Origin of the sequence: Pseudomonas sp. GD03903 (genome assembly GCF_029840045.1) — a bacterium.
GTDB lineage: Bacteria > Pseudomonadota > Gammaproteobacteria > Pseudomonadales > Pseudomonadaceae > Pseudomonas > Pseudomonas pseudonitroreducens.
The window spans coordinates 1-56,959 of sequence record NZ_JAOCBT010000008.1 but is presented as its reverse complement, the minus strand read 5'-3'; the positions used below and the strand labels follow the sequence as shown (position 1 = coordinate 56,959).

General features: G+C 66.2%; 49 protein-coding genes (1 of these 49 cut by a window edge). 39 read left to right on the top strand and 10 right to left on the bottom strand.

Going from position 1 to position 56,959, the window contains the following annotated elements; translation table 11 throughout:
• A protein-coding gene (locus N5C91_RS14520; protein WP_225594885.1) for a chaperone modulator CbpM crosses the window boundary here: on the bottom strand, positions 1-180 show its 5' portion. 123 nt of this gene lie to the left of the window's left edge; only the first 180 of its 303 coding nucleotides appear in the window; it begins with the start codon at positions 178-180; its stop codon lies beyond the left edge, outside the window.
• The gene (gene cbpA / locus N5C91_RS14515; RefSeq protein ID WP_279830215.1) at positions 177-1,145 is read right to left on the bottom strand and encodes a curved DNA-binding protein; all 969 of its coding nucleotides are present in this window, start codon (positions 1,143-1,145) and stop codon (positions 177-179) included. Before cbpA ends, N5C91_RS14520 begins: the two co-directional genes overlap by 4 nt.
• 263 nt (positions 1,146-1,408) lie before the next feature.
• Here cbpA and N5C91_RS14510 point away from each other — a divergent pair, with 263 nt between their 5' ends.
• The 4 genes from N5C91_RS14510 (at position 1,409) to N5C91_RS14495 (ending at position 6,062) form a co-directional block, all read left to right on the top strand.
• Positions 1,409-2,839 (top strand): PLP-dependent aminotransferase family protein, encoded by a 1,431-nt coding sequence (locus tag N5C91_RS14510; RefSeq protein ID WP_279830214.1) that lies wholly within the window; start codon positions 1,409-1,411, stop codon positions 2,837-2,839.
• A 321-nt stretch (positions 2,840-3,160) separates the two neighbouring features.
• Positions 3,161-5,179, top strand: a complete 2,019-nt coding sequence (locus N5C91_RS14505) for a ribonucleoside triphosphate reductase (protein WP_279830213.1) — start codon at positions 3,161-3,163, stop codon at positions 5,177-5,179.
• A gap of 38 nt (positions 5,180-5,217) precedes the next feature.
• On the top strand, positions 5,218-5,364 hold the full coding sequence (gene nrdD / locus N5C91_RS14500; protein WP_024766965.1) for an anaerobic ribonucleoside-triphosphate reductase: 147 nt from the start codon (positions 5,218-5,220) through the stop codon (positions 5,362-5,364).
• Positions 5,361-6,062, top strand: a complete 702-nt coding sequence (locus N5C91_RS14495; protein WP_279830212.1) for an anaerobic ribonucleoside-triphosphate reductase activating protein — start codon at positions 5,361-5,363, stop codon at positions 6,060-6,062. Before nrdD ends, N5C91_RS14495 begins: the two co-directional genes overlap by 4 nt.
• A gap of 453 nt (positions 6,063-6,515) precedes the next feature.
• On the opposite strand, the gene speA is transcribed toward N5C91_RS14495, so the two are convergent.
• The 4 genes from speA to N5C91_RS14475 all read right to left on the bottom strand — a co-directional run bounded on the left by speA (position 6,516) and on the right by N5C91_RS14475 (position 11,016).
• Positions 6,516-8,429, bottom strand: a complete 1,914-nt coding sequence (gene speA / locus N5C91_RS14490) for an arginine decarboxylase (protein WP_236198975.1) — start codon at positions 8,427-8,429, stop codon at positions 6,516-6,518.
• 272 nt (positions 8,430-8,701) lie between these two features.
• Positions 8,702-9,073, bottom strand: a complete 372-nt coding sequence (locus tag N5C91_RS14485; RefSeq protein ID WP_015479046.1) for a translation initiation factor Sui1 — start codon at positions 9,071-9,073, stop codon at positions 8,702-8,704.
• Positions 9,074-9,408: 335 nt separating this feature from the next.
• Positions 9,409-9,948, bottom strand: coding sequence for an NUDIX hydrolase (locus N5C91_RS14480; protein WP_236198977.1), 540 nt, complete (start codon positions 9,946-9,948; stop codon positions 9,409-9,411).
• A gap of 3 nt (positions 9,949-9,951) precedes the next feature.
• Positions 9,952-11,016: a DUF2333 family protein gene (locus N5C91_RS14475; RefSeq protein ID WP_236198978.1), complete on the bottom strand. Its 1,065-nt coding sequence runs from the start codon at positions 11,014-11,016 to the stop codon at positions 9,952-9,954.
• A gap of 288 nt (positions 11,017-11,304) precedes the next feature.
• On the opposite strand from N5C91_RS14475, the gene N5C91_RS14470 reads away from it, so the two are divergent.
• Positions 11,305-12,915, top strand: coding sequence for a PleD family two-component system response regulator (locus N5C91_RS14470; protein ID WP_236171369.1), 1,611 nt, complete (start codon positions 11,305-11,307; stop codon positions 12,913-12,915).
• Between the two features lie 132 nt (positions 12,916-13,047).
• Entirely contained in the window at positions 13,048-15,015 is a 1,968-nt protein-coding gene (locus tag N5C91_RS14465) for a methyl-accepting chemotaxis protein (protein WP_279830211.1), read from the top strand.
• 256 nt (positions 15,016-15,271) lie between these two features.
• Here N5C91_RS14465 and speB read toward each other — a convergent pair whose 3' ends face one another.
• Positions 15,272-16,234 (bottom strand): agmatinase, encoded by a 963-nt coding sequence (gene speB, locus N5C91_RS14460; protein WP_279830210.1) that lies wholly within the window; start codon positions 16,232-16,234, stop codon positions 15,272-15,274.
• 154 nt (positions 16,235-16,388) lie between these two features.
• A complete protein-coding gene (locus N5C91_RS14455; RefSeq protein ID WP_279830209.1) occupies positions 16,389-17,480 on the bottom strand; it encodes a polyamine ABC transporter substrate-binding protein in 1,092 nt (363 codons plus the stop codon).
• A gap of 115 nt (positions 17,481-17,595) precedes the next feature.
• On the opposite strand from N5C91_RS14455, the gene N5C91_RS14450 reads away from it, so the two are divergent.
• From N5C91_RS14450 to N5C91_RS14315, 28 genes are all read left to right on the top strand, one after another.
• Positions 17,596-18,504, top strand: coding sequence for a LysR family transcriptional regulator (locus N5C91_RS14450; RefSeq protein ID WP_279830208.1), 909 nt, complete (start codon positions 17,596-17,598; stop codon positions 18,502-18,504).
• Between the two features lie 161 nt (positions 18,505-18,665).
• Positions 18,666-20,513, top strand: coding sequence for a protein-disulfide reductase DsbD (gene dsbD / locus N5C91_RS14445; RefSeq protein WP_279830379.1), 1,848 nt, complete (start codon positions 18,666-18,668; stop codon positions 20,511-20,513).
• A gap of 149 nt (positions 20,514-20,662) precedes the next feature.
• The gene (gene aroQ, locus N5C91_RS14440) at positions 20,663-21,106 is read left to right on the top strand and encodes a type II 3-dehydroquinate dehydratase (protein WP_015479055.1); all 444 of its coding nucleotides are present in this window, start codon (positions 20,663-20,665) and stop codon (positions 21,104-21,106) included.
• Positions 21,107-21,130: 24 nt separating this feature from the next.
• Positions 21,131-21,595 carry an acetyl-CoA carboxylase biotin carboxyl carrier protein gene (gene accB, locus N5C91_RS14435; RefSeq protein ID WP_081515610.1) on the top strand — a complete coding sequence of 155 codons (465 nt, stop codon included), beginning with the start codon at positions 21,131-21,133 and terminating at the stop codon, positions 21,593-21,595.
• A 17-nt stretch (positions 21,596-21,612) separates the two neighbouring features.
• Positions 21,613-22,962, top strand: coding sequence for an acetyl-CoA carboxylase biotin carboxylase subunit (accC, locus tag N5C91_RS14430; RefSeq protein WP_054906434.1), 1,350 nt, complete (start codon positions 21,613-21,615; stop codon positions 22,960-22,962).
• Positions 22,963-23,153: 191 nt separating this feature from the next.
• Positions 23,154-24,032, top strand: coding sequence for a 50S ribosomal protein L11 methyltransferase (prmA, locus tag N5C91_RS14425; RefSeq protein ID WP_279830207.1), 879 nt, complete (start codon positions 23,154-23,156; stop codon positions 24,030-24,032).
• Between the two features lie 60 nt (positions 24,033-24,092).
• Positions 24,093-25,706 (top strand): DUF3426 domain-containing protein, encoded by a 1,614-nt coding sequence (locus N5C91_RS14420; RefSeq protein ID WP_279830206.1) that lies wholly within the window; start codon positions 24,093-24,095, stop codon positions 25,704-25,706.
• Positions 25,707-25,928: 222 nt separating this feature from the next.
• The gene (dusB, locus tag N5C91_RS14415) at positions 25,929-26,936 is read left to right on the top strand and encodes a tRNA dihydrouridine synthase DusB (protein WP_236171439.1); all 1,008 of its coding nucleotides are present in this window, start codon (positions 25,929-25,931) and stop codon (positions 26,934-26,936) included.
• A complete protein-coding gene (gene fis / locus N5C91_RS14410; protein ID WP_024766365.1) occupies positions 26,933-27,253 on the top strand; it encodes a DNA-binding transcriptional regulator Fis in 321 nt (106 codons plus the stop codon). Before dusB ends, fis begins: the two co-directional genes overlap by 4 nt.
• A gap of 90 nt (positions 27,254-27,343) precedes the next feature.
• On the top strand, positions 27,344-28,945 hold the full coding sequence (gene purH / locus N5C91_RS14405) for a bifunctional phosphoribosylaminoimidazolecarboxamide formyltransferase/IMP cyclohydrolase (RefSeq protein ID WP_236171361.1): 1,602 nt from the start codon (positions 27,344-27,346) through the stop codon (positions 28,943-28,945).
• A 236-nt stretch (positions 28,946-29,181) separates the two neighbouring features.
• Complete coding sequence (purD, locus tag N5C91_RS14400; protein ID WP_236198984.1) at positions 29,182-30,471, top strand: phosphoribosylamine--glycine ligase; 1,290 nt, start codon at positions 29,182-29,184, stop codon at positions 30,469-30,471.
• A gap of 125 nt (positions 30,472-30,596) precedes the next feature.
• Positions 30,597-33,395 (top strand): hybrid sensor histidine kinase/response regulator, encoded by a 2,799-nt coding sequence (locus tag N5C91_RS14395; protein ID WP_279830205.1) that lies wholly within the window; start codon positions 30,597-30,599, stop codon positions 33,393-33,395.
• Between the two features lie 345 nt (positions 33,396-33,740).
• The gene (locus N5C91_RS14390) at positions 33,741-34,334 is read left to right on the top strand and encodes a MarC family protein (RefSeq protein WP_236171358.1); all 594 of its coding nucleotides are present in this window, start codon (positions 33,741-33,743) and stop codon (positions 34,332-34,334) included.
• Positions 34,335-34,571: 237 nt separating this feature from the next.
• Entirely contained in the window at positions 34,572-35,840 is a 1,269-nt protein-coding gene (gene urtA / locus N5C91_RS14385; RefSeq protein ID WP_236171357.1) for an urea ABC transporter substrate-binding protein, read from the top strand.
• Positions 35,841-36,004: 164 nt separating this feature from the next.
• Positions 36,005-37,594, top strand: a complete 1,590-nt coding sequence (gene urtB, locus N5C91_RS14380; protein ID WP_279830204.1) for an urea ABC transporter permease subunit UrtB — start codon at positions 36,005-36,007, stop codon at positions 37,592-37,594.
• 148 nt (positions 37,595-37,742) lie between these two features.
• The gene (urtC, locus tag N5C91_RS14375; protein WP_279830203.1) at positions 37,743-38,822 is read left to right on the top strand and encodes an urea ABC transporter permease subunit UrtC; all 1,080 of its coding nucleotides are present in this window, start codon (positions 37,743-37,745) and stop codon (positions 38,820-38,822) included.
• Positions 38,819-39,673 (top strand): urea ABC transporter ATP-binding protein UrtD, encoded by an 855-nt coding sequence (gene urtD / locus N5C91_RS14370; protein ID WP_279830202.1) that lies wholly within the window; start codon positions 38,819-38,821, stop codon positions 39,671-39,673. The genes urtC and urtD overlap by 4 nt, the downstream gene beginning before the upstream one ends.
• Before the next feature lie 151 nt (positions 39,674-39,824).
• Complete coding sequence (gene urtE, locus N5C91_RS14365) at positions 39,825-40,523, top strand: urea ABC transporter ATP-binding subunit UrtE (RefSeq protein ID WP_279830201.1); 699 nt, start codon at positions 39,825-39,827, stop codon at positions 40,521-40,523.
• A gap of 230 nt (positions 40,524-40,753) precedes the next feature.
• Positions 40,754-41,206, top strand: a complete 453-nt coding sequence (locus N5C91_RS14360) for a GNAT family N-acetyltransferase (protein WP_236198991.1) — start codon at positions 40,754-40,756, stop codon at positions 41,204-41,206.
• Between the two features lie 306 nt (positions 41,207-41,512).
• Complete coding sequence (locus tag N5C91_RS14355) at positions 41,513-42,346, top strand: urease accessory protein UreD (RefSeq protein WP_279830200.1); 834 nt, start codon at positions 41,513-41,515, stop codon at positions 42,344-42,346.
• A 1-nt stretch (position 42,347) separates the two neighbouring features.
• Positions 42,348-42,650: an urease subunit gamma gene (gene ureA / locus N5C91_RS14350; protein WP_236171350.1), complete on the top strand. Its 303-nt coding sequence runs from the start codon at positions 42,348-42,350 to the stop codon at positions 42,648-42,650.
• Between the two features lie 73 nt (positions 42,651-42,723).
• Positions 42,724-43,230 (top strand): GNAT family N-acetyltransferase, encoded by a 507-nt coding sequence (locus tag N5C91_RS14345; RefSeq protein WP_236171349.1) that lies wholly within the window; start codon positions 42,724-42,726, stop codon positions 43,228-43,230.
• Complete coding sequence (locus N5C91_RS14340) at positions 43,227-43,532, top strand: urease subunit beta (RefSeq protein WP_279830199.1); 306 nt, start codon at positions 43,227-43,229, stop codon at positions 43,530-43,532. The genes N5C91_RS14345 and N5C91_RS14340 overlap by 4 nt, the downstream gene beginning before the upstream one ends.
• A gap of 127 nt (positions 43,533-43,659) precedes the next feature.
• Positions 43,660-45,360 (top strand): urease subunit alpha, encoded by a 1,701-nt coding sequence (gene ureC, locus N5C91_RS14335; protein ID WP_279830198.1) that lies wholly within the window; start codon positions 43,660-43,662, stop codon positions 45,358-45,360.
• 90 nt (positions 45,361-45,450) lie between these two features.
• Positions 45,451-45,930 (top strand): DUF2846 domain-containing protein, encoded by a 480-nt coding sequence (locus tag N5C91_RS14330; protein WP_279830197.1) that lies wholly within the window; start codon positions 45,451-45,453, stop codon positions 45,928-45,930.
• Positions 45,931-46,331: 401 nt separating this feature from the next.
• Positions 46,332-49,034 carry an autotransporter outer membrane beta-barrel domain-containing protein gene (locus N5C91_RS14325; RefSeq protein ID WP_279830196.1) on the top strand — a complete coding sequence of 901 codons (2,703 nt, stop codon included), beginning with the start codon at positions 46,332-46,334 and terminating at the stop codon, positions 49,032-49,034.
• Between the two features lie 172 nt (positions 49,035-49,206).
• Positions 49,207-49,812, top strand: coding sequence for a biliverdin-producing heme oxygenase (locus tag N5C91_RS14320; protein ID WP_279830377.1), 606 nt, complete (start codon positions 49,207-49,209; stop codon positions 49,810-49,812).
• The gene (locus tag N5C91_RS14315) at positions 49,809-51,974 is read left to right on the top strand and encodes a GAF domain-containing protein (RefSeq protein WP_236171345.1); all 2,166 of its coding nucleotides are present in this window, start codon (positions 49,809-49,811) and stop codon (positions 51,972-51,974) included. Before N5C91_RS14320 ends, N5C91_RS14315 begins: the two co-directional genes overlap by 4 nt.
• Positions 51,975-52,110: 136 nt before the next feature.
• Here the strand turns inward: N5C91_RS14315 and N5C91_RS14310 are convergent, their stop codons facing one another.
• Positions 52,111-52,377: a DksA/TraR family C4-type zinc finger protein gene (locus N5C91_RS14310; protein ID WP_236171344.1), complete on the bottom strand. Its 267-nt coding sequence runs from the start codon at positions 52,375-52,377 to the stop codon at positions 52,111-52,113.
• Positions 52,378-52,557: 180 nt separating this feature from the next.
• Here N5C91_RS14310 and N5C91_RS14305 point away from each other — a divergent pair, with 180 nt between their 5' ends.
• Positions 52,558-53,202, top strand: coding sequence for a hypothetical protein (locus N5C91_RS14305; RefSeq protein ID WP_279830195.1), 645 nt, complete (start codon positions 52,558-52,560; stop codon positions 53,200-53,202).
• Positions 53,203-53,223: 21 nt separating this feature from the next.
• On the opposite strand, the gene N5C91_RS14300 is transcribed toward N5C91_RS14305, so the two are convergent.
• The gene (locus tag N5C91_RS14300) at positions 53,224-54,087 is read right to left on the bottom strand and encodes an oxaloacetate decarboxylase (RefSeq protein WP_017518216.1); all 864 of its coding nucleotides are present in this window, start codon (positions 54,085-54,087) and stop codon (positions 53,224-53,226) included.
• A gap of 209 nt (positions 54,088-54,296) precedes the next feature.
• Here N5C91_RS14300 and N5C91_RS14295 point away from each other — a divergent pair, with 209 nt between their 5' ends.
• The 4 genes from N5C91_RS14295 to N5C91_RS14280 all read left to right on the top strand — a co-directional run bounded on the left by N5C91_RS14295 (position 54,297) and on the right by N5C91_RS14280 (position 56,871).
• Complete coding sequence (locus tag N5C91_RS14295; protein WP_279830194.1) at positions 54,297-55,562, top strand: Hsp70 family protein; 1,266 nt, start codon at positions 54,297-54,299, stop codon at positions 55,560-55,562.
• A gap of 72 nt (positions 55,563-55,634) precedes the next feature.
• Positions 55,635-55,841 carry a hypothetical protein gene (locus N5C91_RS14290; RefSeq protein ID WP_236171341.1) on the top strand — a complete coding sequence of 69 codons (207 nt, stop codon included), beginning with the start codon at positions 55,635-55,637 and terminating at the stop codon, positions 55,839-55,841.
• 87 nt (positions 55,842-55,928) lie between these two features.
• Positions 55,929-56,273: an osmotically-inducible lipoprotein OsmE gene (gene osmE / locus N5C91_RS14285; protein WP_236171340.1), complete on the top strand. Its 345-nt coding sequence runs from the start codon at positions 55,929-55,931 to the stop codon at positions 56,271-56,273.
• A 142-nt stretch (positions 56,274-56,415) separates the two neighbouring features.
• A complete protein-coding gene (locus N5C91_RS14280; RefSeq protein ID WP_279830193.1) occupies positions 56,416-56,871 on the top strand; it encodes a GyrI-like domain-containing protein in 456 nt (151 codons plus the stop codon).
• Positions 56,872-56,959: the final 88 nt, after the last annotated feature.

Sequence of the window (56,959 nt, the reverse complement as noted above, 5' to 3'; positions counted from 1 at the left end):
GCGCAGGCGCACCGCACGGCGCACCACGCTGACCGCCTGGTAATCGAAAACCCAGTGCCCCGCACGCTGCTCGCGAGGCTCCACGATGCCCACCTCGACGATCTCGACGAGTACGTCGCGGGGGAGATTCACCGACTGGCAGAGCTCGTCGAGATCCACCACCATCACTGTCGTCGTCATGCGCGTTTACCCCAATCGGCACGGGGGTCGAAGGCTGCTTTCGCGGCCAGTTCTTCCCAGAGTTTGCGTGTTGCCTCATCCGCGGACTTCGGCATCACCACCTTGAGCACGGCGTAGAGATCGCCGGCGGCGGCATCGCCCTTGTTCGGCAGGCCCTTGCCCTTGATACGCAGGCGCTGGCCAGCCTGGCTGTTGGCCGGAATGCCGAGGTTGATGCGGCCGGTCAGCGTCGGGACCTCCACCTTGGCGCCCAGCGCCGCTTCCCACGGCGCCACCGGTACGGTGACGACCAGATCGCGGCCGTCCACATCGAACACCGGGTGCGGCACCAGGCGGATGGCCAGGTACAGGTCGCCCGCAGGCCCGCCGTTGATACCCGGTGCGCCCTGGCCTTTGAGGCGGATGCGTTCGCCGTCGGCGGTGCCCACGGGAATCTTCACGTTCAGCGTCTTGTTCTGCGGCGGCAGCTTGCGCCCGTACTCGTCGTAGCTGGGCAGGCTGAAGCTGATCGGCCGGCTGTCCCCGGAGAGGGTTTCCTCGAGGAACAGCGGGACTTCCATCTCGATGTCCTGGCCACGGTGCTGACGCGGTTGGCGAGCGCCACCGAAACCGCCTTGGGCGCCGCCTGCGCGGCCGCCGAAGATCTGCTCGAAGAAGTCGCTGAAGTCCTGCTCGTGCCCTGGCGGCGGGCCATCGAAGCCACCGCGCGGCTGCCAGCCGGGCGGCGCCTCGAACTGCGGCCCCTGCGGGCCGTAGCGGCGCAGTTCATCGTACTCGGCGCGCTTCTCCGGGCTTTTCAGCACTTCGTAGGCTTCGGAGACGTCCTTGAACTTCGCCTCGGCGTCCGGCTCCTTGCTGACGTCCGGGTGGTACTTGCGCGCGAGCTTGCGGTAGGCGGTCTTGATCGCCTTCTCGTCGGCATCGGGTTCAACCCCGAGCGCGGCGTAGTAATCCTTGAATTCCATCGGTAGCGGTCACTCCTCACATGCGTTGGACCTGTCGGCGCCTGGGACACGGGGGATTCGCGTGGGCAGCCGAAGCCGCTGCGCGCACTGCGAGGCGAACAGGTGGAAAAACAGGTGTCTGCGACAACAGATGGAGTCGCGGCAGCGGCTTTTCAACACTGCCTGCAAGCCTAGACGCTGATCCTGCATCGGGTCTGCCGGGACGACTTGATAGCGGTCATGGCATAGTCGCTTTCCTACGTTATCGACAGCCTGGATAGGCCATGACCGTGCCCTTCGAATCGCTCCGCCAACCGCTGGACCCGAGCCATGGGCTGCCGATCTACCGCCAGCTCTATGAGCGCATCCGTGACGCCATCACCCGTGGTGCGCTGCGCCCCGGTGAACGCGTGCCGCCGGTACGCGGATTGGCCGGTGAGCTGGGGGTGGCGCGCGGCACGGTCGAGCTGGCCTATCAGTTGCTGACCAGCGAGGGCTATCTGCAAGCGCGCGGGCCGGCCGGGACAGTGGTATCGCCGCAACTGGCGGGGCGCACGGCGAGCGCACCAGCGGTGATGGTCGCGCCGGATACCGTGGAGCGCGCACTGCCCGGACTGATCGCCCATGGCCCGGCCCTGCGGCCGTTCCAGCTCGGCGTGCCAGCGCTGGACGCCTTCCCCCGCGCGCTCTGGTCGCGACTGTGCGCGCGGCGCCTGCGCCAGCAGAGCGCGTCCATGCTGGCCTATCCCGAGCCCTGCGGTTACGGGCCGCTGCGCGAGGCGGTGGCCGGCTACCTGGGCATTTCCCGCGGCATCGCCTGCGACCCGGCGCAGGTGTTCATCTGCGCCGGCTACCAGGGCGCGCTGGACCTGATCAGCCGCACCCTGCTCGAACCCGGCCAGCGCTTCTGGCATGAGGACCCCGGCTACCCGCGCGGTCGCGAACTGCTGCGCCGCGCCGGCGGCGTACCGGTGCCAGTCGCAGTGGATGCCGACGGCCTGCGCGTGGAGGACGGCATCGCCCGCGCAGCGGATGCGCGCTTCGCCCTGGTCACGCCGTCGCAGCAGAGCCCCACCGGAGTCGCCCTCAGCCTGCCGCGGCGCCTGGCCCTGCTGGACTGGGCGACGAGCAGCGGCGCGTGGATCGTCGAAGACGACTACGACAGCGAGTACCGCTACGCCGGCTTCCCGATGCCGGCGCTGAAAAGCCTCGATCGCGCCGGCCGCGTGCTCTACACCGGCACCTTCAGCAAGGTGCTCTACCCGGCGCTGCGCCTGGGCTATCTGGTGGTGCCGGCCGCATTAGTGGAGGACTTCGTGCGTGCCCAGCAGGTCTTCCCCTCGGGCTGCGCCGAACTGCTCCAGGCGACCCTCTGCGACTTCATGCAGGAAGGCCATTTCGCCCGCCATCTCAAGCGCACCCGCACGCTTTACGCCCAGCGCCGCCAGTGGTTGCGCAGCGCGCTGGAAGAGCGCCTCGGCGAGCGCCTGCGCTTCGCCGAAACGCCCGGCGGCCTGCATCTGATCGGCGCGCTGGCCCAGGACGACCTGGCCGTTGCCCGCCGCGCGCACGCCGACGGACTTGGCTTGCAGGCGCTGAACGCCTGGTGCGTGGAGGCCAGGCGCGAGCCGGCACTGCTCATGAGTTTCACCAACGTCGCCGATGAAGTTGTCGCCGCACGTCTGGCAGAAAGACTGGCGCCGCTGTTGGGCTGAAGTCTCCCCGCGCTCGGCGCACATTCCCGTTCGCGAGCAAGCTCGCTCCTACAGCCCGGGCCGACGCGCTCTGCGTAGGAGCGAGCTTGCTCACGAACCGACCGCAGACACCTGGACCCAGCCCTGACACGCGTCACGGAGCAACTGACGCGCTTGCCGGGCGGCGTCGCGTCGAACGCCGGTCAATACCTCCGATGGCAAAAATTGACTGACACCCATCGTTGACCGGGGTCAATTTTCCTTCGGACGATGCCGTTAGATTCCTACCACATCTTGTTGTCCCGAATGATTCGAGACACATCATGTTGTGGAATCCAGCCAATGCCCCTGACCCGAACCGCCGCTCTTCCCGCCAGCCTGCGCAAGCGCAACGGCAGCGCCGCCCCCTTCGACCCGAGCAAGATCGAACGCGCCATCGCTGCCGCCGGCGAGGCCAGCGGCGAGTTCTCCGCCCCCCACGCCGAGGAGCTGACCCGCCGCGTGCTGGCCAACCTGCCGGCACAGAACGACCTGGATGTGGAACAGGTCCAGGATGTAGTCGAGCGTGCCCTCATGGAAGCCGGCCACTATCCCACCGCGCGGGCCTATATCGTCTACCGCGAACGTCATGGCCGCCTGCGCCGCGAGCGCAAGACGCTGGTGGACGTCGCCGCGTCGATGAACGAATACCTGTCGCGGGAGGACTGGCGGGTGCGCGCCAACGCCAACCAGGGCTATTCCCTGGGCGGGCTGATCCTCAACGTATCCGGCAAGGTGACCGCCAACTACTGGCTGGACGAGGTGTACAGCGAGGGTATCGCCGTCGCTCACCGCGAAGCCGACCTGCACATCCACGACCTGGACATGCTCGCCGGTTACTGCGCCGGCTGGTCGCTGCGCACGCTGCTCAGCGAAGGCCTGAACGGCGTGCCCGGGCGGGTCGAGGCCGGGCCGCCGAAGCACCTCTCCAGCGCACTCGGGCAGATGGTCAACTTCCTCGGCACGCTGCAGAACGAATGGGCCGGCGCCCAGGCCTTCAGTTCCTTCGACACTTACCTGGCGCCCTATGTGCGCAACGACGGCCTGAGTTATCAACAGGTGCGCCAGGCACTGCAGGAGTTCATCTACAACCTCAACGTGCCGTCGCGCTGGGGCACCCAGACGCCCTTCACCAACCTGACCTTCGACTGGGTCTGCCCGGACGACCTGCGCGAGCAGATTCCCTACGTCGGCGGCGTGGAGATGCCCTTCGCCTACGGCGAGCTGCAGGCCGAGATGGACCTGATCAACCGCGCCTACATCGAAGTCATGCAGGCCGGCGACGCCCACGGCCGGGTGTTCACCTTCCCGATCCCGACCTACAACATCACCCACGATTTCCCCTGGGACAGCGACAACGCCACGCGCCTCTTCGAGATGACCGCGCGCTACGGCCTGCCGTACTTCCAGAACTTCCTCAATTCGGACATGCAGCCCAACCAGGTGCGATCCATGTGCTGCCGCCTGCAACTGGACGTGCGCGAACTGCTCAAGCGCGGCAACGGGCTGTTCGGCTCGGCAGAGCAGACCGGCTCGCTGGGCGTGGTGACGATCAACTGCGCGCGCCTGGGCTATCGCCATCGCGGCGACGCCGTCGGCCTGTACCGGCAGCTCGACTATCTGCTGGAGCTGGCCTTCGACAGCCTTGAGGTGAAACGCAAGGTCATCCAGCAGCACATGGACGCGGGGCTCTATCCCTATACCAAGCGTTACCTGGGCACCCTGCGCAACCATTTCTCCACCATCGGCTTGAACGGTGTGCACGAGATGCTGCGCAACTTCACCGCGGAGCGCGAGGGCCTGCATACCGAGGCCGGCCGGCAGCTGGCGCTGGAACTGCTGGACCATGTACGCGCACGGCTGGTGCGCTTCCAGGAAGACAGCGGGCACCTCTACAACCTCGAAGCCACGCCCGCCGAAGGCACCACCTATCGCTTCGCCCGCGAGGACCGCAAGCGTCACCCGGACATTCTCCAGGCCGGCACGCCAGAGGCGCCCTACTACACCAACTCCTCCCAGTTGCCGGTAGGCCTCACCGACGATCCGTTCGAGGCGCTGGAACTGCAGGACGCCCTGCAGTGCAAATACACCGGCGGCACCGTGCTGCACCTGTACATGGCCGAGCGCATCTCCAGCGCCGAGGCCTGCAAGACTCTGGTGCGCACCGCCCTCGGACGCTTCCGCCTGCCCTACCTGACGGTGACGCCGACCTTCTCCATCTGTCCCGTCCACGGCTACCTCGCCGGCGAACACGAGTTCTGCCCGAAGTGCGACGAAGCCGCGCTGCAGAAAGCCGCGACCAGAAGCTGCTGCGACAGCTGACTCACCATTCCTTCATCACAGCAAAAGGAGCACCACCGATGACCGCCAACCAACTGCCTGAAAGCCAGCGCCAACGCTGCGAGGTATGGACCCGCGTAATGGGCTATCACCGCCCGGTGTCGGCCTTCAACGCCGGCAAGCAGTCCGAACACCGCGAGCGCCGCCACTTCCGCGAGACGCGATGAGCGCAACCCTCAGGGTCGGGGGCCTGGTGCCCCTGACCACCCTCGACTACCCCGGCCTGCTCGCCTGCGTGCTGTTCTGCCAGGGCTGCGCCTGGCGCTGCCGGTACTGCCACAACCCGGAGCTGATTGCGCCGCGCGGTGAGGAGGAAATCTGCTGGGATGACATCCTCGCCTTCCTCCGTCGCCGCCAGGGGTTGCTGCAAGGCGTGGTCTTCAGCGGCGGCGAGGCAACCCTGCAGAACGCCCTGCCCGCTGCCATGGCCAGCGTTCGCGAGATGGGGTTTCGCGTCGGCCTGCACAGCGCCGGCATCCGCCCGGAGTCCTTTGCCCGTGCACTGCCGCATGCCGATTGGGTCGGGTTCGACGTGAAGGGCTTGGCCGAGGACATGGACGCCATCACCGACGTGAAGCGCAGCGGCCTCGCCAACTGGCGCAGCCTCGAACTGTTGCTGGAGAGCGGCGTGGCACACGAGTGCCGGACGACCGTGCATTGGCAGTTGTTCGACCTGGAACAACTGCGCCGCCTGGCCATGCGCCTGCGGGGACTGGGGGTGGATAATTTCGTGGTGCAACTGGCCCGCAGTGGGCGGCAGCTCGACCCTGATCTGATAGCCACGCCGGTGCCACACGGTGCCGGGGATTTCTGGCGGGAATTGGAAACGCTTTTCCCGCACTTCGAATTGCGCCAGGACAGCTAGGAACCACGGTCATCATCCGAAAGTCCGTGCGAGCACTTCCCCCTCACCCCAGCCCTCTCCCTCAGGGAGAGGGGGCAGTCCGTGCCGGCCGAGACGATGATTTCTCCTGAACTCAACGCTCCCCTCTCCCTCCGGGAGGGAAGCAGCCCGTGTCGGCTGATGCGACGATTTCTCCCTGCCCCGCTGGCCTCCTCTCCCTCTGGGACGGGGGCAGTCCGTGCCGGCCGAGACGAAGATTTTCTCCTGAACCCAACGCTCCCCTCTCTCCCTGGGAGAGGGTGAGGGCAACCTCGAACGCTAATATCCCGCAGCGGCGCAGCGTCTCTTGTAGGAGCGAGCTTGCTCGCGAACCAGGCCCGGCTGTGGAGTCTGTTCGCGAGCAAGCTCGCTCCTACGAAGAGCAAGAAAAAGCCCCGCCGAGGCGGGGCTTTGATCACGCGGACTGCCGATCCATCAGGACGACAGGTAAGCCGAACGGGTCAGCCCCAGGCGCAACGCATCGAGGAACTGCGTGCGCTCGCGCGCAGTAAGCTTGGCCCCGGCGACCTTGTCGCGGTAGTGGGTCATCAGCTCCTCCGGCGACAGGTGCACATAGCGCAGCATGTCCTCGATGGTGTCGTGGGTCTCGATGCCGGCGTGGTAGTAGCTGCCGTCGGCGTTCTGGTAGACGTTCACCGAGTCGGTGTCGCCGAACAGGTTGTGCATGTCGCCGAGGATTTCCTGGTAGGCGCCGACCAGGAAGGTGCCGATCAGGTAGTCCTCGCCTTCCTTCACGTCATGCACCGGCATGCTGGTCTCGATGCTCTGCTCGTCGACGTACTGGGTGATCTTGCCGTCGGAGTCGCAGGTCAGGTCCTGCAGCACCGCGCGGCGGGTCGGTTCCTCGCCCAGGCGGTGGATCGGCAGTATCGGCAGCACCTGGCCGATGGCCCAGGTGTCGGGCAGGCTCTGGAACACCGAGAAGTTGCAGATGTACTTGTCGGCCAGCTTGTCGTTGAGCTCGTCGAGCACCTGGCGGTGCGAACGCTGGTGCGCCTTGAGCTGGTTGTGCAGGCGACGGCAGATGGCGAAGTAGCACTGCTCGGCGAGAGCCTTCTGCGCCAGGCTGATCTTGCCCTCGGCGTATTGCGCGGCGGCGTCGCTCATGTAGTGCGTGGCGCGCCAGTAGGTCTCGGTGACCATCTCGGCGTCGGTCGGGCCGAGCAGGTCGGCCAGCCACTGGACGATCTCCGGCTGTTCGGCGAGGTCAGTGATCTTCGGTACTTCGTCGTTATGGCGCTCGACGTCGGTGACCTGGGTGATCAGCACCGCGTGGTGCGCGGTCAGTGCGCGGCCACTCTCCGAGAAGATGTGCGGATGCGGCAGGCCCTGGGCGTCGCAGAACTCCTTGAGCATGCCGACCACGACACCGGCGTAGTCGTCGATGTCGTAGTTGATCGAGCTGGCGTTGCGCGAGTGGGTGCCATCGTAGTCCACGCCCAGGCCGCCGCCGACATCCACGTGGTCCACCGGCAGGCCGAGGGCGCGCAGTTCGCCGTAGTAGCGGATGGCTTCCTTGAAGCCGTGCTGGTAGTCGGCCAGGTTGGCGATCTGCGAGCCCATGTGGAAGTGCAGCAGGCGCACGCCCTGATCCAGGCCGGCGGCGCGGAAGCGCTCGACCACCGACAGCAGCTGCGCGGCGGACAGGCCGAACTTGGCCTTCTCGCCACCGGTATCGGCCCACTTGGAGGACGCCAGCGAGGACAGGCGCACGCGCAGGCCGACCTGGGGCAGCACACCGATGACGGCCGCCTCCTCGATCACCAGCTGCACCTCGGATTCCTTCTCGATCACGATGAACACGTTGTGGCCGAGCTTCTGTCCCATCAGCGCCAGCTTGATGAACTCACGGTCCTTGTAGCCGTTGCAGACGATGGTGCCGCCCTTCGGAGCGAGCGCCAGCACGGCCATCAGCTCGGGCTTGGAACCGGCTTCCAGGCCGATGGAGACGTTCTGCGTGGCGATGATGCTTTCCACCACCGCTTCCTGCTGGTTCACCTTGATCGGGTACAGCGCGGTGTAGCGGCTGCTGTATTCCAGGCGCGCGATGTTGGCGTCGAAAGCGCCGGTAAGCTTGCGCACGCGGTCCTGGAGGATGTCCGGGAAGCGCACCAGCAGCGGCAGCGACAGGCCCGCCTCGCGCAGCTGCTCGACCAGGACGTGCAGATCGATCGGCTGGGCATCGGCGCCCTGCGGGCGAACTTCCACGTTACCGGCGTCATTGAGGGCGTAATAGCCCGCACCCCAGTGGCGAATTCCGTAGATGCTGCGGCTGTCAGCCACGGTCCAGTTGCTGCCGTCGTCTTTGCGGGTCCGTCTAGCGGCCATGCGGGGTGGTCTCCTCAATTTGCGCGAATGTGTGCAGGCGCCCGCCCGGCGTGCGGGAGAGTCGTCAATGCCTGGTCGGGTAAACCTAGCCGGGCCTTGTGACGTTGCCGTGTTGACCGCCTGCTTTGGCGGTAAGTTTAGGAAAATCCGACGACACGCCCAGGGCGCGCCGAAAAATCTCCCATCTAGGGAAAGGGCTTGCCGGCGCTGCACTCGATGCACACCGCCTGGAACCCCTTCTCTGCAGAGGAGAATCTGTCGGGAGAGACGGCTCAGCCGCCGGATTTCTTCGCCTTGAGGCCGCGCTTGGTCAGCTCTTCGAGCAGCAGGTCGACGTGGTCGCCCTGGATCTCGATGATGCCGTCCTTCAGCGCGCCACCCGTGCCGCAGCGCTTCTTCAGCGCCGTGGCCAGGTCCTTCAGCGCATCGGCCGCCAGCGGCACGCCGGTCACCGTGGTCACGGTCTTGCCACCGCGGCCCTTGGTTTCACGACGCACGCGCGCAATGCCATCGCCGGCCGGAATCTCGGCCTGCTTGCAGATGCACGCGCCAATGGGCTGATTGCAGTCCGGGCAATGCCGGCCGGAATCAGTGGAGTAGACGAGCCCGCCGAGGGCGGACAGGGAGGATGCTTTCTTGACCACCGGGCGTTTCCCCAGGATTGGCCTTTCACGGCCAGGTCAACGAATGGCCGGCGGGTGCCGACCGCGACGCCCCACTCAGGCAGGGGCTGCGCAATTCCCGGTGGAGGACCCTGCCGGAAAGGTCGCGCAATTTAGCAGCATTGAAGGCAAATGCTAAGAGCGAAAATGCGTCATTGATCGGCGGTTTGGCGACATGCCTTCTTTTCAAGGCAACTGGAAGTCGGATCGAGCGATCGCGGACGGAGTCCCCTCCTACGCCAGGGTCAGCATTTGTGTAGGAGCGGACTCCGTCCGCGATAGCTCCCCGGCGGCCTCGACGTCACCGGGAGCACGTATCAGAAACTGACCAGGTACTTGCGCAGCGCCGCCAGCGAATCCGGGCAATACAGCGCGCCCGCCTTGGCCTCGGCCAGCGCCTGGTGCGGGTCGATGAATTTCGCTTCCAGCACCTCTTCCGGCTGCAGCCGCAGCGGCGCATCGGAAACCGCGGAGAACACCGCGCACCACAGGCGGTTGTCCGGCTGGTCGAAGAAGAAGGTGCCGTGCGCGCGCAACTCGACGCCGGCGATGCCCAGTTCTTCTTCCAGCTCGCGGGCGGCGGACTCGGCGTAGCTCTCGTCAGCCTGGACCATGCCGCCGGCGGCCGGGTCCCAGTAGCCGGGGTAGACCGCCTTGCTCAGGGTACGACGGTGCACGCACAGCTCGCCGGCAGAGTTGAACAGCAGGATGAAGGTGCCCCGGCCGATCAGCCCGCGTGCGCGCAGTTCGGCGCGCGGCAGGCTGCCCAGCAACTGGTCGTCGTCGTCGACCCAGGCGATCTTCTCGGCGTCCGAAGCCGCCCGGTGGGCGGCTTCCTTGTCGCTGATGCCTTCCATCGATCAGCCCTGGGCCAGCAGTTGGCGCAGGTCGATGATCGCGGCGTTGGCGCGGGAGATGTAGTTGGCCATCACCAGCGAGTGGTTGGCCAGCACGCCGAAGCCGCTGCCATTGAGGACCATCGGGCTCCACAGCGGCGCCTCGGCGGCCTCCAGCTCGCGGATGATCTGGCGCACGCTGACGGTGGCGTTCTTCTTCGCCAGCACGTCGGCGAAGTCCACCTCGATGGCGCGCAGGATGTGCGACAGCGCCCAGGCCTGGCCACGGGCTTCGTAGAACACGTTGTCGATCTGCATCCAGGGGGTTTCCTGGATCACTTCCTCGACTTCCGGCGCCTGCCCCGGAGTCACCGGCTGCATCGGCGTGATGTTGGTGTTCAGCTTGACCCGCCCGACGCTGGCCGAGAGGCGCTGGGACAGCGAGCCCAGGCGGGTGGAAACGTCACCCAGCCAGTTGTTCAGGCTGTCGGCGCGGGCGTAGAACTGCGCGCCGGCCGGATCGGCGGAGAGGCGAGCGAGGTAGCGGTCCAGGGACTTGATGCCTTCGGCGTACTCGGACTCCGAGGACGGCAGCGCCCAGCTCTTGTTGTCGAAGTTGAAGCGCGGCTCGGCGCGCGCCAGGTCGGCGTCCTCGGTGGACTGCGACTGGGAGCGGGCGAAGTCCTTGCGCAGCGCGCGGGACAGGTCGCGCACCTGGACCAGGGCGCCGTATTCCCAGCTGGGCATGTTGTCCAGCCAGACGCCCGGCGGGAAGATGTCGTTGGACAGATAGCCACCCGGCTTGTTGAGGATGGTAGCGACCACTTCCTTGAGGGTTTCCACCGTGGTGTAGCCCACCACCATCTGCCGGCCGGCGCGCTCGGCGGCGGCCTGGGCGTTCTGCTGCACGGGGAACAGGTCCGGCTCCTGGCTCCAGTACCAGCCGATCACCCCGCAGACCACCAGGTAGGCCCCCAGCAGGCCGCCCAGTACGCGACCCAGCCAGGGGCCGCCGAAGTAGGCGCGTGCATTGTCTACCGTGTCATCCACGCGATCACGCACGGTGCCGCGTTTCTTCCAGTTCCACATGGCAAGTTCCTTGATGTCCCGAATTCGAAGATAGCTTGGACCCGCAACCGGCCCCAGGGTGCCGCGATTTTAGGCCTCGCTGCGCAAGCATGCAGCAGCCAGGCAGACCAGCGCAGCCTACCCTGCGCATGGTGCTAGGTAATGCTGCGAATTACAAAGCTTCGGATGTTTGACCGAAGGCACTGTTATTGCCATCAAGGATTGGTAGCATAGGGCCATCAGTGTGTATCACGGCGGAAACATATTCGCCCCGCAGGCCGCCGGTACGGCCCTATAAAGAAGCGCGCGATGACCGAGCTCGACGATCCATCCCTCGACCGCCTCAAGCATCACTTCGCCCAGCGGGTGATCCACCAGGCCCGCCACCTGCTGGAGGTCTGGCAGCGCCTGTCGCGTTCGGAGTGGAACAGCGCCGGAATGGCCGAGCTGGCCGAGGCCTGCCTGCGCCTGCAGCGCTACGCCGAACGCTTCGAGCAGGCCGAACATGCGGACCTGGCCAAGGCCATCGACCAGTGTCTGCGTGCCGTGCAGGACAACCGCGGGCGCCTTTCCAGCGAGCTGATCACCGAGCTCAACCGCCTGATGCAGCGCCTGTCGCGCACCGGCCTGCGCCATGGCGACCAGTTCGAGCACACCCACCTGCCGCCGCTGCGCAAGCCGGTCTACCTGGCCCTGCAGGACCTCGAGCGCGCCGAGCGCCTGGCCCAGCAGCTGGAATTCTTCGGCATGGCCGCGCAGCCCTGCGAGCACGCCACCGCCTTCCGCGCCGCCATGGCCGACCGCCACCCGGCGGCCATCATCATGGAAATCGACTTCGCCAACGGCCAGGGCCTGGCGCTCGCCGACGAAGCCCAGGCCGGGCTGAAACAGAAGCTGCCGGTGCTGTTCTTCAGCCATGAAGAAACCGACACTCCGACGCGACTGGCCGCAGCCCGCGCCGGCGGCCAGGACTTCTTCAGCGGTGCCCTGGACGCCTCCGGCCTGCTGGAGAAGATCGAGACGCTCACCCGCGTTGCTCATTACGAGCCGTTCCGCGTGCTGATCGTCGACGACTCCCGCGCCCAGGCCGCGCACACCGAGATGGTCCTCAACAGCGCCGGCATCGTCACCCGCGCGCTCACCGCGCCGCTGTCGGTGATGGCCGAGCTGGCGGAGTTCCAGCCGGACCTGATCATCCTCGACATGTACATGCCCGAGTGCCTGGGCACCGAGCTGGCCAAGGTGATCCGCCAGCACGAGCGGCATGTCAGCGTGCCGATCATCTACCTGTCCGCCGAGGACGACCTGGACAAGCAGCTCGACGCCATGAGCGAGGGCGGCGACGACTTCCTCACCAAGCCGATCAAGCCACGCCACCTGATCGCCACCGTGCGCAACCGCGCCGCCCGCGCGCGCAGCCTGAAGGCGCGGATGGTGCGCGACAGCCTCACCGGCCTGTACAACCACACCCATACCCTGCAACTGCTCGACGACGCGCGTTTCCGTGCGCGCCGCGACGAGCGCCCGCTGACCTTCGCGATGCTCGACATCGACCACTTCAAGCGGGTCAACGACACCTATGGCCACCCCATGGGCGACCGGGTGATCAAGAGCCTCGCGCTGTTCCTCAAGCAGCGCCTGCGCAAGACCGACCACATCGGCCGCTACGGCGGCGAGGAATTCGCCGTGGTGCTGCCGGACACCGACGCCGAGTCGGCGCGCAAGGTGCTGGAGGAAATCCGTCAGCGCTTCGCCGAGATCCACTACCCGGCGCAGCCCCACGACCTCTCCTGCACCTTCAGCTGCGGCATCGCCGAGCTGGGTGAGGAGATGGACATCAAGACCCTCGCCAAGCAGGCCGACGAGGCGCTGTACACCGCCAAGCACGGCGGTCGAAACCGCGTCGAGGTCTACAGGTAACCACCGAGATTCCCCCGCGCGGCGCTCTGCCGCGCCATTTCCGACCGAATACTGGCACCGTGTCATCAGCCAGTAACCAAACTGCAATAGGTTCAGGGCTCGCCGTTTTTCCGCTGTCGGTCGAGACCTGCCATGCGCCTCAAGCTGCTCACCAACCTCAACACCTTCCTGCTCCTGCTCGTGTGCCTCGCCCTGGGCGCCACCCTGTGGTGGTCGCAACGCGCCCTGGAACGCCCCTTCACATTGATGGACCGCTACCTGGAACTCTCCCAGGGCTTCGAGCGCAGGGTCGCGCAGAACATCCAGGCGTACCTCGCCAGCGGCGACGCACTCAAGCAGAAAGCCGCCCAGCAGGGGCTGGACGAACTCGCCCAGGAGCTGCCACAACTGCCCGACAGCCTCAGCCAGTTGCTCGGCCAGAGCCTCGACGAACTGCACCAGTTCAGCGGCAGCCAACTGCTCGCCGCCGGCAAGCTGGCCGGTGACCCGCAGGGCCTGCTGCTGCAAGCCGAGCGCGACCTGCTGGCGGCGTTGGACCAACTCGGCGCCTATGCCGACGCCAGCCAGAACCCCGCCGCCGCCGGGTACCGCACCCCGCTGCTGCAGGCCGGCCTGCACCTGACGCGCCTGGCCCATGCCCGCGCCAAGCTGGTGGATAGCGGCAATCCAGCGCTGGCCGAGGACATCCAGCGCGAGCTGGAAACCCTGCGCCAGCTAGCCGAGCGTATCGACGCCCTGCCGCTACTGGGCGTACTGGAACAACAGGCCTCCGCCGCCGACGACTTCGCCTCGATGATGGGCCTGGAATCCCAGCCGGCCGCCGAGGCGCAGAGCGAGGACCGTGGCGTCACCCTCAAGCGCGACCTGGCCAGCGTGCTGCGCCGCTACCCGGATGAACTGGACCGCACCCGCCAGTTGATCGCCCAGCGCCAGCAGTTGGCCAACGCCACCGCCCAGCGCGTGGGCGCGGTACAGCAGGCCCTGGCGACCCTGGAGCCGCAGGTGCGCGAAGAGCGCTCGAAGATTCAGGCGCAGGTGCGTGTCATCCAGGGCGCGCTGATCGCCCTGATCCTCGCCACCGCGCTACTCATCGACACCCTGCAACGCCGCCTGGCGCGAGTGCTCGGCCAACTGGTCCCGGCGCTCTCGACCTGGGCCCGCGGTGACTTCGCCAAACCCATCACCCTGGCCACCCGCACCCGCGACCTGGTGGAATTGCAGGAGTCGCTGAATCGCCTGCGCGACTTCCTCGGCACCCTGGTCGGCACCATCCATCAGCGCGCCGAGGAAGTCGCCGGCAGCAGTCGCGCCCTGGCCGAACTCAGCGGTGGCCTGCACGCCGGTGCCGAGCGCCAGGCCAGCGACACCGGGGAAATCCGTGACGCGCTGGGCGATATGGAAGCAGCGATCCAGCAGGTGGCCGGTGACGCCAGCCAGGCGGCCTCGGCCAGCCACGCCGCCGGCATGGCCGTCGAGCAGGGCCAACAGGTGATCGGCAACAGCCTGAACGGCATGCGCGCACTGGTGGACGAGGTGCAGAACAACGCCCAGGCGATCGAGAACCTGGCCGAAGAATCGGCGACCATCGGCAGCGTGCTCGGGGTGATCCGCTCCATTGCCGAGCAGACCAACCTCCTCGCGCTCAACGCCGCCATCGAAGCCGCTCGCGCTGGCGAGCAGGGCCGTGGCTTTGCCGTGGTGGCCGAGGAAGTGCGTTCGCTGGCCCTGCGCACCGCCGGCGCCACCGAGGAAATCCAGCAGCTCACCGCGCGCCTGCAGCAGGCCGCCCGGCAATCGGTGGAGGCGATGCGCAGCCAGGTCGAGCATGCGCAAGTTACCGCCAACCAGGCCGGCGCCGCCGAGGGCGCACTGGACGAGGTGGTCGGCGCCATCCGCACCATTGCCAGCATGGCCGAGCGCATCGCCGAAAGCTCCGCGCAGCAGAGCGGCGCGGTCAGCGAGATCCGCTCGCACAGCGAACGCATCCACGAGCTGGGCAGCCAGAACCTGCGCCTGATCGGCCAGGGCCGCAGCCAGGGCGAGCAGCTGCAGGAACTGGGCGGCGCATTGCATACCGCCGTGCGGACGTTTCGGGTCTGAGACCGAGCCTGGCGTGTAAAACGTTCGACGTTACAGGCAGGGGGCCGGCTTTTGTAGGATGGGTGGAGCGCAGCGATACCCATGCTGCAGGGCGGGATCGATGGGTATCGCTGCGCTCCACCCATCCTACGTCCAGTTTTTCCCGGGAACGCAGGCGCTGCGGCGGTTCGCGAGCAAGCTCGCTCCTACAGGGGCGCTCTTCGTAGGAGCGAGGGAGACGCCCAGTTCTTGCTCGCGAACGCTCTTCAGGCCGAACTCAACGCTCGCCCAGCTTGTGCCGCGCCGCATACAGGCAAACCATCTCCATTGCCAGGGTGGCGCCGGCCAGCGCGGTGATCTCGGCGCTGTCGTAGGGCGGCGCCACTTCCACCACGTCCATCCCCACCAGATTGATCCCACGCAATGCGCGGAGGATTTCCAGCGCCTGGTGCGAACTCAGCCCGCCACAGACCGGCGTGCCGGTGCCCGGGGCGAAGGCCGGGTCGAGGCAGTCGATATCGAAGGTCAGGTACACCGGGTTGTCGCCCACCCGCGCGCGGATCCGTTCGGCGATGGCCTGAGGTGTGTTGCGGTGCACCTCGCGGGCATCCAGCACCTGGAAGCCCATCACGTCGTCGTTGGTGGTGCGCAGGCCGACCTGCACCGAGCGCGACGGGTCGACCAGTCCCTCGCGGGCCGCGTGGTAGAACATGGTGCCGTGGTCGATGCGCTGACAGTCCTCGTCCGGCCAGGTGTCGCTGTGCGCGTCGAAGTGGATCAGCGACAGCGGCCCGTGCTTCTTCGCGTGGGCCTTCAGCAGCGGGTAGCTGATGAAGTGATCGCCGCCCAGGGTCAGTAGCGCGCAGCCGGCGTCGAGGATTCGCGCGGCGTGGGCTTCGATGACCTCCGGGGTTTCCTGCGGTACGCCGTGGTCGAACGAACAGTCGCCATAGTCGATCACCGCGAGGTGGTCGAAGGGGTCGAACTCCCAGGGGAAGTGCCGGGCCCAGGCCATCTGTACCGAAGCCGCACGAATCGCCCGCGGTCCGAAGCGGCTGCCGGGGCGGTTGGTGGTGGCGGTGTCGAAGGGCACGCCGCTGACCACCAGGTCGACGCCGCGCAGATCGCGGCTGTAGCGGCGGCGCATGAAGCTGGTGATGCCGGCATAGGTGGATTCGGCTGCGGTGCCGTAAAGGCTGTCGCGGGTGATGGCCTGGTCGTTGTCGTTAGCGAGATCCATGGCTTCCTCATCTTGGTTATCGGTGGGTCACGGTGATTCGGGTGAACGTCCGCTGCGTAGGGCGCATAACCTGGAACAGGTTATCCGCCGGCCTTGGTTCAGCTCGGCGGATAACGCTGGCGCGTTTTCCGCCCGACGAAAGCCGGCCTGCCCGTCAGCTACGGGTGCGGAACGCCGACCACAGCCGCGTGCGCTCGCGCTGCTGCTTGAGCGTCAGCAACTGCTCGCCGAACAGCTTCTGGCGCATCGCCGCCGGCGGGTAGATGTCCGGGTCGCCGGCGACATCGGCATTCAGCAACGGCGTGGCCTTCTGGTTGGCGTTGGCGAAGTACAGGGTGTTGGTCAGTTCGGCGATCGACTCCGGACGCAGCATGAAGTCGATGAAGACGCGCGCCTCCTGTGGGTGCGGGGCGTCCACCGGAATGGCCATGGTGTCGAACCAGATCAGCGTGCCTTCCCTGGGTATCCGGTAGATCACCTCGAACGGCTTGTTCGCCTGCTTGGCCTGCGCGGCGCCCATCAGCGCATCGCCGGTGTAGGTCAGGGCGACGCACAGCGAACCATTGGCCAGGTCATTGATGTGCTTGCCGCTGGCGATGTAGCGCACGTTGGGTTGCAGCTTGCCCAGCAGTTCACGGACCTGGGCGAGGTCGGCCGGGTCGGTGCTGTAGGGCGACTTGCCGAGGTAGTTCAGCGCCACGCTGATGACTTCCTGGGGCGAATCGATCAGCGAGATGCCGCAGTCGGCCAGGCGGCTGGCGTACTCGGGCTTGAACAGCAGGTCGAGGCTGTCCAGCGGCGCATCGGGGATACGCTTGAGCACCGCGTCCTTGTTGATCGCCAGGCCCACGGTGCCCCAGGTGTAGGGCACGCCGAAGCGATTGCCCGGGTCGATGCTGGCGAGCTTGGCCAGCAGTTCCGGATCGAGGTTGGCGAAGTTCTTCAGCTGCGCATCGTCCACCGGCTGCACGGCCTTGGCCTGAATCGCGCGAGCCAGCCCGCTGCTGGCGGGGAAGACGACGTCGTAGCCGCTGCGGCCGGTCATCAACTTGCTGTCGAGCACCTCGGCACTGTCGAAGGTGTCGTATTTGACGCGGATGCCGGTTTCCTTCTGGAACCGCTGCAGGGCGTCGGCGCCGACGTAATCCGCCCAGTTGTAGAGGTTGAGCACCCGCTCCTGCGCCTGCAGGGGCACGGCCAGCGCCACGGCCAGGGCCGCGAGAGTCGCCCGGAAGAACACACGCATGATCATCGCCTCGGAGTTGTTGTGGTTATGCGGCGAGCATGGGGCGAGCTTTACTTTGTAAAAATACAAAGTTAATTACTTTGGCATTTCATCCGGACAATGTTTGGGGACCACCATGCTCAGCCAATTGCGCGACCTCGACCTGCAACTGCTGCGCCTGTTCGTCACCGTGGTCGAATGCGGCGGCTTCAGCGCTGCGCAGGGAGAGCTGGGATTGAGCCAGCCGAGCATCAGCATTCAGATGGCCAAGCTGGAAACGCGCCTGGGCTATCGCCTGTGCGAGCGCGGCAAGGGCGGCTTCCGTCTGACGCCCAAGGGCGAGCACCTGTTGCAGGCAACGCGGCGGCTGTTCCTGTCGATCGAGGACTTCCGCGACGAGGCGCGCGGGGTGGCCGACAAACTACTCGGCGAGGTGCGCATCGGCCTCTCGGAAAGCCTCGAAGAGAGCGTGCTGGCGCGGCTGTCCGACGCCATCCGGCGCTTCCGCCAGCGCAACGAGGCGGTCACCCTCGACCTGCTCACCGCCACGCCGGCCGAACTGGAGCGCCTGCTGCTGCAGGACCGGCTGCACCTGGCGGTCGGCTACTTCGCCGGCACCCAGGCTGCGCTGCAGCACACGCCCTTGTTCAGCGAGCCACAGGGGCTGTACTGCGGTGCCGGCCACCCAGCCTTCAGGGAGAAAAGGCCGACCCGCGATTCCCTGGCCGACGCCGACCAGGTGCTGCACCCCTACCGCTTCATCGCCGCCGACGAACCGTTGCAGACCAGCCACAGCAGCGCACGCTGCGAGCAGGTGGACGGCAGCCTGGCGTTCATCCTCTCCGGCGCGCACATCGGCTACCTGCCCCGGCACGTCGCGCAGCCCTGGATCGAGCGCGGTCAATTGCGCGAGCTGCTGGCGGGCGAGTTGGGCTTCAACGTCGCCTTCAGCCTGACCCGCCATCGCGGTCGCCATCCCGGCGACGCCGAACAGGCTTTCGTCAGCGACCTGCTGGCAGCCTTCGGCCAGCACGCGGCAGATTGACGCAGTACGGCAAAGGGAACCGAGCCTCGTCAGCACAGTCCCACAGCCTCGATCACTTCTTGTGACAGCTCGTCGGGCATCGCCTCGGGCTGCGCCGGAAGCTTTCCGCTATCATGCCCGCCAGTCTTATGCCCGCCCATTACGTAGTCCGCGAGATGTCCATGCGCCGCCTGCTTACCCTGCTCCTGCTCCTGGTCGCCCTGCCCGCTTCCGCCGGCCTGTTCGACAAACCCGCCGACAAGGGCGGCTTCGCTGTCGGCCAGCCGGCCAAGGGCGACTTCCTGCCGGTGGCCGAGGCCTTCCGCGTCAGCGTCGAGGACAGCGACAGCCAGCAGGTGAAGCTGCGCTTCATCAATGCCGACGGCTACTACCTGTACCAGCACCGCTTCAGCTTCAAGGTCGAGCCGGCCGACAGTGGCGTGAGCGTCGGCGACGTGAAGCTGCCGCCGGGCAAGCAGCACCACGACGATTATTTCGGCGACACCGTCGTCTACTACGCCATCACCGACATCGACGTGCCGCTGCTGAACCCGCAGCACAAGCCCTTCACCCTGGTCGTCAACTACCAGGGCTGCGCCGACAAGGGCCTGTGCTATGCGCCGGAAACCACTCGCCTGCAGATCGCCGACGGCCAGGCCGCCAGCGTACTGAAAGGCCCTGCTCCCGCCGCCAAACCCGCAAGCGCATCCGGCAACCCGCTGGCCAGCCTGCTGGGCGACCATGAGCCGGGCAAGATCAAGAAACTCGGCCGCGCGCTGGCGATCTTCTTCCTCCTCGGCCTGGCACTGACCTTCACCCCCTGCGTGCTGCCGATGCTGCCGATCCTCTCCGGCGTCGTGCTGCGCGGGCGCCCGGGCGGCATGCGCGGCCTGGCGCTGTCGCTGGCCTACGTGCTGCCAATGGCCGCCTGCTATGCGGTACTCGGCACCCTGATGGGTCTGTTCGGCGCCAAGCTCAACCTGCAGGCGATGCTGCAGTCGCCCTGGGTGCTGATCCCCTTCGCGGCCTTCTTCGTGGTCTTCGCCGTCGCCATGTTCGGTGTCTTCGAGATGCGCCTGCCGGGCTTCCTGCGCGAGCGCCTGGACAACCTGGCGAACAATACCCGCGGCGGCTCCATCGCCGGCGCGGCGACCCTGGGCGTGCTCTCCAGCCTGCTGGTATCGCCCTGCGTCACTGCCCCGCTGGCCGGCCTGCTGCTGTATATCAGCAGCACCGGCGACGCCGTGGGCGGCGGCCTGCTGCTGTTCTCCCTGGGCCTGGGCATGGGCACGCCGCTGGTGATCTTCGCCGTCGGCGGCGGGGCGCTGCTGCCCAAGAGCGGCGCCTGGATGACCGGCGTGCGCAACGTCTTCGGCGTGATGCTCCTGGCGGTAGCCATCTGGATGCTCGACCGCATCGTCGCCGGCCCGGTTTCGCTGACCCTCTGGGGCACCCTGGCCGGCGGCATCGCCCTGGCCATCGGCACCCTCGAACTGGGGCCGAAGCGGCCGCTGCAGCGCCTTGGCCAACTGCTCGGGCTGATGCTGCTGGTCTACGCCGTAGCCGCCTGGACCGGCGCGCTGCGCGGCGAATCCGACCCACTGCACCCGCTGGGCCGCAGCGGCGTCAGCAGCCACGCCGGGCCGCCAAGCTCCACTCCCGGTGACTGGCAGAACATCACCACCCCGGCGCAACTGGATGCCGCGCTGCGCAGCGCCTCCGCCGCCGGTCGCCCGGTGCTGCTGGACTGGTACGCCGACTGGTGCATCAGTTGCAAGATCATCGAGCGCCAGGTGCTGCCGGCAGCGGAAGTCCAGTCGCAACTGCCCGGCTTCGTCCTGCTGCGCTTCGACATGACCGCGAGCACCGAGGAGCAGCGCGCCCTTCTCGACCGCTACAACCTGTTCGGTCCGCCCGCGCTCTTGTTCTTCTCGCCAAAAGGCGACGAATGGAGCGATCTGCGCATCATCGGCGAAACCGACGCGGCCACCCTCGCCGACCACCTGAAACAGGCCGGATCGCGCTCCTGAGGGGCATTTGACTGCAACGGTTTTGCCGTAATCAGCTGGCAACATGCTGACATCTACGGCAAAACCAGCATGACTGGACAGTCACGTCGGCTTTCCGGCATAGTCCCGCCCTATCGTTTCCCGCCAAGAAAAAGGACAACAGCTTCCACATGGCGACCTTACTGGTACTGCACGGGCCCAACCTCAACCTGCTGGGCACCCGCGAGCCCGACAAGTACGGCTCCGTCACCCTCGAGCAGATCAACCAGGACCTGGAGCGCCGCGCCCGCGAGGCCGGCCACCACCTGATGCACCTGCAGAGCAACGCCGAGTACGAACTGATCGACCGGATCCACGCCGCGCGCAACGAAGGCGTGGATTTCATCCTGATCAATCCGGCCGCTTTCACGCATACAAGTGTCGCGCTACGTGACGCATTGCTCGCAGTGAGCATCCCATTCATCGAAGTGCACCTCTCCAACGTGCACAAACGTGAACCTTTCCGGCATCACTCCTACTTCTCCGACGTGGCGGTAGGGGTGATCTGCGGTCTGGGTGCCACAGGCTACCGCCTGGCCCTGGAATCCGCCCTCGAACAACTTGAACGCCCGTGACCTCACCTGGGAGAGCGAACACTGATGGACATCCGTAAAGTCAAGAAACTGATCGAACTGCTCGAAGAATCCGGCATCGACGAACTGGAGATCAAAGAGGGCGAAGAGTCCGTACGCATCAGCCGTCACAGCAAGACCGCCGCCCAGCCGATCTATGCTGCCGCCCCTGCCTACGCTCCGGCCCCCGCCGCTGCCCCGGTCGCTGCTGCTGCCGCCGCTCCGGCCGCTGAAGCCGCCCCGGCTGCGCAGAACCTCGCCGGCGCCGTGCGCTCGCCGATGGTCGGCACCTTCTACCGCGCTGCCTCGCCGACCTCCGCCAACTTCGTTGAAGTCGGCCAGAGCGTGAAGAAAGGCGACATCCTCTGCATCGTCGAAGCCATGAAGATGATGAACCACATCGAAGCCGAGACCAGTGGCGTGATCGGTCAGATCCTCGTGGAGAACGGCCAGCCGGTCGAATTCGACCAGCCCCTGTTCACCATCGTTTAAAACGCGGGGAGCCTGCGATGTTGGAAAAAGTACTGATCGCCAACCGCGGCGAAATTGCGCTGCGCATCCTGCGTGCGTGCAAGGAGCTGGGCATCAAGACAGTGGCCGTGCACTCGACCGCCGACCGTGAACTGATGCACCTGTCGCTGGCCGACGAAGCGGTCTGCATCGGTCCGGCCCCGGCCGCGCAGTCCTACCTGCACATCCCGGCGATCATCGCCGCGGCCGAGGTCACCGGCGCCGTGGGTATCCACCCCGGCTACGGCTTCCTCGCCGAGAACGCCGACTTCGCCGAGCAGGTCGAACGCTCCGGCTTCACCTTCATAGGCCCGAGCGCCGACGTCATCCGCCTGATGGGTGACAAGGTGTCCGCCAAGGACGCCATGAAGAAAGCCGGCGTGCCGACCGTACCGGGCTCCGACGGCCCGCTGCCGGAAGACGAAGAAACCGCACTGGCCATCGCCCGCGAGGTTGGCTATCCGGTGATCATCAAGGCCGCCGGTGGCGGTGGTGGGCGCGGCATGCGCGTCGTGCATCACGAGGAAGACCTGATCAAGTCCGCCAAGCTGACCCGCACCGAAGCGGGCGCGGCCTTCGGCAACTCGATGGTCTACCTGGAGAAGTTCCTGACCAACCCGCGCCACGTGGAAGTCCAGGTGCTCTCCGACGGCCAGGGCAACGCCATCCACCTGGGCGACCGCGACTGCTCCCTGCAGCGTCGTCACCAGAAGGTACTGGAAGAAGCCCCCGCCCCGGGCATCGACGAGAAAGCCCGCGCCGAAGTGCTGGCCCGCTGCGTCCAGGCCTGCGTGGAAATCGGCTACCGTGGCGCCGGCACCTTCGAGTTCCTCTACGAGAACGGCCGCTTCTACTTCATCGAGATGAACACCCGCGTGCAGGTGGAGCATCCGGTGTCGGAGATGGTCACCGGGATCGACATCGTCAAGGAGATGCTCAGCATCGCCTCGGGCAACAAGCTGTCGTTCAAGCAGGAGGACGTGGTCATCCGTGGCCATGCGCTGGAATGCCGGATCAACGCCGAAGACCCGAAGACCTTCATGCCCAGCCCCGGCAAGGTGAAGCACTTCCACGCCCCGGGCGGCAACGGCGTGCGCGTGGATTCGCACCTGTACAGCGGCTACGCGGTACCGCCGAACTACGACTCGCTGGTGGGCAAGATCATCACCTACGGCAAGGACCGCGACGAAGCCATGGCGCGCATGCGTAATGCGCTGGACGAGCTGATCGTCGATGGCATCAAGACCAACACCGAGCTGCACAAGGAGCTGGTCCGCGATAAAGAGTTCTGCAAGGGTGGCGTGAACATCCACTACCTGGAGAAGAAGCTGGGCATGGACAAGCACTAAACGCTTGTCGCAAGCCTGCCTTGCCTCGCTCCACCACAAGGGCTGCCTCCGGGCGGCCCTTGTGCTTTGTGGGCCCTGCACGCTGGCATGGCAGGGTGCCGTGCAGTAAGCTTGCCGCCTTTATCTGCGGGCCGCCTGGGCGGTCCGTTGTCTTTTCCAGCGCCATCCCAGCACTATCGAGGTACCGCCCCATGCCCTGGCTTCAAGTCCGACTCGCCATCACCCCGGATCAGGCGGAAACCTATGAAGATGCACTGCTGGAAGTTGGCGCCGTCTCCGTGACCTTCATGGACGCCGAAGACCAGCCGATCTTCGAGCCGGACCTGGGCACCACCCCGCTGTGGAGCCACACCCATCTGCTCGCGCTGTTCGAGGCGGACACCGACGAAACCTCGCTGATCGCCCATCTGACCCTGTTGACCGGCGGCGAACTGCCCCAGCACCAGATCGAACACATTGCGGACCAGGACTGGGAACGCAGCTGGATGGAGAACTTCAAGCCGATGCGTTTCGGCCGTCGCCTGTGGATCGTCCCCAGCTGGCACGACGCCCCGGAGCCGGAAGCGGTGAACCTGCTGCTCGACCCGGGCCTGGCCTTCGGCACCGGCACCCACCCGACCACCGCGCTGTGCCTGGAATGGCTCGACGGCCAGCAGCTGGCCGGTCAGCAGGTGCTGGATTTCGGCTGCGGCTCGGGCATCCTCGCCATCGCCGCGCTGCTGCTGGGCGCCGAGCAGGCGGTCGGTACCGACATCGACCCGCAGGCGCTGGAAGCCTCGCGCGACAACGCCTCGCGCAATGGCATCGACCCGGCGAAATTCCCCGTCTACCTGCCCGCTGATCTGCCGAAGGAACCAGCGGACGTCCTGGTGGCGAACATTCTGGCCGGGCCGCTGGTCACATTGGCAGAGCAGCTCACCGGCCTGGTGAAATCCGGTGGCCTGCTGGCCCTCTCGGGCATCCTCGCCGAGCAGGCCGAGGAAGTGCGCGCCGCCTATGCCGACGCCTTCGACCTCGACCCGACCGCCGAGCGCGACGGCTGGATCCGCATCAGCGGCCGCCGCCGCTGAGTGCCTGCCGTACGGGGCTTGAGTTAGACTAACCGCCAGATTTTTCCGCCGGACCGCCGCATGAGCGACAGCTTCATCACACAGTGCCCCCATTGCCAGACCCGCTTCCGCGTCAACGCGGCGCAACTGGGCGCGGCCAGCGGTGCTGTGCGCTGCGGAACCTGCCTGAAGGTGTTCAACGCGCCGCAGAACATGGTGGGCGAGCCCACCCAGACGCCGGCAGCGACGGCCGCCGCGGCGCCGTCCATTGAAGCCCGCACACCGGCAACCGCCCCGGAGCCGATCGTGCAAGCGGCTCCGACCAAGGCTCCGGAGCCAGCGGCAGTGGCGCCGATCCCCCCGCCAGCCTTCAGCACTTTCACACCGGAGAAACCTGCCGCACCCAACGCGCCCGGCACCGCCACTCTCGGCTGGCCACTGGCGCCCCATGCGGCGCGGCACTCCAGCGATGTGGCGGAAAAGCCCGCCATCACTGCACCGCAGGTGGAAACAAAACCGACACCGGCTGCCGAACCTGCCCCGGGCATTGCCGCGACTGCGGTGATCGCCCCGGCCGCGACCGTCACCAGCGAGCCAGCCAGACCCGCAGGCGCGCCAGCAAAGAAAGACGAAACGCTGTGGATCCACGACGATCTCGACCTGGACAGCCTCAATCTCGACGAGGAACTGGCCAAGCTCGATGAGTTCGAGCTGTCCCAGGAGTTCCTCAGCATCGAACGCGCGCCGCGCCCGAGCGAGGCCCTGCAGTCCCGCCAGGAAGAGAAGCGCGACCCGCACGACGAGCGCTGGGCCGAAGCCTTGCTGGAGGAAGAACAGAGCGGCGCCAATCGAGTTTCCCGCCAGGAGCCCAGCCTTGGCCGCCTGCCCGCCGACGAGCCGTCGGCACCTCCCGCCAGCGCACGCCTGGTGGCCAGCCAGGAAGCCGAGCCGGAAGCGCCCGAAGACGAGTCGGAGCACGAACCGCGAATCGACCCGGCGCCCCTGCGCGTCGAGAGTGACGATGAGCACCTTCCGACCTTCAGCGCCCGTCGCGATGATGACGAGCCCGAGGCGGAGGACGAACACGACGATGAGCCAACGCTGGCCGACCAGCGCGGCGACAAGCGTCGCGCCGAACCCGCCGTGAACAATGGCGGCCTGCACGACCTGAGCGACGAACCCCTGCAGCTCGACTGGCAGAAGCCCAAGAGCCGCTGGGGTCGCCGCCTGTTCTGGCTGCTGCTGATCGTGTTGGCGCTGGCCGGCCTCGCCGGCCAGTACATCGCCTACCACTTCGACGAACTGGCGCGCCAGGACCAGTACCGCCCCTGGTTTGCCCAGGCCTGCCCGGAGCTGGGTTGCACCCTGCCCTCCAAGGTGGACGTGGAGCAGATCCGCAGCAGCAACCTGGTGGTGCGCAGCCACCCGGACTTCAGCGGTGCCCTGGTGGTCGACGCGATCATCTACAACCGCGCCAACTTCTCCCAGCCCTTCCCGCTGCTGGAGATGCGCTTCGCCGACCTGAACGGCCAACTGATCGCCAGCCGCCGCTTCAAGCCCAGCGAATACCTCTCCGGCGAGCTGGCCGGGCAGAGCGAGATGCCGCCGCAGACGCCGATCCACATCTCCCTGGACATCCTCGATCCGGGCCCGAAAGCGGTGAACTACAGCCTGAGCTTCCACTCGCCGGAATGACCCGGCGGGTAGCTCAAAGCGCCTGAGAGCGCCAGTTCCACTCGTCTTCCTACCTTGGGTGCTAAGCCCGAAGCTGTTCAGAATTTATCCAAAATCGCCTTTATCCGGTCATCGAGAGCGGGTATCATGCCCTCCCTTTTTTGCTAGCACCGGTGGCAGGCCCCGAAACGCATCCGCGAGTGGTACAACGCGCGGCGCCTCGGTGTTCCCGCCCCATTGACCATGGAAATCCAGTCGGTGGTACGCATCGGCTCCTACACACTGCCCAACAGACTGATCCTGGCCCCGATGGCCGGCGTCACCGATCGTCCGTTCCGCCAGCTGTGCCGCCGCCTCGGCGCCGGCATGGTGGTTTCGGAGATGGTCACCAGCGACGTCCGCCTGTGGAACAGCCGCAAGTCGCGCCTGCGCCTGCAGCACGACAACGAAGATCAGCCACGTTCGGTGCAGATCGCCGGCGGCGACCCGCAGATGCTCGCGGAAGCTGCCCAGCGCAATGTGGAGCTCGGCGCCCAGATCATCGACATCAACATGGGCTGCCCGGCAAAGAAGGTGTGCAACAAGGCTGCGGGTTCCGCGCTGATGAAGGATGAACGGCTGGTAGCCGACATCCTCGAGGCGGTGGTCGCGGCGGTAGAGGTTCCCGTCACCCTGAAGATTCGCACCGGTTGGGACCGGGCGAACAAGAACGGTGTGACGGTGGCGCGGATCGCCGAGCAGTCGGGTATCCGGGCGCTGGCGGTACACGGCAGGACCCGTGCCGACCTCTACACCGGCGATGCGGAGTACGAAACCATTGCGGCGATCAAGCAGGCAGTTTCGATTCCGGTCTTCGCCAATGGTGATATCGATTCACCGCGCAAGGCACGGCAGGTGTTCGAGCAGACGGGCGTGGACGCCCTGCTGATCGGCCGCGCCGCCCAGGGCAATCCCTGGATCTTCCGCGAAATCGATCATTACCTGAGCACCGGCGAGCTATTGCCGGCGCCGAGTCTGCACGAGGTGCAGAGCATCCTGCTCGAACACCTCGCTGCATTGCATGCGTTTTATGGGGAGGAAATGGGTGTGCGCATTGCCCGCAAGCATGTGGGCTGGTACCTCGCAACCCAACCGGGCGCGGCGGAGTTCCGCGCCCAGTTCAATCGTTTGCAGGACACGGATGCACAGAGCGCCAGCGTCAGGCAGTTCTTCGCCGAGCGCCACAATAACGGAGATGGGGTGGCCGCATGACAACGATGACCGAGACATTAGTGAGTGGAATGACACCCGTGAGCGACAACGCCAACCTTAAACAGCACCTGACCACTCCGACGCAGGAGGGGCAGACCCTCCGCGACAGCGTGGAAAAGGCACTGCACAACTATTTCGCCCATCTCGAAGGGCAGCCGGTCACGGACGTGTACAACATGGTGCTTTGCGAAGTCGAAGCGCCGCTGCTGGAAACCGTCATGAACCACGTGAAGGGTAACCAGACCAAAGCCTCCGAACTGCTGGGGCTGAACCGCGGGACCCTGCGCAAGAAACTCAAGCAGTACGATCTTCTCTGACGCGGCGGCAGGTCCCAGGCTGCAGGCGGCAGGCAAGCCGCTCGGGCCTGAAGCCTGCAGCTTGCAGCCTGTAGCCTCTAGGAACTCGTTATGACCGACCAAACCACCCGCCTGCCCGTCCGCCGTGCGCTGATCAGCGTTTCCGACAAGACCGGCGTCGTCGATTTCGCCCGTGAGCTGGCTGCCCTTGGCGTGGAGATCCTTTCCACCGGCGGCACCTACAAGCTGCTCAAGGACAATGGCATCGCCGCCGTGGAAGTGGCCGACTACACCGGCTTCCCGGAAATGATGGACGGCCGTGTGAAGACCCTGCACCCGAAAGTCCACGGCGGTATCCTCGGCCGTCGCGACATCGATGGCGCCGTCATGGCAGAACACGGCATCAAGCCGATCGACCTGGTCGCGGTCAACCTGTATCCCTTCGCGGCAACCGTGGCCAAGCCCGGCTGCACCCTGCCGGACGCCATCGAGAACATCGACATCGGCGGCCCGACCATGGTTCGCAGCGCGGCGAAGAACCACAAGGACGTCGCCATCGTGGTCAACTCCACCGACTACCAAGGCGTCATCGCGGCCCTGCAGGACGGCGGCCTGACCTACGCCCAGCGCTTCAACCTGGCCCTCAAGGCGTTCGAGCACACCTCCGCCTACGACGGCATGATCGCCAACTACCTGGGCACCATCGACCAGGACGCCGAAACCCTGTCCACCGAGAACCGCCTGCAGTTCCCGCGCACCTTCAACAGCCAGTTCATCAAGGCCCAGGACATGCGCTACGGCGAGAACCCGCACCAGAGCGCGGCGTTCTACGTCGAGGGCGGCGAAGCCAGTGTCTCCACCGCCATCCAGCTGCAGGGCAAGGAACTGTCGTTCAACAACGTGGCCGACACCGACGCCGCGCTGGAATGCGTGAAGAGCTTCGTCAAGCCGGCCTGCGTCATCGTCAAGCACGCCAACCCGTGCGGCGTGGCCGTGGTTCCGGAAAACGAAGGCGGCATCCGCAAGGCCTATGACCTGGCCTACGCCACCGACACCGAGTCGGCCTTCGGCGGCATCATCGCCTTCAACCGCGAGCTGGACGGCGAGACCGCCCAGGCCATCGTCGACCGTCAGTTCGTCGAAGTCATCATCGCCCCGAAAGTCTCCGAAGCGGCTCGCGCCGTGGTCGCTGCCAAAGCCAACGTGCGCCTGCTGGAATGCGGCGAGTGGCCGGCCGAGCGCCCTGCCGGCTGGGACTTCAAGCGCGTCAACGGCGGCCTGCTGGTGCAGAGTCGCGACATCGGCATGATCACCGCCGATGACCTGAAGATCGTCACCCAGCGCGCCCCGAGCGAGCAGGAAATCCACGACCTGATCTTCGCCTGGAAAGTCGCCAAGTTCGTCAAGTCCAACGCCATCGTCTACGCCAAGGCGCGTCAGACCGTCGGTGTCGGCGCCGGCCAGATGAGCCGCGTGAACTCCGCCCGCATCGCCGCCATCAAGGCCGAGCATGCCGGCCTGGAAGTGAAAGGTGCGGTCATGGCTTCCGATGCCTTCTTCCCGTTCCGAGACGGCATCGACAACGCGGCCAAGGCCGGTATCACCGCGGTGATCCAGCCGGGTGGCTCGATGCGTGACAACGAAGTGATCGCCGCTGCCGACGAGGCCGGCATAGCCATGGTCTTCACCGGCATGCGCCACTTCCGCCACTAAGCGGTAAGGACGCACTCGGACCCGCATCTGCGGCGTTGCCCGGCCCTTCCCCCATGCTCATTGCCAGAAGGCAACTCCGCTGGGTGAAGGGCCGGGCGCCTTGCATCTGCAGGCCCGATTGCGCCCCTTGAGATCGGTTCGTGAAGAACGGGCTGGTCGTGAAGCTTTTGTAGGTTGGGTGGAGCGAAGCGATACCCAACGATCCGGCACTGCCGGAACTGTTCAGGAGAACTCCAATGAACGTACTCATCATCGGCAGCGGCGGTCGCGAGCACGCGCTGGCCTGGAAGGTCGCGCAGGATTCGCGCGTACAGAAGGTCTTCGTCGCGCCGGGCAACGCCGGCACCGCCACCGAAGCCAAGTGCGAGAACGTCGCCATCGACGTGCTGGCCCTGGAAGAGCTGGCTGATTTCGCCGCGAAGAACGTACAGCTGACCATCGTCGGCCCTGAGGCGCCGCTGGTCAAAGGCGTGGTCGACCTGTTCCGCGCGCGTGGCCTGGACATCTTCGGCCCCACCGCCGGCGCCGCGCAGCTGGAAGGCTCCAAGGCCTTCACCAAGGACTTCCTCGCGCGCCACCAGATCCCCACCGCCGACTACCAGAACTTCACCGAAGTCGAGCCGGCGCTGGCCTACCTGAAAGAGAAAGGCGCGCCCATCGTGATCAAGGCCGACGGCCTGGCCGCGGGCAAGGGCGTGATCGTCGCCATGACCCTGGCCGAAGCCGAGGAAGCCGTGCGCGACATGCTCGCCGGCAACGCCTTCGGTGACGCCGGTTCGCGCGTGGTGATCGAGGAGTTCCTCGACGGCGAGGAGGCCAGCTTCATCGTCATGGTCGACGGCCAGAACGTACTGCCCATGGCCACCAGCCAGGACCACAAGCGCGTCGGCGACGGCGACAGCGGCCCGAACACCGGCGGCATGGGCGCCTACTCCCCCGCTCCGGTCGTCACCCCGGACGTGCACCAGCGGGTGATGGATGAAGTGATCTACCCGACCGTGCGCGGCATGGCCGAGGAAGGCAACGTCTACACCGGCTTCCTGTATGCCGGCCTGATGATCGACAAGAGCGGCAAGCCGAAGGTTATCGAGTTCAACTGCCGCTTCGGCGACCCGGAAACCCAGCCGATCATGGTCCGCCTGGAATCCTCCCTGGTCCTGCTGGTCGAGGCCGCCCTGGCCAAGGCGCTGGACAAGGTCGAAGCCACCTGGGACCCGCGTCCCACCGTGGGCGTGGTGATCGCTGCTGGCGGTTACCCGGGCGACTACGCCAAGGGTGACGTCATCGAAGGCCTGGACGAAGCCGCCAAGCTCGACGGCAAGGTGTTCCACGCCGGCACCGCGCTCAAGGACGGCCAGATCGTCACCGCCGGCGGCCGCGTACTGTGCGCCACCGCCATCGGCCCGAGCGTTTCCTCCGCGCAGCAGCAGGCTTATCGCCTGGCCGAGAAGATCCGCTGGAACGGCAGCTTCTACCGTACCGACATCGGCTATCGCGCCATCGCTCGCGAGCGCGGCGAAGGCTGATCCGACGGGCGGAGGCGTCCCTCGTCGGGCGCCTCCTGCACGCCGGTCCCCGCGTGCACGGGTGGATTACGGCCTTCAGCACACTTGGCTATAATCCGCCCACTCACTACCGAAGGGACTTCGCCGTGCGTCGGCTCTGGACTGCCACAGGACTCCTCGTCAGCTTGCTGCTGGCCGCTCTGGTCTGTCTTCCGACCTACGCGGCAAGCCAGGATCCCGGCTGGTCCCAGCTCCATGACAGTGACGCCCGCCTGCAATTGCAGGACGTGATTTCCCCACGCTACCGCACCCTCTTCAGCCCCCTCGACATCAGCGACCTGCACGCCCCCGCCGGCCCCGGCGCGACCTGGCTGCACTTCCGCCTTCCCGCCAACGACGAGCCCCAGCAGTTGCGCCTGTTCGCCCCGAGCCTGGACAGCTTCGAGATGTTCATCCTCGACGGACAGAAGGTCCTCGAGCAGAAGAGTGCCGGCAACCTCTCCCCGGTCCAACGCCCACTGCTCAACAGCGACCTGGTGATCCCCCTGCGCGCCGCCGCCGAGCCGCTGGACCTCTACCTGCGCCTCGCCTCGACGATGCCACTGCGGCCGAACATCAGCATCGAGGCCGCCGGCCAGCCAAGCAATGACCAGCGCCCGCTGCACTTCGGCGTGCTGATCGGCTGCCTGGCCATGCTGCTGGCCTACAACCTCGTGCGCTTCGCCTACACCCGCGTTGCCAGCGGACTGTGGCTGGCCGGCGTACACGCCAGCCTGCTGCTGGCCTGCCTCAACCTGTTCGGCCTACTCAGCCCCTGGTACGGCAACAGCCAGTCGCTGCAGCCGATGGCCGCCCTGGCCTGCCTGGTGGTGACGCTGTTCTGCGCGCTGGGCTATACCGCCAGCTTCTTCTCAGGCCTCAGCCCGCGCCTGCCGCTCAGGCGCCTGCTGCTGGGCGGCACCGCCGCACTCGTGGTGCTGGGCATCGCGCTCAACCTGTTGTTCTCCCTGTCCGTCAGCAGCCTGGTATACGGGCTGATCACCCTGGTGACCCTGGGCATGCTCGGCGTCGCGGTCTACTACTGGATCCACGCCTACCGGCCGGCGCGCCTGTTCGCCATCGGCATGGGCCTCTTCGTCGTGATCTGGTGCCTGTGCCTGCCGTCGCTGCTGGGCTACGCGGCGACCCGCGCCGAATGGCTCGGCAGCGGCCTGCTGGGGCTGTCGGCGGTGGTCGGTTTCCTGCTCAGCCTGGCCCTGGCCGAACGCCAGCGGAAAATCCAGAACGACCATTTCGCCGCCAGCCGCGTGCGGGCAGCCAATGTCGCCGAACTCAAGGCCAAGGGTGACTTCCTGGCGAAGATCAGCCACGAGATCCGCACGCCCATGAACGGTGTGCTGGGCATGACCGAGCTGCTGCTCGGCACCCCGCTCTCGGCCAAGCAGCGCGACTATGTGCAAACCATCCACAGCGCGGGCAACGAACTGCTCTCGCTGATCAACGAGATCCTCGACATCTCCAAGCTGGAGTCCGGGCAGATCGAGCTGGACGAAGTGCAGTTCGACCTCGGCGCGCTGATCGAGGATTGCCTGGCGATCTTCCGCGCCAAGGCCGAGCAGCAGAAGGTCGAGCTGATCAGCTTCACCCAGCCGCAGGTGCCACGCATCGTCAGCGGCGACCCGACGCGCTTGCGCCAGGCCGTGCTGAGCCTGCTGGACAACGCCTTCAAGCAGACCGACGAGGGCGAGATCCTTCTCGTCGTCGCCCTCGATGGCTCGGCCGATCAGCCGCGCTTGCGCATCGCCGTGCAGGACAGCGGCAGGCCCCTGGACAGCGCCGACCGCCAGGCGCTGCTCACCGCCGAACTGCACAGCCGCGACTTCCTTTCCGCCACCCGCATGAGCAGCCGCCTCGGCCTGATCATCGCGCGCCAGCTGATCCGCCTGATGTCTGGCGATTTTGGTATCGAGAGCGGGGACTCAGGCGGCGACTCCGGCAACCTGCTGTGGCTCAGCCTGCCACTGGACCCGCAGCAGATCGACCAGGTCGGCGCCGACCTCGACGGTCCGCTGCAGGGCGCGCGCCTGCTGGTGGTGGACGACAACCAGACGTGCCGCAAGGTGGTGGTACAGCAGTGCAGCGCCTGGGGCATGAACGTCAGTGCGGTGTCCTCGGGCAAGGAAGCGCTGGCCCAGTTGCGCACCAAGGCGCACCTGCGCGAGTACTTCGATGTGGTCCTGCTGGACCAGGACATGCCCGGCATGACCGGGATGCAGCTGGCTACCAAGATCCAGGAAGACCCCAACCTCAACCACGACATCCTGCTGATCATGCTCACCGGCATCAGCAACGCGCCGAGCAAGATCATCGCGCGCAACGCCGGGATCAAGCGCATCCTGGCCAAGCCGGTGGCCGGCTATACGCTCAAGGCGACCCTCGCCGAGGAGTTATCGCAGCGCGGCCCGAGTGGCGTGAGCAACTATCTCTCGGCGGCCAGCGAGCCGGTCTCCAACGTACCGCCCAGCGACTTCCGCATCCTCGTCGCCGAAGACAACAGCATCTCCACCAAGGTCATCCGCGGCATGCTGAGCAAGCTCAACCTGCAACCGGATACCGCCAGCAATGGCGAGGAAGCCCTGGCCGCGATGAAGTCCACCCAGTACGACCTGGTACTGATGGACTGCGAGATGCCGGTACTCGACGGTTTCTCTGCCACCGAGCGCCTGCGCGCCTGGGAAGCCAGCGAACACCGCCCGCATACCCCGGTGGTGGCGCTCACCGCGCACATCCTCAGCGAGCACAAGGAACGCGCGCGACTGGTGGGCATGGACGGCCACATGGCCAAGCCGGTGGAGCTGTCGCAACTGCGCGAGCTGGTGGCCTACTGGGTCGGCGAACGTGATCGCCGCCTGCGCCAGCAGCAGAGCAACGCCCTTCCCTCCTGACTCCGGTATTTCGCACGGTTTATCCCTTGGCGCAGGAGAGGACTCCGTCCGCGATTGGGCTCCGGCGCGATGCGCAGTCGATCGCGGACAGAGTCCGCTCCTACCCACGAATCAAACACCGTGCCGGGTTGCCAGATAGCCTGGTAGGAGCGAGCTTGCCCGCGAACCCGCTCAACTCTGATGCCGCCGGCAAGTCCGTTCGCGAGCAATGACGATGGCGTCCCCCTCGCTCCTGCAGGCACGGATCAGGCACCGCGCGCGAATTGCCCAGCCGCAATGCCGCCCGCCGAACCACCCGCTATGCTTTGCCCTGCCGCGCCCTCTCAATCCGGACGAGTCGTTCCCATGCAAGTGATGTTCAGCGTGTACCTGAAGATGCTGGTGCTCTACAGCCCGTTCTTCGTGCTGTCGTGCTTCATCAGCCTGAACCGCGGTTTCGCCCCGCGTGATCGCAAGCGCATGGCCTGGCGCGTGGCCCTGGCGGCGCTGATCGCCAGCGTGCTGCTGTACCTGTTCGGGCGCTACATCTTCACCCTGTTCGGCATCACTGCCGACGCCTTCCGCATCGGCGCCGGCTCGGTGCTGTTCATCTCCGCCCTGGGCATGGCCCAGGGGCGCCCGGCAGTGCAGGCGGACAACGTGCAGCAGGACGTCACCATCGTCCCGCTGACCATCCCCATCACCGTCGGCCCCGGCACCATCGGTGCGTTGCTGGTGATGGGCGTGAACCAGGACTGGGAGCACAAGCTGCAGGCCCTGGCGGCGATCTTCCTGGCCTGCCTGACCGTGGGGGTGACGCTCTACCTCTCCGACAAGATCGAGAAGGTCCTCGGCGAGCAGGGCCTGATGATCGTCAGCCGCCTGATGGGGCTGTTCGTCTGCGCCCTTGCCGCACAGATCATCATGACCGGCGTGCGCGGCTACTTCCTCCCGCAATGACGCGCTCCTTTGGGGAGCGCCGCGCACCAAAGGGCGTTCTGCGCACCAAAGCTGCGCACTGAAAAACCTCACCATTTCGACAGAAAATCGCGTGCAGCCTATCTGCGCCAAGGCTTTTGCCTGTTTGGCACGGATGCTGCGATGGCAGCTTCGATCCCGCTCAAGGATCGCCCCATTTCCGGGGAAGCTGCCGCACCGGCAACTCCCCGCCCCTGGATAGCCAAGGAGGCTGCCGCGATGAAACGTCGTCCGCTGTTGCAAAGTACGCTGGCCGTGAGTGCCCTGCTGCTCACCGGTCTGTTCCCGTTCAGCTCCCAGGCCGCCGAGACCATCAAGGTCGGCATCCTGCATTCGCTGTCCGGCACCATGGCGATCTCCGAGACCTCGCTCAAGGACATGGCGCTGATGACTATCGACGAGATCAACGCCAAGGGCGGGGTGAACGGCAAGAAGCTCGAAGCGGTAGTGGTCGACCCGGCCTCCAACTGGCCGCTGTTCGCCGAGAAGGCGCGCCAGCTGCTGACCCAGGACAAGGTCGCGGTGGTCTTCGGCTGCTGGACCAGCGTGTCGCGCAAATCCGTACTGCCGGTGTTCGAAGAACTCAACGGCCTGCTGTTCTACCCGGTGCAGTACGAGGGTGAGGAAATGTCGCCCAACGTCTTCTACACCGGCGCCGCACCGAACCAGCAGGCCATCCCGGCGGTGGAATACCTGATGAGCGAAGACGGCGGCGCTGCCAAGCGCTTCTTCCTGCTCGGTACCGACTACGTCTACCCGCGCACCACCAACAAGATCCTGCGCGCCTTCCTGCACAGCAAGGGCGTGGCCGACAAGGACATCCAGGAGGTCTACACGCCGTTCGGCCACAGCGACTACCAGACCATCGTCGCCGACATCAAGAAGTTCTCCGCCGGCGGCAAGACCGCGGTGATTTCCACCGTCAACGGCGACTCCAACGTGCCGTTCTACAAGGAACTGGCCAACCAGGGCCTGGAAGCCACCGAAGTGCCGGTGGTGGCCTTCTCCGTGGGCGAGGAAGAACTGCGCGGCATCGACACCAAGCCGCTGGTGGGCAACCTCGCTGCGTGGAACTACTTCGAGTCGGTGAAGAACCCGGAGAACAGCAAGTTCGTCGCCGACTGGAAGGCCTACGCCAAGGCCAAGAACCTGCCCAACTACAGCACCGCCGTGACCAACGACCCGATGGAGGCCACCTACGTCGGCATCCACATGTGGGCGCAGGCCGTGCAGAAGGCCGGCAGCACCGACGTCGACAAGGTCCGCGAGGCCATGGGCGGGCAGACCTTCAAGGCGCCGTCGGGCTTCACCCTGACCATGGACAAGACCAACCACCACCTGCACAAGCCGGTGATGATCGGCGAGATCGAGGACAACGGTCAGTTCAACGTGGTCTGGAAAACTCCCGAGCCGATCCGCGCACAGCCGTGGAGCCCGTTCATTCCCGGCAACGACAAGAAGCCGGATTACGCGGTGCGTAGTAACTGATCCTTCGGGAAGCGAAAGCCCCTCACCCTAACCCTCTCCCGGAGGGAGAGGGGACCGGACGGCGCGGACTGTCAGCCCGCACTCCGGCTCCGCTCTTCCCCCTCTCCCTCCGGGAGAGAGCCGGGGTGAGGGAATCCCAGACTCCTGCGTGCCGGGATATGACGATGCCCACTGCCTTTCTCCACCGCCTGTTCCGCGCCTGCGCCCTCGTGCTGGCCGTGCTCTATGCGCTGCCCGCCTTCGCCGGCCCCGCGCAGGATTTCGCCAGTGCCGACAATGACGGCCGCGCGAAACTGCTCGAACAATGGGCCGCCGCGCCCGACGTCGATCGCCTGCCCCTGCTGGAGGCCATCCAGTCCGCTCGCCTGGCCCTCGACGCGCAGGACCGCGCCTTTATCCTCGGCGACGACCAGCAGTACCACGCCGCCGAGGGTGGCGCGGGACCGGTCGGCGAGCCCGACAAACTGCGCCTGAACAACCGTCTGCGCGGCCTGGTGAATACCGCCATGGCCAGCCACCAGTTGGTCGCCGACAACCCCGAGGTGCGCCTGGACGCCGCACGGCAACTGCAGAAAAGCGCCCGCCCGGCGCAGCGCACGCTCCTCGAATACCGTCTCAACGAAGAGTCCGATGCCGGCGTCAAGGCCGCGCTGCAACTGGCCCTGGCCAACCTGCAGCTGGCCGATCCGGCGCCCGCGGTGCGCCTCTCCGCTGTGCGCCTGCTCGGCGAATCCGGCGATCCGCAGGCACGCACCCGCCTGGAAAACCTCCTCGATCCTGCCGTCGAGCCGGATGAGTCCGTGCGCACTGCCGCCGCCACCAGCCTCGGCCAGGTGAAGCGGCGGCTGTTGATGGGCGACCTGTTCGGCCAGGCCTTCAGCGGCCTGTCGCTGGGTTCGATCCTGCTGCTCGCCGCGCTGGGCCTGGCGATCACCTACGGCCTGCTCGGGGTGATCAACATGGCCCACGGCGAAATGCTGATGCTCGGCGCCTACTCCACCTACGTGGTGCAGTTGCTCTGCCAGCGTTACGCGCCCGGCGTGCTGGAGCTGTACCCGTTGCTGGCCTTGCCGGTGGCCTTCCTGGTCACCGCCTGCATCGGCATGGCACTGGAGCGCACAGTGATCCGCCATCTCTACGGCCGCCCGCTGGAAACCCTGCTCGCCACCTGGGGCATCAGCCTGGTGCTGATCCAGCTGGTGCGCGTGCTGTTCGGCGCGCAGAACGTCGAGGTGGCCAACCCGGCGTGGTTGTCCGGCGGCATCCAGGTGCTGCCCAACCTGGTGCTGCCGTGGAACCGCATCGTCATCATCGGCTTTGCGCTGTTCGTACTGGCGCTCACCTGGCTGCTGCTCAACCGCACACGGCTGGGCCTGAACGTGCGCGCCGTCACCCAGAACCGCAACATGGCGGCCTGCTGCGGCGTACCCACCGGCCGCGTCGACATGCTCGCCTTCGGCCTCGGCTCGGGCATCGCCGGGCTGGGCGGTGTGGCCCTGTCGCAGGTCGGCAACGTCGGTCCGGACCTGGGCCAGAGCTACATCATCGATTCCTTCCTGGTGGTGGTGCTCGGCGGCGTCGGCCAGCTCGCCGGCAGCGTGCTGGCCGCCTTCGGCCTGGGCGTGGCGAACAAGATCCTCGAACCGCAGATCGGCGCGGTGCTGGGCAAGATCCTGATCCTCGCGCTGATCATCCTGTTCATCCAGAAACGTCCGCAGGGGCTCTTCGCTCTGAAAGGGAGGGTGATCGATTGATGAAGACTCCCATGCTCGAACTGACTGCTCTTGGTAGGAGCGAGCTTGCTCGCGAACCTGCATCACTTCGACGCCACCGGATAATCCGCTCGCAAGCAATAACGATGGCGTCCCCCTCGTTCCTACAGGCCGTCGGGGAGAATCGCCGATGAACCAGCCACTCACCGTCACGGCCGCACAAAAGGCCGGCCCGAAACTCACCGCCGGCATCGTCGGCGCCGCGCTCGTCGTGCTGCTGATCCTGCCGCTGCTGCACCTGCTGCCGGAAAGCAGCGCGCTGTACCTGTCCGCTTATGGCCTGACGCTGACTGGCAAGATCCTCTGCTACGCCATCGTCGCACTGGCGCTGGACCTGGTCTGGGGCTACGCCGGCCTGCTGTCCCTCGGGCACGGGTTGTTCTTCGCCCTGGGCGGCTACGCCATGGGCATGTACCTGATGCGCGAGGCGGCCGGCGACCAGTTGCCCGCGTTCATGACCTTCCTCTCCTGGACGGAGCTACCCTGGTACTGGGCCGGCACCCAGCACTTCCTCTGGGCACTGTGCCTGGTGGTACTGGCACCAGGAGTGCTGGCCCTGGTGTTCGGCTTCTTCGCCTTCCGCTCGCGGATCAAGGGCGTGTACTTCTCGATCATGACCCAGGCGCTGACCTTCGCCGGCATGCTGCTGTTCTTCCGCAACGAGACCGGCTTTGGCGGCAACAACGGCTTCACCAACTTCCGCAGCATCCTCGGCTTCTCCATCACCGCGCCGGGCACGCGAGTGGCGCTGTTCATCGCCATCGTCGTGCTGCTGGCGGCCAGCCTCGCGGTCGGTTTCGCCCTGGCACGCAGCAAGTTCGGCCGGGTGCTCACCGCCCTGCGCGACGCGGAGAACCGCCTGATGTTCTGCGGCTACGACCCGCGCGGCTACAAGCTCTTCGTCTGGACCCTGAGCGCCGTGCTCTGCGGCCTGGCCGGCGCGCTGTTCGTGCCGCTGGTGGGCATCATCAACCCCAGCGAGATGTCGCCGACCAACTCCATCGAGGCGGCCGTGTGGGTCGCCCTCGGCGGGCGCGGCACGCTGATCGGCCCGCTACTGGGAGCGGGTGTGGTGAACGGCGCGAAGAGCTGGTTCACCGTGGCCTTCCCCGAGTACTGGCTGTTCTTCCTCGGCGCGCTGTTCATCCTCGTCACCCTGTACCTGCCGCGCGGCATCCTCGGCCTGATCAAGCGGGAGAAAGAGCAATGAGAGCGGTCCCCCACCTGATGCTGGAGCCAGCCTACGATCCCAACCGTGACCCGGGCGCCAGCCGCGATGCCATCGGCCTCGGTTCCAGCGCCAGCGGCCAGCTGGACGTGCGCCACGGCACCATCCTCACCCTGGAAGACATCAACGTCAGCTTCGATGGCTTCCGCGCCCTGCGCGACCTGACGCTGTACATCGGCGTCGGCGAACTGCGCTGCATCATCGGCCCCAACGGCGCGGGCAAGACCACGCTGATGGACGTGATCACCGGCAAGACCCGCCCGGACAACGGCAAGGCCTACTTCGGCGAAACCCTCGATCTCACCCGCATGAGCGAGGTGGACATCGCCCAGGCCGGCATCGGCCGGAAGTTCCAGAAGCCCACGGTGTTCGAGGCGCTTTCGGTGTTCGAGAACCTCGAACTGGCGCAGAAGACCGACAAGTCGGTGTGGGCCAGCCTCAGGGCGAAGCTGTCCGGCGAGCAGAAGGACCGCATCGAGGAAGTGCTGACGACCATCCGCCTGCGCGAGTCGCGCAACCGCCCCGCCGGCCTGCTCTCCCACGGGCAGAAGCAGTTCCTCGAGATCGGCATGCTGCTGGTGCAGGAGCCGCAACTCCTGCTGCTGGACGAGCCGGTGGCGGGCATGACCGACGCCGAGACCGAGTTCACCGCCGAGCTGTTCAAGTCCCTCGCCGGCAAGCACTCGCTGATGGTGGTGGAGCACGACATGGGCTTCGTCGGCAGCATCGCCGACCACGTCAGTGTGCTGCACCAGGGACATGTGCTGGCCGAGGGTTCGCTGGAGGAAGTACAGGCGAATGAGCAGGTGATCGAGGTTTATCTGGGGCGCTGACGGCTCCCGGCACAGCATGGGTATCGCTGCGCTCCACCCATCCTACGGATGCACCCGCCGGAGGGTACGGCGTAGGTTGGCGTGGAGCGCAGCGATACCCAACAGCTCCCGATGCACGCCACACGTTCAGGACTGATCAAGGAACAAGCACATGCTGCAAGTCGACAAGCTCCACCAGTACTACGGCGGCAGCCACATCCTCCGTGGCCTGTCCTTCGACGCCAGGATCGGCGAGGTCACCTGCCTGCTCGGGCGCAACGGCGTGGGCAAGACCACCCTGCTGCGCTGCCTGATGGGCCTGGTGCCGGCCAAGGAAGGCAAGGTCAGTTGGGAAGGCAAGCCGATCACCGGGTTCAAGCCGCACCAGCGTGTGCACGCGGGCATCGCCTACGTGCCGCAGGGGCGGGAAATCTTTCCCCGGCTGACGGTGGAGGAGAATCTGCTGATGGGCATGTCGCGCTTCGGCGCCAGCGAGGCCAAGACGGTGCCCGAGCACATCTACGAGCTGTTCCCGGTGCTCAGGGAAATGAAGCAGCGCCGCGGCGGCGATCTCTCCGGCGGCCAGCAGCAACAGCTGGCCATCGGCCGCGCGCTGGCCAGCAAGCCACGCCTGCTGATCCTCGACGAGCCCACCGAAGGCATCCAGCCCTCGGTGATCAAGGAGATCGGCGCGGTGATCCGCAAGCTCGCCCAGCGCGGCGACATGGCCATCCTGCTGGTGGAGCAGTTCTATGACTTCGCCGCCGAACTGGCCGACCAGTATCTGGTGATGTCGCGCGGGGAAATCGTCCAGCAGGGGCGCGGCGTGGGCATGGAAGCCGAGGGCGTGCGCGGTCTGGTGACGATCTGAGGCGACGGCATTCTGAGCCGGTTCGCGAGCAAGCTCGCTCCTACAGGTCGGGCCTGCATGCTCCTTGTACGAGCGAGCTTGTGACCCACAGGGATGTGGGGAATGCCGTTTATCCGTAGGGAACGAATTCGGCCTCGCGAACCCAGCCCCCGAGACGACCTGTCACTGGCGCATGACGGCAGCCGGTGGCAAGCTGCTGGGCCCTGTATTCGTTTTTTCTGGAGTTCGCCATGCCCCTCGTCCTGCGTCCCGCCGTCAATGACGACGCCGGATTCGCCGCAGTCTGCGTGGCAGCCGCCTATGCCCAGTGGGTCCCCAAGCTCGGCCGCAAACCGGGACCGATGCTGGACGACTATCACGCAATCATCGCCGAGGACCGCGTGCTCATTGCCGAACAGGACGGTATACCCGTCGGCCTGCTGGTGATGCGCGAGACCGAGGAAGGCTTCCTCCTCGACAACATTGCCGTACTGCCCGAGTGCGCCGGCCAGGGCATCGGCCGCGGGCTGCTGATCCACGCCGAGGAAACCGCCGTGCAGTTGGGCTATCAGTCGCTGTACCTCTATACCAACGAACGCATGGTGGAGAACATCGAGCTGTACGCGAAGAACGGCTACCAGGAATACGCGCGGCGCATGGAGAACGGCTTCCGCCGGGTGTACATGCGCAAGCAGCTGGGCTGAGCCGCTGCTCTCTGTAGGAGCGAGCTTGCTCGCGAACCATCGGTTTGACCGATGTTTCCAGCGTTAGTCTGACCATCCGTTCGCGAGCAAGCTCGCTCCTACAGTCGACGCACCGACATGGTGCGCAATGGTCGATAACGCACCGCAACCGCGCCTATTCCTGACCGCACGGACAATCACCTCCGCCAGCGTCAATCCCGCGCCGCGCCTGCGCTGCACACAGCCGGGCAGTGACCACGCACTATCCTGGCGCATCCCGGCACGCTGCTTGCTCTGTCGAGTGCATCCTTCGTTTCGAAGCTGCCCATGAACGCACCGGCCACCCTCTTCCACCCCGCCTGGCATGCCGAGCTGGAGCTAGCCTACGCTCGCTTCGGCGATAGCACGCGGCCGGTCACCCGGCGGCATCTTGGCCCGCTGCGCGTGCAGAAACACCTGTACGCGGAAGGGCCGCAGGTCTGCCAGCACATCGTCGTCCACCCGCCCGGCGGGATTGCCGGTGGTGACACGCTGAAGCTCGAGATCCAGGCAGGCAAGGACAGCTGGGCGCAGCTCACCAGCCCCGGCGCGGCCAAGTGGTACCGCGCCGCCTGCCCGGCGACGCAGCGCCTGGATATTCGCGTGGCGGCAGGCGCCACGCTGGAATGGCTGCCGCAGGAAACCATCGTCTATTCCGGCGCCCAGGCGGAGCTGGCTACCGGCATCGACCTCGAGAGCGACGCCCGGCTGTTCTACTGGGACATCATCGCCCTCGGCCGCCCGGCCAGCGGCGAGCGCTTCGATCAGGGCCACTTCGCCACCGCCCTGGATATCCGCCGCGACGGCCAGCGCCTGTGGCACGAGCGCCAGCGCGTGGACGGCGGCGACCGCTTGCTCGACTCGCCCATCGGCCTCGCCAGCCACCCGGTAATGGCCACGCTGATCGCCAGCGGGCAGATCGACGCGACGCTCATCGAAGCCTGCCGCGCCATCCCCTGCCAGGGCCGCGGCAACCTCACCCAACTGCCCGGCCTGGTGGTCGCCCGCTGCCTCGCCCATGAGGCGCTGCACGCCCGCGCCTGGCTGATCGAACTCTGGCGCCGGCTGCGGCCCGCGCTGCTCGGCCGCGAGGCCGTTCCTCCCCGAATCTGGAGCACCTGAGATGGATTTGACCCCTCGCGAGAAGGACAAGCTGCTGATCTTCACCGCCGGCCTGGTTGCCGAGCGCCGCCTCGCCCGCGGGGTGAAACTCAACTACCCGGAAGCCATCGCCCTGATCTCCGCCGCGCTGCTCGAAGGCGCGCGGGATGGCCAGACGGTCGCCGAGCTGATGCACTACGGCACCACGCTGCTCACCCGCGAACAGGTGATGGAAGGCGTGGCGGAAATGATCCCCGAGATCCAGGTGGAAGCGACCTTCCCCGACGGGACCAAACTGGTCACCGTGCACCAACCCATTGCCTGATCGCGCTGCGGCGCAAAGACATTGGCGGATGAAGCCTACCGCTTCATTCGCCCTACGAAACAGAGGAACCGCCATGCTCATCCGCGACGCCAGCCAAGCCGACCTCGGCAGTCTGCGCGACATCTACAACGACGCCGTGCTCAACACCACCGCGATCTGGAACGAGATCGCCATCGACCTGGAGAACCGCCGCCAGTGGCTCGCGCTGCGTGCACAGCAAGGCTTCCCGGTGCTGGTGGCCGAGGACGACGGTGAAGTGCTGGGCTACGCCAGCTACGGCCCGTGGCGCGCCTTCGACGGCTTTCGCGAAACCGTCGAGCACTCGGTCTACGTGCGCGCCGACCAACGCGGCAAGGGCCTCGGCCCGATCCTGATGCAGGCGCTGATCGAGCGCGCCCGCGCCCAGGGCCTGCATGTGATGGTTGCGGCCATCGAGAGCGGCAACGCGGCATCAATTCGTCTGCACGAACGCCTCGGCTTCGCCACCACCGGGCAGATGCCGCAAGTGGGCCAGAAGTTCGGCCGCTGGCTGGACCTGACCTTCATGCAATTGAACCTCGACTCACGGAGCGCTCCATGATCCCGGGCGAATACGACATCCAGGCCGGCGAGATCGAACTCAACGCCGGTCGCCGCACGCTGAGCCTGACGGTGGCCAACAGCGGTGACCGGCCGATCCAGGTCGGCTCGCACTACCACTTCTTCGAGAGCAACGACGCGCTGCTGTTCGACCGCGATGCGGCCCGTGGCATGCGCCTGAACATCCCGGCCGGCACTGCGGTGCGCTTCGAGCCGGGGCAGAGCCGCGAGGTGGAGTTGGTGGAGTTGGCGGGCGAGCGGAAGGTTTATGGATTTGCAGGACGGGTGATGGGGGCGCTCTGAGAGCCCTCACCCCAACCCTCTCCCAGGGGGAGAGGGAGAAAAGCAGCGCGCCGATCAGCCCCCTCTCCCTCCGGGAGAGGGTTGGGGTGAGGGCCGAGTCAATGCAGGGACTGACCAGGGAGCCCCGATGAAGATCAGCAGACAAGCTTACGCCGACATGTTCGGCCCCACCGTCGGCGACCGCGTGCGCCTGGCTGATACCGACCTGTGGGTCGAGGTGGAAAAGGACTTCACCGTCTACGGCGAGGAAGTGAAGTTCGGCGGCGGCAAGGTCATCCGCGACGGCATGGGCCAGGGCCAGGGCTGCGCTGCGGAAGTGGTCGACACGGTGATCACCAACGCGCTGATCATCGACCACTGGGGCATCGTCAAGGCCGATGTCGGCCTCAAGCACGGGCGCATCGCCGCCATTGGCAAGGCCGGCAACCCGGACATCCAGCCCGGCGTGACCATCGCCCTGGGCGCCAGCACCGAAGTGATCGCCGGCGAAGGCATGATCCTCACCGCCGGCGGCATCGACACGCACATCCACTTCATCTGCCCGCAGCAGATCGAAGAAGCGCTGATGAGCGGCGTGACCACCATGATCGGCGGCGGCACCGGGCCGGCCACCGGCACCAACGCCACCACCTGCACCTCGGGGCCGTGGCACATGGCGCGCATGCTCCAGGCCGCCGATGCCTTCCCGATGAACATCGGCTTCACCGGCAAGGGCAACGCCAGCCTGCCGCTGCCGCTGGAGGAACAGGTGCGCGCCGGCGCCATCGGCCTGAAGCTGCACGAGGACTGGGGCACCACCCCGGCGGCGATCGACAACTGCCTGTCCGTGGCCGATCGCCTCGACGTGCAGGTGGCGATCCACACCGACACGCTCAACGAGTCCGGCTTCGTCGAAACCACCCTGGCCGCCTTCAAGGGGCGCACCATCCACACCTACCACACCGAAGGCGCCGGTGGCGGCCACGCGCCGGACATCATCAAGGCCTGCGGCTTCGCCAACGTGCTGCCCAGCTCGACCAACCCGACCCGGCCCTTCACCCGCAACACCATCGACGAACACCTGGACATGCTCATGGTCTGCCACCACCTGGACCCGAGCATCGCCGAGGACGTGGCCTTCGCCGAGTCGCGCATCCGCCGCGAGACCATCGCCGCCGAGGACATCCTCCACGACCTCGGCGCCTTCAGCATGATCAGCTCCGACAGCCAGGCCATGGGCCGCGTCGGCGAGGTGATCACGCGCACCTGGCAGACCGCCGACAAGATGAAGAGGCAGCGTGGCGCGCTGGAAGGCGACGGCGCGCGCAACGACAACTTCCGCGCCAGGCGCTACATCGCCAAGTACACCATCAACCCGGCGATCACCCACGGCGTGGCCCATGAAGTGGGCTCCATCGAAGTGGGCAAACTGGCCGATCTGGTGCTCTGGCGCCCGGCCTTCTTCGGCGTGAAGCCGAGCCTGATCCTCAAGGGCGGCGCCATCGCCGCGAGCCTGATGGGCGACGCCAACGCCTCTATCCCGACACCGCAGCCGGTGCACTACCGGCCGATGTTCGCAAGCTTTGCCGGCAGCCGCCACGCCACCTGCCTGACCTTCATCAGCCAGGCGGCGTTCGACCTCGGCGTGCACCACGAACTCGGCCTGCGCAAGGCCATCGGCGTGGTAAAGGGCTGCCGCAGCGTGCAGAAGACCGACCTGATCCACAACGCCTACCTGCCGCACATCGAGGTGGACGCGCAGAACTACCAGGTGCGCGCGGACGGGCAGTTGCTCTGGTGTGAACCGGCCGATGTGCTGCCAATGGCGCAGCGGTACTTCCTGTTTTGAGGTGACTGGCGCCTGAAACGCGAATAGGCGCCTGTATTCGGGGAGGAGTCACATTAGACTCTCCACCCTCTCCGAAACGGACTTCTACCGATGCAATTACACCGGATCCTTCTGCTGATCGGCACCCTGTTGCTGGCAAGCTGCACCACGCTACACAGTGGCGTGCCGTACAAGGAACAGGCCCACACTCGAAGCGATGCAGCGCTGGTCTACCTCTACCGCAAGGGCGTTGCGCCCTTCTGGCGCAGCCCAACGCTCCTTATCGACGACCAGGAAATCAGCGAAATCAAGAACACCAGCTTCACCTACTTTTACCTCGCCGAGGGCACTCACAAGATCGCGACGAAATGGGCGATCGACCTTTTCCCGCTCGATGCGAGCGGAACCCTCAGTGTAAAGAACGGTGAGGTGTACTACCTGCGACTAGGGGGAGGCATGATGTTCTACCCCAGTGTTCATGGCCTCAGCACCTCCGTGAGTTCGAACCTCTCGCAAGTTTCGGAAGACGCAGGGATCAACGAGATTAAAGAGTGCATGTACATAGAAAATCATGCACCGACCATTCCCTAGCGACGGCACGGCAGCTCTTGCGCCACAGCCACTCTTAAGCAGCCCCAAATCGTTAACTGCCCCGGATGCAAGGTCCGGGGCAGTCCGCCCCTTGCCATAAATCAAACTTTCCCCCATCCCCCGCTCTGCCCCCAGCCGATTGAGATTCGTCTTATTCGGCTGCCTGAACGCCGGTTGAACAATGAGTCCACTGGTCCAGCACGCTACTTCGCCGCTGGACGGGCAGGGCTCTGAAGTCTGGAGCCCTACCCTCCCCCTGCCTGACGCGATCAGGCGCCATCTCCCGGTGCAGGAAGGATCCGCTCTTGGAAGCCCAAGCTTCCGATCTTCAGCCAGTGAACGGCTCCTAGCGCCGGAATACGCATTCGCTCACCGAGTGAGCGGGCGCAAGGAGGATTGCAATGCGTTTCAAGAAAACCCTGCTGGCGACCCATGTCGCCCTCGCCATCGCCCTGGCCGGGCAGATCGGCACGGCCAGCGCCACCTGCACAACCAGCGGCGATGGGAAGACGTACACCTGTGACGAAACCCTCTGGTGGGGTCTCGACAGCGCCGTGGAAAGCGTCCATGTCGATACCGGTAATGCACGCGGCAGCATGGGCCCCATGGCTGGCTTTGCCATGTACGGCAACGGCTCGACCTGGAACCTCAAGGAAGCGACGCTGATGACCGGCACCACCTCGGGCCTGCTCAGTGGCTACAAGGCCGATGCCATCCAGGCCAACATCGGCACCAACAACATATCCATCGACAAGCTGACCATCGTCACCAAGGGCTCATCGGCAGACGGCATCAACGTCACCGAGAACGCTTTCAACTCCACGGTCACCATCGGCGACAACGCCAGCATCACCACATCCGGTATGGGCGTGCGGGCCAATACCTCCAAGAATGGCGGCACCAACCGCATTCTCCTGGGCAAGGATGCGGTGATCAGCACCAGCGGCAGTGGCAGCAATGGCACTGACGGCAACGGCTATGCGGTCTACGCCGGTAACCGTGACAGCGAAGCATCGCTGTACAAAGGCGATGCCGAAGTTCGCATCGACGACGGCAGCACCATCAGCACGTCCGGCTCGGCGGCCCACGCCGTGTTCGCCAACCGCGGCGGCGAAATTCACCTGGGCAGCACCGACATCACCACCGGCAGGAATAACGCCTACGGCATCTACGCGCAAACGCTGGAAGACTTCAACGGCATGCGCGGTGGCAAGGTCCATCTTTACGGCGATACCAAGGTCACCGTCACCGACGGCAACCGCGCCATGGCAGCCAACGGAGCGGACTCCAGCATCGTCTCGGAGAACGCCGCGATCTACCTGATCGACAGCAGCGCGGCAGACGATCTCGCCAACCGCAAGGGAGCCGCCCTGTACGCCGAGAATCTCGGCAAGCTGGACCTGAAAATGGCCGCCGGCTCCTACCTCAACGGCACCACCAGCACCGCCACCGATGGCGTGATCGACCTGGCCATGGACGGCGCCGCCAGCCAGTGGTTCATGACCGGCAATTCCAACCTCACCAACCTGACGCTCAGCAACGGCGCACAGCTGGTCTACGACCGCCACGACGAACACGGCGCGTACACCTACAAGACCCTCACCGTGGATGGCGACTTCAGCGGCGGCGGCCATTTGCTGATGAACACCTACCTGGGTGACGACGCCTCGGAAACCGACAAGCTGGCCATCACCGGCAGTACCTCGGGCGAGACCCGCGTCACGGTCAACAACACCACCGGGCTGGGCGACGAAACCGAACAGGGGATCGAGATGATCACTGTCGGCGGCACCTCCGCGGGCGAGTTCAAATCCGACCGCGTCACTGCTGGCGGCTATGAATACGTGTTGCGCCGCGGCGGCAGCTTCGTCGGCTCCACCGGTTCGGACAGCGACTGGTACCTGACCTCGTATAAGCCGACCGATCCCGACCCGGAGGATCCGCCGCCCGTTGACCCGCCACCGGTTGATCCTCCACCGGTTGATCCTCCACCGGTTGATCCGCCGCCAGTTGATCCGCCACCAGTCGACCCGCCGGGCCCGGTCGATCCGACCCCGGAAGACCCCGATCCGGTCGATCCCGCGCCGGAGCAACCAGGCCCCGTGGACCCAGCGCCGAAGCCCAGTGACAAGAACCGAGTGCGCCAGCCCGAAGGCGGCAGCTATACGGCCAACATCGCGGCGGCCAACACCATGTTCCTGCACCGTCTGCATGACCGTACCGGCAACCTGACCTACGTCGATCCGGATACCGGCAAGGAAGTCACTTCCATGCTGTGGATGCGCAACGTCGATGGCTCGACCCGCTGGGAAGACAGCACCGGCCAGCTCAAGACCGAAGCCAACCGCTACGTCCTGCAGATCGGCAGCGATCTGTACCGCAAGCAGACCGATAACGGCGACTGGGTACTGGGTGTGATGGCCGGCTACGCCAACGGCAACTCGACCACCAAGTCGCGCGTCACCGGCTACCGTTCGCGCGGCGAGATCGATGGCTACAGCCTGGGCGTCTATGGCACCTGGTACGAGAACAGGGACGATGAGAACGGCGCCTATGTCGACAGCTGGATTCTCTACAACGAATTCGATGCCGATGTGAAAGGCGACCAGTTGGCCAAGGAGAGCTACGACCTCAAGGGCATCACCGCGTCCATCGAGGCCGGCAAGACCTTCGAAGTGGCGAAGACCGAGAGCGCCAGCTACTACGTGCAGCCCCAGGCGCAGGTGGTGTACATGGGCGTGAAGGCTGACAGCCACCGCGAGGCCAATGGCACCAAGGTCACCGGCAAGGGCGACGGTAACGTCATGACCCGCCTGGGCGCCCGCGCTGCGGTGCGCAGCAACCAGGAAGGCGGCTTCGCCAACACCTATGGTGTGGAGCCGTACCTGGAGACCAACTGGATCCACAACTCCAAGGACTTCGGCGCGAAGATGGGCAGCAGCAAGTTCGAGATGGACGGCGCCAGCGACATCTTCGAAGTCAAGCTCGGCGCCACCAGCAAGGTGAACAGCCGGGTCAACGTCTGGGGTGAAGTGGGCAAGCAGTTCGGCGACAACGGTTACCGCGACCAGGCGGTGACCCTGGGGCTGAAGGTCAACTTCTGATCCCGCGCTGAACGAGGGCCGTCGCACGGAAGTGCGGCGGCCCTTTTTTGCGTCCCGGCACCGCCCTGGAAACACCTGACATTTCGATCAGCTTTCATCCGTCGGCCAAGTCTTACAGCTCTGCTGCTATGCTTTGCTGCTCGAAGAATCAGGTGGACCAGCGATGACGGCGATGACTCCGCAAACCAACGACCGCACGGGCATTTCGCCCGCTCTGGCCGCGTTGCGCGCCGCCACCCATGCCCTGCATGCCGACCTCGACAGCCGCTCGCCGCTGACTGCCGCGCTGAGCCACGCCGACTACCTCGACCATGCAGCCCGCGTGCTCGGCTGGATGCGTCCGCTGGAACAGGCAGTCTGGCCGCTCTGGCCGGACGCCGAAGATGCAGCCCTGCGCCAGGGCAAGAGCCGCTGGCTGGAAGCCGACCTGCGGGCCGGCGCCCATGCCGAACCGTCCGCTGCCGACTGCCCTTACGTGGCAAAGCCGACCCACCTGGCCGAAGCCTTCGGCATCGCCTACGTCGCCGAAGGCGCGACCCTCGGCGGCCGCGTGCTTTACAAACGCCTCAAGGCCGTTCTCGAGCCCCTGCCGCTGCGCTGGCTGCAGGGCTACGGCGAACACACGGGCGAACGCTGGGGCGCATTCCAGCGCCTGCTGGCCGAGCACGTCAGCACCGCCGAAGACATTGCCCTCGCGCAGCGCGCCGCCGTGCAGGCCTTCACGTCGTTCCGCGACTGGGTACTCGACGCCACACCGAACCGGACAGGCCCGGCATGAGCAAACAGCCCGTCACCCTCGCCAACTGCGAGGACGAACCCATCCATGTGCCCGGCGCGATCCAGCCCCACGGCGCGCTGATCGCACTCGACGAGCAGGGCCGCGTACTCGGCTTCAGCGACAACCTCGGCACCCTGCTGGGCATCGCCCCGCCGCTGGGCGAACCGCTGGCCGAAGCCTGCGTCGGCCACGGCGTGCTGGCGATGCTCGCGGAAGGGCTGGCCGAGCAAGGCCCCTGGGTCAACAGCGTGGAAGCACGGATCAACCGGCGCTTCTTCGACGTGATCGGCCACAGCCACGACGGCGTGCGTTACCTGGAGTTCGAACGGCGCGCGGCCGGCACCGCCTCGTTCACCACCTTCGCCCTCAACGCCCAGCGCCTGGTCAGCCAGCTGCAACTGCGCAACGACGTCGAGAGCCTGCTGGTCAGCGTCACCGAGGAAGTGCGGCGGATGACCGGTTACGACCGCGTCATGGCCTACCGCTTCAATGAAGACGACTCGGGCGAAGTGGTCGCCGAATCACGCCGCGAGGACCTGGAAAGCTACCTCGGCCAGCGCTACCCGGCGTCGGACATTCCCGCCCAGGCGCGGCGCCTGTACCTGCAGAACCCGGTGCGGCTGATCGGTGACGCGGCCTACCAGCCGGTGGCCGTGCGCCCCACGCTGAACCCGCACAGCGGCAAGCCGTTCGACCTGAGCTTCAGCACCCTGCGCAGCGTCTCGCCGATCCACTGCGAGTACCTGGCGAACATGGGCGTGCGCGCCTCGATGAGCATTTCCATCGTGGTCGCCGGACGCCTCTGGGGGCTGTTCTCCTGCCACCACATGAGCCCGAAGGTGGTGCCCTACCCGATCCGCATGTCCTTCCAGGTGTTCTCCCAGGTGTGCAGCGCCATGGTCGAGCGTCTGGAGCAGAGCCGCACCAGCGAACTGCTGCGCCAGGCCTCCGAACGCCAGCAGGCGCTGCTGCGCCGCGCCCGCGATTCCGACGACCTGCTCAGCGCCCTGTCGCGCCCCGGCGCCAGCGTCGCCGACCTGCTGCCGTGCGACGGCGCAGTGGTGATGCTCGGCGGCCGCGCCAGCAGCATCGGTGGCGACTTCGAGGCCCTCGCGGTGGCCATGGTCGCCCAGTTGCAACAGGACGACGAGCTGGACCTGTTCCACAGCGACCGCCGCCTGGAACTGCCCGACGGCCCCCACGACACCCGCTACTGCGGCGTCATGGCGATCCGTTTCCACCGCCAGGAGTCGGGCTGGATCGTCTGGCTGCGCCTGGAGCAGGTGCACCGCATCCGCTGGGGCGGCAAGCCGGAAAAGATCGTCAAGACCGGTCCTTCCGGCCCGCGCCTGACCCCGCGCGGCTCGTTCGAAGCCTGGGAGGAGGTCGTGCGCGGGCGCTCCATGCCCTGGACCGGCATCGACCTGAACATCGCCGAAAAACTGCGCATGGAGCTGGTGGAGCTGTGCCTGAACCGCGCCGGCGAGATCGACCGCATGCGCCAGCGCCTGATCGCCGTGCTCGGCCACGACCTGCGCAACCCGCTGCAATCGATCTCCATGGCGGCGGCAATGCTCTCCTCCAGCGACGTGCGCAACGCCGAGCTGCGCCAGCACATCACCTATTCCAGCAGCCGCATGGAGCGGCTGATCAGCCAGATTCTGGAGATGAGCCGCCTGCAGAGCGGCGCGGGGATGACGGTGAAGCCGGTCGCCGCCGAACTGTCGCGACTGGTGCGCGACATCGTCCAGGAAACCGACGTGGCCTATCCTGGCCTCTCCATCGAGACCGCCATCGAGGATGGCCTGCACGCACAGGTCGACCCGGACCGCTACCTGCAGGTGGTCGCCAACCTGCTGAGCAACGCTCGCCATCATGGCCGCCCGGGCCGTCCGGTGCTGGTGGAGCTGCGTCGCCAGGGCGAGCTGGCGCGCCTGAGCATCCTCAACGAAGCCGAGGCGCTGGACGACGCGCGCATCGCCAACCTGTTCGAACCGTTCAAACAGGACGCCGGCGGCCATGGCCGCAACAAGAGCGGGCTGGGCATCGGCCTGTACATTTCCCAGGCCATCGTCAGCGCCCATGACGGCCGCATCGAAGTGGAACAGGCCGACGGCATCATTACTTTCAGCGTGCTGGTGCCGCTCAGGCCAACATCCTGACAGCGGAAAGCCCTGCTGGAGCGAGCTTGCCCGCGAACCACTTCGAGCCTCCGTGCCCGCCAGGCTTCGCGAGAAAGCTCGCTCCTACAATGCAGAACGGCGCCGCGGGGCGCCGTTCTCATTGGACGAAACAAGCTCAGCGCAGTTGGCTGTCCTTGCTGCCGCGGCGGTTGTAGCCGCTGTGGGCGGACTGCTCCTTGTCGTGCTCGGCCTGGCAGTTGACGCACAGGCGCACGCCGGGGATGGCCTGGCGCCGCGCCTCGGGAATCAACGCATCGCACTCCTCGCAATGACTCAGGCTCTCGCCTTTGGGCAACTGGCTGCGCGCCCGTGCGATGGCGTCCTCGATGGTGCTGTCGATCTGCTCCTGAACCGCTCCGTCGTTTGCCCAGCCGCTGGCCATGGCGACCTCCCGTGGATTGTTCGCGTGTCCTGCAGATATGCAGGGCGCCGCCGGTGATTGCAAGGGCGATGGCGCGCGAAGCGACGAGTGCGTCGTGCTGGAAATCCAGAAGCGTCTGATGTTCCGTACCTCAGCGGCTGCCGAAAATGACCGGTCCTTCCGTCTGCCCGGGAAACCGCCATGCGCTACGCCTCCGCCCTGATCGCCAGCCTGTTGCTCACCGGCCTGCTGCCGCGCGCCGCCAATGCCGATACCAGCGAGGCCAGCCTGCGCGACATGGAGCGCTACCTGCTGCTCTACAGCGCCACGGGCGATGAGCGTTTCCTGAGCCGTCTGGACAATCTCGGCTCAAACTTCGAACAGCAGCTTGCACAGCAGAAGAACGCCGCGAGCCTGCAGGATATCTGGCAACTCTATCGTCAGACCCTGGAGCAGGTGCGTGCGGCCTATTCGCACAAGGGCGTGGACCTGCAACGAGCCGTGGCGCAGACGCAGGAAGTGGCGGGGTTGTTCGACAGCTTCATCCTGGCGCGGGAGCCAGTGTCGCAGGGGCTGGAAGACGAGCTGCGCGAGTTGGCGCTGCTGGAGGCGCGGCGGGCCAACGGACGTTTACTGGGAGCGGGCAACGAGGGAGATGCGGCACGCATCGGGGTACTGCAGGAACGCATCGGCGAACGCCTGGCGGCGCTACCCGCCGGTGCCAGCCGGGACTCCCTGCTCTCGCGCTGGAGCTACCTGCGCAAGGCGGAGAAACCCGAAGGCACATTGCTCTATCCCTTCAACGCCCAGGTCGAATACCTGCTGGCGCATCTGCCGCGGGGCTGAGGCGGCGCGGGAGAGCCGGTCCTACTCTTTGACTTCCATGTATTCGCGCGCCCAGATCTGATACTCCTCGGGCAGCGTGTACTTCTTCGCCAGTTCCGAAGCGGTCAGGTCGGAGGCATGCACGCCGCGCTGCTCGCGCAGGCAATCGTAAGTGGCCTTGATCGCGGCGAAGTAGGCGGCGTGGCCGTCGACCACGATGCGCACACCGAGCTCCGCCAGGCGCGCGTCGTCGCGCAGCTCGGGGTTGCCGTAGGACACCAGCATCAGCGGCACGGACAGGTGGCGGGAGATCGCTTCCAGGTGATCGAAGTCGCGGATGCCGACCATGCAGATGCCATCGGCGCCGGCGGCCTGGTAGGCCAGGGTGCGGCGGATCACGTCGTCCACCTCCAGCACTTCGGCGTTGGTGCGGGCAATGATCGCCATCTCCGAGTCGATGCGGGCTTCCAGTGCCGCGCGGATCTTGCCGACGCCTTCCTCGACCGGGATCAGGTCGGTGGACTTGCGACCGAATTGCGCCGGCAGCAGGGTGTCCTCGATGGTCAGCGCGGCCACGCCAGCGCGCTCCAGCTCGACGATGGTACGCATGGTGTTCAGCGCGTTGCCGTAGCCGTGGTCGGCGTCGGCGATCACCGGCAGACGGGCGACGCGACCGATGCGGGTGGCCTGCTCGGTGAATTCGCTCAGGGTGATCAGCGCGAAGTCAGGCGCCGCCAAAACTTGTAGTGAAGCTACAGAACCGCCCAGGATGCCCACCTCGAAACCCAGGTCGCCGGCAATGCGCGCGGACATGGGGTCGAACACCGAAGCGGTGTGATAGCAGGCTGAAGAATTCAGTAAGGCGCGGAAATCCTTGCGCAATTCGTGGAAGGAGGCTCTGTGCATGGTGGGATCCAACTGCTAATACGGGGTGGGAGAACGGAAATCAGATAGTGGAAAACTCTTGTAGGAAAACTACAGGAACACAATGTAGCAAAACTACAAGCTACTCCCCAAGCCCTCTTTGCCACCATCGTCTTCCGACGGATACCCTGAATTTCCGCGAACACTCGCGTAAACTGCGCGGCCGTTTTTTCTCCGGACACTCGCGCACCATGTTCCCGACCACTGCGGCCCGCGCCCTGGGCATCGACTTCGGCACTTCCAACTCCACCGTCGGCTGGTGGCGCCCGGACACCGAACCGCTGATCGCCCTGGAAGACGACAAGATCACCCTGCCCTCGGTGATCTTCTTCAACGTCGAGGAACGCCGTCCGGTGTACGGCCGCCTGGCCCTGCACGAGTACCTGGAAGGCTACGAAGGCCGCCTCATGCGCTCGCTGAAAAGCCTGCTGGGCTCCTCGCTGCTGAAGAGCGAAACCACCGTGCTGGGCAGCGCCATGCCGTTCAAGGACCTGCTCGGGCTGTTCATCGGCGAGCTGAAGAAGCGCGCCGAAACTGTCGCCGGGCGCGAGTTCGAGTCCGTGGTGCTGGGCCGCCCGGTGTTTTTCGTCGACGATGATCCCAAGGCCGACCAGGAAGCCCAGGACACCCTGGTGGCCGTGGCGCAGAAACTCGGTTTCAAGGACGTTTCCTTCCAGTACGAACCACTCGCCGCAGCCTTCGACTACGAGCGCAGCATCGAGCGTGAAGAACTGGTGCTGATCGTCGACATCGGCGGCGGCACCTCGGACTTCTCGCTGGTTCGCCTGTCGCCGGAGCGCCGCGCAGTGGCCGACCGCCAGGGCGACATCCTCGCCACCGGCGGCGTGCACATCGGCGGTACCGACTTCGACAAGCAACTGAGCATCCAGGGCGTGATGCCGCTGTTCGGCTACGGCAGCAAGATGAAGAGCGACGCCTTCATGCCAACCAGCTATCACCTCAACCTCGCCACCTGGCACACCATCAACGCGGTGTACGCGCAGAAGTCCCAGCTGGCGCTGCAGAACATGCGCTACGACATCGTCGACGCCACCGGCATCGATCGCCTGTTCAAGCTCATCGAGCAGCGCGCCGGCCACTGGCTGGCGATGCAGGTGGAAGCCAGCAAGATCGAGCTGTCCGACAGCGAGCGCCGCGATATCGACCTGGCGCGCATCGAAGCCGGCCTGGTCGCCGAGCTGAGTCGCGAGCTGTTCGAAGGCGCCATCGGCCCGCTGCTGGAGCGCGTGCGCGGCAGCATCACCGAATTGCTCAGTTCGGCCGATGTGGACCCGGCACGAGTCGACAGCGTGTTCTTCACCGGCGGCTCCTCCGGAGTGCCGGCATTGCGCCGGAGCGTCGCGGCGATGCTGCCCAACGCCCGCCACGTCGACGGCGACCGCTTCGGCGGGATCGGCAATGGCCTGGCCATCGAGGCGATGAAGCGCTACGGCTGAGCGGCCGCTCACTGACGGCAGTGCCGCCATGCGCTAGTGTGGCGGCACCAACCCTCGCGCCCGGAGTCCACCATGCGCCCGCTGCAACTGACCAGCCTGCTGCTCCTGACCACCTCACTCTGCGCCTGCGGCCTGGGTGAGACCGCCGCCACCGCCAGCCTGCAGGCCAAACAGGCGCAGCAGGCACAGCAGCAGATGCAACAGCTCAAGGAGCAGGTCGATGCGGCCAACGCGCAAGGCCAGCAGCGCCTGGACGACGCCCTGAAAGACGCTCAGTGATCGCGCTGGCGTGCAGATTTCTTGAACGCCGGAAGATGGCCTAGGCTCCAAGTTAAGCGAGTGAGTTGCTCAACCAAGGAGAACACCATGTACAAGCGATCACTGCTGGCGCTAATGGTACTGGCCTCGGTGGCGGGCTGCGCTTCCACCAAGGTGCAGAACCCGGTCAACTACATCACCTTCCGCGACCAGCCGCTGGTGCGCAACGTCGAGAAGGGGATGAGCCAGGAAGAAGTCCGGAAAATCGGCGGCACCCCGTCGTCGACGCAGAAACGCCTGATGAAGCCAGGCAGCTGCAACAGCTACATCCTCAGCAAGGATGGCCAGCAGCAGCCGTTCTACGTGAGTTTCGACGGCAGCGGCCAGGTGGATGGCTCGGGCTTCATGACCTGTTCGGAACTGGATCGCCACGAACGCGACTACCAGCCGTGACGACGCTGCAGGCGTGAGCACCAGGCCCTCGCCCAACGGCGGGGGCCTTTTCATTCGGTACGCGATCCCGCTCCCGTGCGCCGGGGTACTCCCACCGCGCGGTGGCCGTCTATCATCCCCGCAGCCACCTCAGGAGCCGACCATGAAATACCGCATCATCGAACTGCCCGCCTTCCACGTGGTAGGCATGGAATATCGCGGCAGCGCGCCGGGCGACAGCATCGGCCAGCTCTGGCAGCGCTTCCTGCCGCGCGCGAAGGAAGTCACGGCCAGCGCCACGGACAAGAGCGCCTATGGCGTCTGCACCCAACTGCCGGGCGGCGAGTTTCACTACATCGCGGGCCTGCCGGTGGACACCGCTGCGGCCGCGCCCGAGGGCATGACGAGCTACGAGGTGCCCGCGCAGAAGTACGCGGTGTTCACCCACATCGGCCCGGTCAGCGCCATCGCCGACAGCTTCCAGGCCATCTATTCCAGCCTGCTGGCTCGCCACGGCCTTGAGCCGAAGAAGGGCGTGGATCTGGAGCGCTACACCGAGCGCTTCCTCGGGCCGGAAGATCCGGCTTCGGAAACCGACCTGTACGTGCCGATCTACTGAGGCGCACCGCGCTCGCACTCTGCTCCTTGTAGGAGCGAGCTTGCTCGCGAACAAACCCCACTGCGAAGCGGTGCGAGCAAGGACTAGG

What these genes read in the sequence shown, in the direction of transcription:
- cbpA (WP_279830215.1), bottom strand. Translation starts at nt 1,145, where the DNA reads ATGGAATTCAAGGATTACTACGCCGCGCTCGGGGTTGAACCCGATGCC.
- N5C91_RS14510 (WP_279830214.1), top strand. Translation starts at nt 1,409, where the DNA reads ATGACCGTGCCCTTCGAATCGCTCCGCCAACCGCTGGACCCGAGCCAT.
- N5C91_RS14505 (WP_279830213.1), top strand. Translation starts at nt 3,161, where the DNA reads ATGCCCCTGACCCGAACCGCCGCTCTTCCCGCCAGCCTGCGCAAGCGC.
- nrdD (WP_024766965.1), top strand. Translation starts at nt 5,218, where the DNA reads ATGACCGCCAACCAACTGCCTGAAAGCCAGCGCCAACGCTGCGAGGTA.
- N5C91_RS14495 (WP_279830212.1), top strand. Translation starts at nt 5,361, where the DNA reads ATGAGCGCAACCCTCAGGGTCGGGGGCCTGGTGCCCCTGACCACCCTC.
- speA (WP_236198975.1), bottom strand. Translation starts at nt 8,429, where the DNA reads ATGGCCGCTAGACGGACCCGCAAAGACGACGGCAGCAACTGGACCGTG.
- N5C91_RS14480 (WP_236198977.1), bottom strand. Translation starts at nt 9,948, where the DNA reads ATGGAAGGCATCAGCGACAAGGAAGCCGCCCACCGGGCGGCTTCGGAC.
- N5C91_RS14475 (WP_236198978.1), bottom strand. Translation starts at nt 11,016, where the DNA reads ATGTGGAACTGGAAGAAACGCGGCACCGTGCGTGATCGCGTGGATGAC.
- N5C91_RS14470 (WP_236171369.1), top strand. Translation starts at nt 11,305, where the DNA reads ATGACCGAGCTCGACGATCCATCCCTCGACCGCCTCAAGCATCACTTC.
- N5C91_RS14465 (WP_279830211.1), top strand. Translation starts at nt 13,048, where the DNA reads ATGCGCCTCAAGCTGCTCACCAACCTCAACACCTTCCTGCTCCTGCTC.
- speB (WP_279830210.1), bottom strand. Translation starts at nt 16,234, where the DNA reads ATGGATCTCGCTAACGACAACGACCAGGCCATCACCCGCGACAGCCTT.
- N5C91_RS14455 (WP_279830209.1), bottom strand. Translation starts at nt 17,480, where the DNA reads ATGCGTGTGTTCTTCCGGGCGACTCTCGCGGCCCTGGCCGTGGCGCTG.
- N5C91_RS14450 (WP_279830208.1), top strand. Translation starts at nt 17,596, where the DNA reads ATGCTCAGCCAATTGCGCGACCTCGACCTGCAACTGCTGCGCCTGTTC.
- dsbD (WP_279830379.1), top strand. Translation starts at nt 18,666, where the DNA reads ATGCGCCGCCTGCTTACCCTGCTCCTGCTCCTGGTCGCCCTGCCCGCT.
- aroQ (WP_015479055.1), top strand. Translation starts at nt 20,663, where the DNA reads ATGGCGACCTTACTGGTACTGCACGGGCCCAACCTCAACCTGCTGGGC.
- accB (WP_081515610.1), top strand. Translation starts at nt 21,131, where the DNA reads ATGGACATCCGTAAAGTCAAGAAACTGATCGAACTGCTCGAAGAATCC.
- accC (WP_054906434.1), top strand. Translation starts at nt 21,613, where the DNA reads ATGTTGGAAAAAGTACTGATCGCCAACCGCGGCGAAATTGCGCTGCGC.
- prmA (WP_279830207.1), top strand. Translation starts at nt 23,154, where the DNA reads ATGCCCTGGCTTCAAGTCCGACTCGCCATCACCCCGGATCAGGCGGAA.
- N5C91_RS14420 (WP_279830206.1), top strand. Translation starts at nt 24,093, where the DNA reads ATGAGCGACAGCTTCATCACACAGTGCCCCCATTGCCAGACCCGCTTC.
- dusB (WP_236171439.1), top strand. Translation starts at nt 25,929, where the DNA reads ATGGAAATCCAGTCGGTGGTACGCATCGGCTCCTACACACTGCCCAAC.
- fis (WP_024766365.1), top strand. Translation starts at nt 26,933, where the DNA reads ATGACAACGATGACCGAGACATTAGTGAGTGGAATGACACCCGTGAGC.
- purH (WP_236171361.1), top strand. Translation starts at nt 27,344, where the DNA reads ATGACCGACCAAACCACCCGCCTGCCCGTCCGCCGTGCGCTGATCAGC.
- purD (WP_236198984.1), top strand. Translation starts at nt 29,182, where the DNA reads ATGAACGTACTCATCATCGGCAGCGGCGGTCGCGAGCACGCGCTGGCC.
- N5C91_RS14390 (WP_236171358.1), top strand. Translation starts at nt 33,741, where the DNA reads ATGCAAGTGATGTTCAGCGTGTACCTGAAGATGCTGGTGCTCTACAGC.
- urtA (WP_236171357.1), top strand. Translation starts at nt 34,572, where the DNA reads ATGAAACGTCGTCCGCTGTTGCAAAGTACGCTGGCCGTGAGTGCCCTG.
- urtB (WP_279830204.1), top strand. Translation starts at nt 36,005, where the DNA reads ATGCCCACTGCCTTTCTCCACCGCCTGTTCCGCGCCTGCGCCCTCGTG.
- urtC (WP_279830203.1), top strand. Translation starts at nt 37,743, where the DNA reads ATGAACCAGCCACTCACCGTCACGGCCGCACAAAAGGCCGGCCCGAAA.
- urtD (WP_279830202.1), top strand. Translation starts at nt 38,819, where the DNA reads ATGAGAGCGGTCCCCCACCTGATGCTGGAGCCAGCCTACGATCCCAAC.
- urtE (WP_279830201.1), top strand. Translation starts at nt 39,825, where the DNA reads ATGCTGCAAGTCGACAAGCTCCACCAGTACTACGGCGGCAGCCACATC.
- N5C91_RS14360 (WP_236198991.1), top strand. Translation starts at nt 40,754, where the DNA reads ATGCCCCTCGTCCTGCGTCCCGCCGTCAATGACGACGCCGGATTCGCC.
- N5C91_RS14355 (WP_279830200.1), top strand. Translation starts at nt 41,513, where the DNA reads ATGAACGCACCGGCCACCCTCTTCCACCCCGCCTGGCATGCCGAGCTG.
- ureA (WP_236171350.1), top strand. Translation starts at nt 42,348, where the DNA reads ATGGATTTGACCCCTCGCGAGAAGGACAAGCTGCTGATCTTCACCGCC.
- N5C91_RS14345 (WP_236171349.1), top strand. Translation starts at nt 42,724, where the DNA reads ATGCTCATCCGCGACGCCAGCCAAGCCGACCTCGGCAGTCTGCGCGAC.
- N5C91_RS14340 (WP_279830199.1), top strand. Translation starts at nt 43,227, where the DNA reads ATGATCCCGGGCGAATACGACATCCAGGCCGGCGAGATCGAACTCAAC.
- ureC (WP_279830198.1), top strand. Translation starts at nt 43,660, where the DNA reads ATGAAGATCAGCAGACAAGCTTACGCCGACATGTTCGGCCCCACCGTC.
- N5C91_RS14330 (WP_279830197.1), top strand. Translation starts at nt 45,451, where the DNA reads ATGCAATTACACCGGATCCTTCTGCTGATCGGCACCCTGTTGCTGGCA.
- N5C91_RS14325 (WP_279830196.1), top strand. Translation starts at nt 46,332, where the DNA reads ATGCGTTTCAAGAAAACCCTGCTGGCGACCCATGTCGCCCTCGCCATC.
- N5C91_RS14320 (WP_279830377.1), top strand. Translation starts at nt 49,207, where the DNA reads ATGACTCCGCAAACCAACGACCGCACGGGCATTTCGCCCGCTCTGGCC.
- N5C91_RS14315 (WP_236171345.1), top strand. Translation starts at nt 49,809, where the DNA reads ATGAGCAAACAGCCCGTCACCCTCGCCAACTGCGAGGACGAACCCATC.
- N5C91_RS14310 (WP_236171344.1), bottom strand. Translation starts at nt 52,377, where the DNA reads ATGGCCAGCGGCTGGGCAAACGACGGAGCGGTTCAGGAGCAGATCGAC.
- N5C91_RS14305 (WP_279830195.1), top strand. Translation starts at nt 52,558, where the DNA reads ATGCGCTACGCCTCCGCCCTGATCGCCAGCCTGTTGCTCACCGGCCTG.
- N5C91_RS14300 (WP_017518216.1), bottom strand. Translation starts at nt 54,087, where the DNA reads ATGCACAGAGCCTCCTTCCACGAATTGCGCAAGGATTTCCGCGCCTTA.
- N5C91_RS14295 (WP_279830194.1), top strand. Translation starts at nt 54,297, where the DNA reads ATGTTCCCGACCACTGCGGCCCGCGCCCTGGGCATCGACTTCGGCACT.
- N5C91_RS14290 (WP_236171341.1), top strand. Translation starts at nt 55,635, where the DNA reads ATGCGCCCGCTGCAACTGACCAGCCTGCTGCTCCTGACCACCTCACTC.
- osmE (WP_236171340.1), top strand. Translation starts at nt 55,929, where the DNA reads ATGTACAAGCGATCACTGCTGGCGCTAATGGTACTGGCCTCGGTGGCG.
- N5C91_RS14280 (WP_279830193.1), top strand. Translation starts at nt 56,416, where the DNA reads ATGAAATACCGCATCATCGAACTGCCCGCCTTCCACGTGGTAGGCATG.